Raw genomic sequence first — 57,114 nt, 5'->3', positions numbered from 1 at the left:
GAGATATCGAAATCGATCTCTGACGAGACCGATTCACATGCGGTAACAGGGAGGGTTCGTCATGAGTATCGACACCGGGAAAAAGACCGAAGTGTCCATCGAGAGTCCGCTCGCACATCTCAGCGAAGAGACCATCGAACAGCTTGCCAAGGAATTCGACGCCATTCACGACGAGGTCTACGCCGACCTCGGTGAGCGCGATCGCAACTACATCACCACGGTCATCGCGGCGCAGCGCCAGCTCGCTGTCGCGGGGCGCGTGATCCTCTTCGGCTCCAAGAGCCGCACCGCCTGGGTGGCCGGAACGGCCTGCCTGGGTGTGGCCAAGATTCTCGAGAACATGGAGATCGGCCACAACGTCATGCACGGCCAGTGGGACTGGATGAACGATCCGGACATCCACTCGTCGGTGTGGGACTGGGACACCGCGTCCACCGCCGAGGCCTGGAAGCACTCGCACAACTACGTGCACCACACGTACACCAACATCCGCGGCAAGGACAAGGATCTCGGCTACGAGATCATGCGGATCGACCCGAACCAGCCGTGGTCGCCCGTCTACCTCGCGCAGCCGTTCTACAACCTGCTGCTGATGGCCTTCTTCGAGTGGGGCGTCGCGCTCCACGACCTCGACATCGAGGCCATCCGCAAGGGCGAGAAGCCCATGAAGGACCTGCTCACCGATCTGCGCGGTATCGGGACCAAGGCGCGCCGTCAGATCGTCAAGGACTACATCGGCTGGCCCGCGGTCAGTGCGCTCGCCTACGGCGCGGTGCAGGTCGTCTCGGGTGGACGCGTCTCGGGCGCCGGCAAGTCGAAGCTGGGTGCGCGGTTGCGCTCGCTGAGCTCGTCGAAGGCGACCAACTCCGTGGCCAAGGTCCTGGACAAGCACGGTGCCGGCATCGAACGCACCTTCGTCGCCACGGTGACGGCGGACTTCGTCGCCAACATCATCCGCAACCTGTGGTCGCACGGCATCATCTTCTGCGGTCACTTCCCGGACCAGGCGTACACATTCAGCAAGGAAGAGACCGAGAACGAGACCCGCGGCGGCTGGTACGTCCGCCAGCTCGTCGGAGCGGCCAACATCGAGGGCTCGTCGCTGTTCCACCTGATGAGTGGCAACCTCAGCTACCAGGTCGAGCACCACCTGTACCCGGACATGCCCAGCACCCGGTACAAGGAAGTCGCGCCGAAGATCAAGGACATCTGCGAGCGCTACCAGCTTCCGTACAACTCGGGCCCCTTGATGAAGCAGTGGGGATCGGTACAGCGCACCATCATTCGACTCGCCTTCCCCGGCGGCAAGATGGCCCCGAAGCCCGGACCGTACCGCGGCGAGCGCGTCGGGGGTTCGTCGTCGAAGCCCAGCGAGGCGGCTCGTTTCCGCAACCGCGTGCCGGCGGGTCATCCCGACTCGGGCCCCGAGCACAACGGTGGCGGCGTCGAGGCGAAGCTTCCTCCGCGCGGGGAGTGACGACGCGCTGCCGGTGACGGCAGCACTGATCTGACGAACGAGTGGTGTCGACCGGCGTTCTCTGGATACCCGAGTGAATCGGGCCGGAGACGCCGGTCGTTTCCCACTTCGGAGGTGGTTCGTGGCGCTCGACGGCCTGGACCCCGCCCTTCTGACGGGTGTGTTCGAGAACGCGCCCGAGCTGGTGTCCCTGTCCGCACGGGACGGCCGCATCCTCCACTTGAACCCGGCGGGCCTCGCGCTCGTCGGCGCACCGTCACTCGACGCCGTGCTCCGCCTGACCACGGCGAACTTCTTCTCCGACGTCGGTCTGCTCGCTGCGCCGCCCTCACCGACGTCCTGGAATCGGCCGCCCACCGGGCTCGCGAGCAGAGTGCTGTCGGCCTGTTGGGGCGGCTCGCGGTCGACGGTGATCTGACGACCATTCTGGACGCGACGACCAGCGCCGCCTCGTCGTTGATGGGTACGGAGTGCGCGTCGATCGCACGCCTCGACGACACCCGCACCGCGTTGCGCGTCGTCGCCTACAGCGGGGTGAGCGAGCGGCCCGAGGTGTTCGGAACCGGTACCCGCTCGGCTCCGGGCCTCGCCCTCTCCTCCGGCACGGTGGTCATCTGTTCCGACGCGCGGACCGAGTCGCGATTCGACACCACGACGATGCGCTCGCGCGGACTGCTCAGCACCGTCTGCGTCCCGTTCGACTCCACGCCTCGGCCCGGGGTGCTGGCCGTGCACAGCGCGGCTCCGCGGGAGTACACGGATCGGGACGTGACGTTCCTGCGGACGGCCACGGACATCCTGGTCGCGGCGATCCGGCGTATCGAGCTCGAGAACGAACTGCGGTACCGATCACTCCACGATCCGCTCACCGGTCTGGCCAATCGAGCGCTCGCGTACCGACGTATCGACGAGGCCGTGGCTCGCGCCGCGGACAGCGAGACCACCGTCGCGGTCCTGCTGGCCGACCTGGACGACTGCAAGACCGTCAACGACAGCCTCGGACACGTGAGTGGAGACGCGGCGCTGATCACCTTGGCGCGCAAGCTCGAGCGCACGGTGGCGGTCGGCGACACGGTGGCGAGGCTGGGCGGCGACGAATTTCTCGTCGTGTGCGACCACGTGGTGGACGAGGCCGACGCGCGGAGCCGGGCGGTGCGCGTCTCGACAGCGCTGGCCACCGTCGATCCGCAGAGCGATCAGCCCATCCCGTTCAGTGCGAGAATCGGAATCGCCGTGGCCGGTGACGATGTGCCCTCCGCGCAGGAGATGGTGCGCCGCGCGGATCTGGCCATGTACCGCGCCAAGGGCACGGCTCCCGGGACCACGGACGTGTACGACGTGCGCGATCGCTACGAGGCCGATCGCGTGTTCCGACTCGCCGCAGACCTCCGACGTTCTCTCGTGGACGGCGAACTGCGGCTCGTCTACCAGCCGATCGTCGACCTCGTGACGGGCGCCGTCGTCGCCGCCGAGGCCCTGGCTCGCTGGGATCATCCGACACTCGGCAGCGTCTCGCCTCGTGAGTTCGTCGCGGTGGCGGAGCGCACCGGCGTGGTCGGACACCTCGGCCTGTGGGCACTGCAGACCGCGTGCACGGATGCGGTGCGCTGGCCCGAGGACGTCTCGGTACGCGTGAACGTGAGCGCCCACCAGCTCAACGATCCGGACTTCGTGCAGTCGGTCCGACGCACTCTCGACGCGACCGGCCTGCCGGCGACGCGTCTCGGGTTGGAGATCACCGAGACCGTGTGGGTGAAGGAGAACGCCCGCGTGGCCACCACTCTCGAGGCGCTGCACGCGATGGGGGTGTCGTTCGCACTCGACGATCTGGGAACCGGCCACAGCAGCATCGCGTATCTGGACCGTTATCCGATCTTCGACTGTCTCGAAATCGACGGGTCGTACGTCAACGCGCTACCCGGTGCGAGACCACACGCCATCGTGGCCGCGATCGTGTTGTTGGGCACTGCATTCGGAGTGGACGTGGTGGGTGAAGGCATCGAGACCGCCGAGCAGGCCGAGGCGTATCGCGCATGCGGCGGTCGCCTCGCACAGGGCTTCCATCTGGCGCGCCCGATGCCCGCTGCGGCGATCGAACAACTCCTACGAGAGGGTGTCCGATCGCCGCGGTGACGCGCTACTTGACGGCGCGTCGGACCCGGACCGCGCCCGAGATGGTCCAGGCGATGACGGCACCGACGACGGCGGCACCGAGGAGTGCGACACCCTGTGCCAGATCGAAGTTCCACCCGATGAAGTTGATGGTCGTGTGCACGGTGTTCTGCAGGATGAAGATCACCAGTGCGATCGTGAGGAGCAGCGCGATCAGGAGAGACAGCTTCGAGACGAAGCCTCCGGCACGGCGACGTCCGGTGTGTGCGTGGGTGGTGGTGTCGGTCATGGTGGTGCCTTTCGCCATGTCGCCGGTCCTGGCCGGCGATCGAGTGAGCGGATGCTCGAAGGAGTGATGGTCCGCGGACCCGCGGAAGAAACATGTCCGTTCGGTCGGTTCGAGCGAGGTGTGCGTCGAACCCGACAGTGTCCGGACACACCACGGGCGGCGATGGACCCGCTGAGGGTCCGGCGCCGCCCGGGTGTGGAGTGGTGCAGTCTTACTTGAAGGTGTCCTTGACGTTCTCGCCGACCTTCTTCACGCCGGCCGAACCCTGGTCCTTCTTGCCCTCGGCCTCGAGGTCCTTGTTGTTGGTGGCGTCACCGACAACTTCCTTGGCCTTGCCGATGGCGTCTTCTGCTGCGTTCTTTGCCTTGTCGACGATTCCCATGATGAAACCTTTCGTTCGGAGCGACGGCGGGTGACCATCGCGTTCTGAAAGGTGAGTCGAGGCCCGGCGCGGAAAGCGCACGTCCATGCAGAGTGATCCCGGTCACAGCTACCCGCCGAGTGCGAACGCCACGAGAAAGCCGAGCGCTGTGGACATGCCCACCCACCAGCCGCCGTCCTTGTAGGCCTCGGGCATCAGGGAGTCCGCGAGCACGGCGAGAGTGGCACCGCCCGCGAACGCTTGGACCGTCGAGATGCCGACCTCCGGGACGGCGTCGGACAACTGGTGGCCCAGTACGGTGACCACCACGAGCACGACCGCCGTGGCCGTCCACAGGGTCATCGCCCGAGCCGCGGAGAAGTCGTGTCGGTCCCGCATCAACGATGCACCACCGACAGCCTCCGGAACGTTGCCCACCGCGACCGCCACCAGCAGCACCAGCCCGCCACCGGACGTCAGGGAGACACCCAGCGCGGTGTTCTCCGGGACTCCGTCGAGGATCGTGCCGAGCATCAGTGCCCACCCGATCGCTGCGGGCCCGAGCTTGTTCTCGATCAGATGGCTGGCCACGACGTACACACCCGCGCCCAGGAACAGCGCCGCGCCCGCGACGAGGATGCCGGCCTGACGGAACGCCGGCTCGAACAGTTCCGACGACACGGCGGCGATCATCGTCCCGGCACCGAAGGCCATGAGACCGGCCAACACCCGTTTCGGCAGTGTCCACCGCAGCCCGATCGCCGCACCGATCACCAGGGGAAGCGCCGTGCCGATGCCGTACAGGGCGGCGGTCAGCATCTCGATCGTCTCGTCACCGGCGGGGAGTACCCCCGTCCGCGTCGTCGAGTCATCCGACGACCTGCTCTCACAGACCCAGCGCGGTGACCACTGCCAGCAGGACGACGACGACGGGCAGGACGACGAGCCGACCTGCGGCACCGGGAAGCACGTCCCGGTCCATGCCGTCGACGAGTCGGGAATGGGTCCTCGTCGAGAACACGACCGACACCATCGGAAGCGCAGCGCACAGCACCGCGATCGCGACAAGCGGCGGATGATCTCGCACCGCACGCGCGACGATCAGGGCCGTGACCGCCATGGTCAGTGCGGTCCGCACCCGAGCGAGCGTGGTGCGCTCGGCCTGCAGGCCCGGTGCCTCCGTCACAGGTACAGCCCCACCGCGAACGCCACCACGGCGATCACCAGACCCCCCGCGAGCAGCGCCGCCGCAGCGGGGAGAGGCAGTGACGCCCGCCGGCGCATGGCCGTCTCGATACGGATCCAGCGCACGAACGACCCGACGGCCAGAACCGCCGCGAGAGTGAGCAGCCCCAGCACGAGGGTGGTTCTCAGCCACGGAGGCAGCAGATCCCCACCGAACGCCTCGAGTGCCGCGGCCGTGGCCACGAGGCCGAGTGACGTCCTGATCCACGCCAGGAACGTCCGCTCGTTCGCGAGCGTGAATCTCGGATCGGGGTCACTGCCGTCGCGCAGTCCGGTCGGCCACAGTCGCACGGCACCCACTCTCGTCGGCGACGGCCCGCAGGGCCACAGCGGGTGTCAGCGGTTGGGGTGCCAGCGCTCGTAGGCGCGGCGTTCCGCCTCGTCCCGCGCGACCTTCTTCGGGTTCTGCAGGTCCGGCGACAACCCGTGCGCTTTGAGACGACGGCGACGGTTGGGTTCCATGTACGCGGCGGCGTAGAACAGCGCGAGCAGTACCGCCAGCAGGATCATCGCGCCGCGCAGCCACAACTCACCGGGGAACAGCAGGAACGCCGCGAAGATGGGGAGAAACGGCACCATGCTGCGCAGCAGATGACGCGCAACCGCACGATCACCGATCAGGTCCTCACGCACCCAGGCCTGCATGGACAGGGGCAACGTGCGGCCGAACGAATAACCGATCCACTGCAGCGGCCCCGGGCGAGTCCTGCTCATCGTGTGCTCCTCCGCTCGGTCGACAGTGCACCGGCCGCGATGGCCGCGGTGTTGATTCGGGTGAGCACCGCGTGAAGTTGTTCCAGCTCGCTCACGTCGACACCCAGAGATTCGATGACGGTGCCCGGTATGGACTCCGCCGAACCTCGCAACTGTCGCCCCTCGTCGGTCAGGTCGATCACCAGCCTGCGCTCGTCGGTGTCGCTCCGGCGCCGGGTCAGCAGACCGTCGGCGTCGAGCCGCTTGAGCAGCGGCGTCAGCGAGGCGGGTTCGAGTTGCAGAGCCGACGCGATCTCCCCCGCCGACATCGGTGCCCGCTCCCAGAGGGCGAGCATGACGAGGTACTGCGGGTGCGTCAGTCCGAGCGGTTCGAGAATCGGCCGATAGACCGAGAGCACCGCGCGGTTGGTGACGGCCAGGGCGAAACACACCTGACGGTCGAGCGCGAGGGGGTCGGTGGTGGTCACGGGTCCATCGTACGCTGATAGTGAGAGTACGTACTGTTCGATAGCTCACGGTTGGCTGGGCGGGGTGCTGTCGGTCGGGGGGTGGGCGCTGTGGGCTATGCGGTAGGCGATGCACACCCCTTACTGCAGGTGAACACCCACTCCGGCCGACTGAACGGGGTGCACGGCGCTGGGGCCTGTGCGGGTCGGGTGCGGCGCTGATCGCGGACGCGCAGCCCCCGTAAGGGAGGCCACGATTCGGGCGGATGGGTTGGGCACCGGGCGATGTGCACCCCTTACTGCAGGTGAACACCCACTGCGGCCGGTTGGACGGGGTGTACCTCGCTGGGGCCTGTGCGGGTCGGGTGCGGCGCTGATCGCGGACGCGCAGCCCCCGTAAGGGAGGCCACGATTCGGGCGGATGGGTTGGGCACCGGGCGATGTGCACCCCTTCCTGCAGGTGCACACCCACTCCGGCCGGCTGTACGGGGTGTACGGCGCTGGAACCCGTGCGCGTGGTGCCGTCAACGCGTGCCGACACCACGCGAGATGATCAGGGTGTGGGGGCCTCGCACTCGGCCGGTGCGGGAGCACCCTCGGGCGCCGGAGCGCCCGGCGCTGCGCCCGGACCCCTACCTGCAGGCCCGTGACCGGCCGGACCACCATGGCCGGGGCCCGCCGGGCCACTGTCAGGACCGCAACCGGGCGCAGGCGGAGCCGGCGCGCCCTCGGGGGCAGCCGGTGCACCCTCAGGCGGGGTCGGGGCGCCCTCGGGCGGAGTCGGAGCATCCTCACCCGCAGCAGGCGGAGTGGGAGCACCCTCGGGCGGAGTCGGAGCATCCTCACCCGCAGCAGGCGGGGTCGGAGCACCCTCGGGCGGAGTCGGAGCACCCTCGGGCGGGGTCGGAGCACCCTCGGGCGGGGTTGGCGCACCCTCGGGCGGAGTCGGTGCACCCTCGGGCGGGGCCGGAGGCGTCGCGCACGTCGCACCGGCGTCGGGTGCCGCAGCGTCGGGTGCGGGCGCCGAGGCGTCGGGCACCGCGCTCTCGGAGACCGGGGGCGCCTCGCCCGGGCCGTCGGCGGACGCGGTTCCCACCGCTCCGAGGAGCATCCCACCGGCGAGCACTGCTCCGGCGATCAGTCGGCCTGTCCTGACACGCATGACTCTTGTCGACATTGTCGTCCTCATCTCTCGTCGGCACCGGGCGGCGCCGTTCGTGAGGTCGACACTCGATCGTGGACCTGAAGGCTGCCTGAAGTCGCGGCGATCAGGGCCTCGTCTTCAGCAAGTCTTCAGCTCGGGACCCGCATAGTGGTGTCGTGACCGAACGGCGACCCGCAGCGACCCCGAGAATCCTCGTGATCGAGGACAACGAGACGTTGCGGCTGTCCGTGTCCACCGCGATCGCGGACCTGGGTGCCGACGTCCGGTCCGACGCGGACGGTTCCGCGTTCGAGGCCGCGCTCGCGAACCATCGACCCCACCTCGTGGTCCTGGACATCATGCTTCCCGGCCGGGACGGACTCGAGCTCCTGCGGGTCGCGCGCCGCAGCAGCGACGCGGCGGTGCTGATGCTCACGGCGCGCGACTCGGTGTCCGACCGCGTCACCGGGCTCACCGCCGGTGCAGACGACTATCTGGTGAAACCGTTCGCGATGGCGGAGCTCCTCGCCCGCGTCACCGCGGTGCTCCGACGACACGGCGCGGTCGCCACCTCGATCGAGTGCGGAGACGTGTCGGTGGACACCGAATCGGGCGACGCCAGTCGGGGCGGCAACGCCCTCAACCTGACGGCCACGGAGTGGAAGCTGTTGTCCTACCTCGCCGCTCAGCGCGGGCGAACGGTGTCCAAGACCCAGATCCTGACGCAGGTGTGGGGGTACGACGCATACGACGAGAACCTCGTCGAGGTCCACATCAGCGCGCTGCGTCGCAAGCTCGAGGAGTTCGGCCCGCGCATCCTCCACACTCGGCGCGGCATCGGCTACGTGTTGGCCGCCGACACCGTGAGTCCGACAGCATGACGACCCCACCCCGTCGCGGTCTCCGCACCGGATCTCTGCGCCTGCGATTGCTGGTGTCGGTGATGTCGGTGGTGCTCGTCCTGCTCGTCGGCATCGTCGTGGCGACGACGGTGTTGCTGCAACGCCAGCTCGAGGCCTCGGCGGGAGACAGCCTCGCCGGCCGCACCGCCACCGCGCAGCAACTGCTGGACAACGGTGCCGATCCCACCGAGATCGTCTCCGCCACACAGGGAGAGAACGTGGCGGCGCAACTGGTGACGACGGACGGCCGTATCGTCGGGGACCTCGCGCTCCGAGCGACGACACCGCCGCCCGCACTACGTCCCCCGACGACGCCGGGAGACGGTCCCCCGCCGGGACCCCCACCGGGCCCGGAGGAGACGAGGCCGACGCGGGTCTCGACGACGACCCTGACCGACGGATCGGTTCTCACGGTCGCCGTCGACACGTCCTCGATCGACGCGGTGCAGCGGCAGCTGCTCGTGGTGCTGATTCCGTTGGTGCTCGTCGCGTCGGCGGTGGCGGCACTGCTCATGGCGGTGGTCGTCGGCGCATCGCTCCGACCGTTGCGCAGCATGACGGCACTGGCCCGCTCGATCACCCGGGGTAATCGCGGTGATCGACTCGCTCCCACCCGGTCGGACACCGAGCTGGGTGAGACCGCAACGGCATTCGACGAGATGCTCGACGAGCTCGAAGGAGCCGAGGCGCGCGAGCGTGCCACCGCCGATCGCACACGGCAGTTCGTCGACGATGCTGCTCACGATCTGAGAACGCCGGTCGCCGGGATCTCCGCCGCCGCCGAGACGCTGCTGCGGGGCGGCGTCGACACCGAGCGCGACGTGCGGGAACGACTGCTGGCGTCGATGATTCGTGAATCACGCCGCGCATCCCGGCTGATCGACGATCTGCTGATGTCGGCGCGCACCGACGACGACGTGGAGTTGGATCGGCATGACCACGACCTTCTCGCTCTGGCCCGTGCCGACGCCGACCGGGCGCGGCTGCTCGCACCGGACTCGACCGTCGTGGTGACCGGCGAGAGCGTGGTCGCGCCGGTCGACGCCGCACGACTCGCTCGAATCCTGGCCAACCTCACCGACAACGCGTTGCGCCACGGACCGCCGGACGGCGTCGTCACCGTCGACGTGCGCGACGCCGGTACCACCGCGACGATCCGGGTGTCCGACGAAGGACCGGGCATCGGCGCTCAGGATCGCGAGCGGATCTTCGACCGGATGGTGCGGCTGGACAGCGCTCGCACCTCGGAGGGATCGGGACTCGGCCTCACCATCGCCCGAACCTACGCGCGGGCCCACGGCGGCGACGTCGTGTACGACGGCACCGCCTTCGTCCTCAGTGTGCCTCGGTGACCGACTGCTCTGTGGGGGAACGGGTTCCGAGCACCACCCCGCCGAGGCCGATGATCGCGCTGACGAGCATGGTGACGGCCATCGGCACCGCGGTGCCTTCGCCGCCGAGTCCCACCAGCGGCGAGATGACCGCGGCGAGGCCGAACTGGGCCGCGCCCATGACGGCCGATCCCGTGCCCGCGGCCCGGCGCGCCTCTCCCAGTGCGAGAGTCGTCGCGTTGGCGATCACCAGACCCAGGCTGGCGACGGCGAACCACAGCAGTACCAGGGTCGCCCACAGGTAGGGCCCGACCACCGCGTCGACGACGAGCAGCGCCGAGAACGCGACCATCGAGACGAGACCGATGCGCAACAGCGCTTCCGGACGGACGCGGTCGACGAGCTTGGCGTTGGCACCACTGGTGACGACGATGCCGAGTGCGTTGGCCGTGAAGGCGATGGAGTACCACGTCGTCGAGAGCCCGTGCACCTCCTGCAGCACGAAGGGCGATGCGGAGATGTAGGCGAACATGACGCCGAAGCCGAAGGCGAACGCGCCCGCATAGCCCAGGAATCGCTTGTTGGACATGACCTCCCGTGCGTCCGCGATCATGGCGGAGAGTCCGCCCGTGCTGCGGAGCTCGGCGGGATGACTCTCCGGCAGGAGTGCGAGCACACCCACGAACATCAGGACGGACACACCGGCGAGCACCCAGAAGACGCCGCGCCACCCTGTCAGACCGATGACCGCACCGCCGAGCAGCGGGGCGATGACGGGAGCGACTCCGTTGACGAGCACGAGGAGGCTGAACAGTTTGGCGGCCGCCGCGCCGCGTGCACGGTCACTGATGACGGCGCGGGAGAGAACGACGCCGGCGGCGCCGGTGAAGCCCTGGAAGAACCGGAACACGGTGAGCCACTCGACGGTCGGAGACCACGCGCACAGGATGGTCGCGATGATGGACACGAAAGTGCCCACGAGGAGCAAGGGGCGTCGACCGAAGCGGTCGGACAGCGGCCCGATCACCAGGTTGCCGATCGCGAGACCGACGAGAAACGTCGTGAGGGTCAGCTGGATCGCCGTGGCGCTGACACCGAACTCCTCGGCCATGCGGGGGAATGCCGGCAGATACATGTCGATGGACAGGGGCGCGACGGCGGCAAGGAGCGCCAGCATCGCGATCACGCCGGACGCCACCGGCCGCGCGGCGGTCGAGTCGACGGTGTCGCCGGACCGAGTGTCGACGCTCATCGGGTGGCCTCCGTATTGGATATAACTTTATACATACTCACATGAGTAGAATGTCAGTCATGGCGTCCGGAAGTCCAGTGAGCGAGTCCGATGTGATCGACATCGCCCGCGAGGTGCGGGCTCTCGTGTGGTCGCTGCGCCGATTCGGCGAACGACAGTCCGGACTGCCCGCCCTCCCCCATTCCGAACTCGAGGTTCTGCGTGTGGTGGTCAGCCACGAAGGGACCACCGTCTCGGACGTCGCCCGCATGCTGGGCCTGCACAGCAGCAACGTCAGCACGACGGTGCGACGTCTGATCGACAAGGGGCTGCTCGCGCGGGACACCGATCCCGGTGACAGACGGTCGAGTCGGCTGCATTCCACCGCCACGGCACGTCGACACGGTGAGATGATCGACGACGTGTGGATCGACGCCGTCGGACGCCGACTCGCGGCCATGTCAGCGGAGGATGCGGCTCTGCTCACCCGTGCCGCGCCGCTCCTCGCGCACCTCACGTCCATGCCGACCGAACCCTGACGACTCCGCGGGGCGACCGAACCGTCATAGTGACGCCATGCTGATGTCGCTCCGCCTGCTCCGACAGATGGCGCCGTGGCGCACGGGACGGGGGCCGGTACGGGTCGACCCGACCCGTACGTGGTTCCGCGTCGCACCGTCCGATCTGGACGTGCTGATGCACATGAACAACGGTCGATACCTGTCCGTCCTCGACGCGGGTCGAGTCGACATGTTCGTGCGCGGTGGCCTGTGGCGAGCCCTGCGTGGACGCGGGTGGCATCCCGTCGTCGCGTCACAGACCATCACGTACGTCCGCTCCCTCACCCTGTGGACGAAGTTCTCGGTGTCCACCCGCTTCCTCGGTGTCGACGCGAAGAACGCCTATCTCGAACAGATCTTCGACGTCGACGGACGTGTCCACGCGACCGCGATCGTCGCCCTCAGGTTCCTCGACGACAGCGGATCCTCGGTACCGACCGACGACATCGTCGCCCTGTTCGACGGCGATGCAGCCCCACTTCGCCGCCCGGACGCAGAGATTCCGCTCGGCCGACGCACTCAGCATCTCGTGGTCGCCGCATTCGAGGACGTCTGACCCCTCCGGGCGCGCATGCTCCTATATGGTCTCCTTCGAACCGCATCTGCGGCGAAAGGAGCCGACATGGTCACGACGAGGATCGCAGTGCTGGGGTGCGCGGCGGTGGTGGCACTGTCGCTCACGGGGTGCTCCTCGCCCGGACCGGCCGAAGACGGCATCACCGTGTTCGCTGCCGCGTCGCTGAAGGCGTCGTTCACCGAGCTGGGTGAGCAGTTCGAGCAGACCCGCCCGGGTACCACCGTGACGTTCACGTTCGCGGGGTCGTCCGATCTGGTGTCCCAGTTGTCGCAGGGTGCGCCCGGGGACGTTCTGGCCTCGGCGGACACGATCACCATGGACAAGGCACGGGACGCCGAGTTGATCGACGGTGACCCGGTCACGTTCGCGACCAACACTCTGACGATCGTCACTCCGCCGGGCAACCCCGCCGGGATCGGCTCGTTCTCGGACCTGGCGACGTCCGGGGCCACGGTCGTCGTGTGCGCGCCGCAGGTTCCGTGCGGTGCCGCCACCGAGAAGATCGAGACGGCCGCCGGGGTGAGCCTCACCCCTGCCAGCGAGGAATCGTCCGTGACGGACGTTCTGGGCAAGGTCACGTCCGGTCAGGCCGATGCCGGCCTGGTCTACGTCACCGACGCGGCCGGCGCCGGTGACGCCGTCGTCACCGTGCCGTTCCCGGAGGCGTCGGGCGCGGTGAACTCCTATCCCATCGCCGCACTGGCCGACTCCGGCGCACCGGACATCGCGAGCGCCTTCGTCGACTTCGTCTCCGGTCTCGACGGACGGAAGGTGCTGGCCGACGCCGGGTTCGGCGCGCCCTGAGAGACCGCCGGTGCGCCGAGGATCCGCCGCCACGGGGGAATCTTTCCCGCGCGGACGGGGTTGGCCGAACGAGACGTTCGTTGCACGACCGAAGGAGAAGCACGTGAAGATCGGCATCATCGGAGCAGGCGACATCGGCGGAACCCTGACCCGACGGCTGCGCGCCGTGGGCCACGAGGTTGCCGTCGCCAACTCTCGGGATCCGGAGACCCTCGCGGATCTGGCGTCCGAGACCGGCGCCACCGCGGTCTGGGCGAAGGACGCCGCGACCGACGCGGATCTCGTCATCGTCAGCATCCCGCAGAAGAACACGCCGGACCTCGCGTCCGGCATCCTCTCGGCCCGCAAGCCCGGTGCTCCGGTGATCGAGACGAACAACTACTACCCGCAGCAGCGGGACGGCAAGATCGACGCGATCGAGGACGGCACACCGGAGAGCGTGTGGGTCTCGGAACTGCTGGGCGAGCCGGTCGTGAAGGCATTCAACGGAATCTGGTGGAAGCACCTCCTGAACAAGGGCGTCCCGGCCGGCACCGAGGGCCGCATCGCGCTGCCGATCGCCGGCGACGATGCCGACGCCAAGAAGATCGTGTCCGCCGTCATCGACGAGATCGGCTTCGACGTCGTCGACGCCGGATCGTTGGCCGACTCCTGGCGCCAGCAGCCGGGTACACCCGTGTACGGCAAGGACTTCGGAGTCGACGCGACGGTCGATGCGCTGGCGCAGGCGACCCCGGAACGCACCGCGGAGTGGAAGGCGTGACACCCCTCAGGTGGTGAGCACCGCGTCGTAGGCCCAGTAGGCGCCGAACAGCGCACCCGCCACCGCGGCGGCACCGAGTCCCGCACGGACTCGTGTCGCCGCGGTGCGGCAACACGCCGGCACGAGGATGCCCGCCAGCGCGGCTTCCACGAACCAGTGCGGACCGCCGACCACGACGGTCCCGTACACGGCCTCACCGAGCACGATCCCCGCCACGACCACCGTCCCGCTCACACGGCGGTCACGCCCGACAGCAGCACCGGCTGCGCCGCACACCGCCCCCGCACCGAGTCCGACGAGGACGAAGACCAGCACTTCCCGCACGGTGATCACGTTCGGCGACAGCAGGATCCACACCAGGACGAGCGCGAGCATCGACGCGACTCCGACTGCCACACCGCGTCCGTGCGGCGACCGGGCCGCCACCGCGAACGGCCAAGCCCCACAGCGCACTCGTGTTCACGAGCGCATCCCACGGCGGCGGCACGATGGTGAACAGAACCACGAGGGCCACACCCGCAGCGGACCCGAGCGCGGCCGCCGCGACGAGACGTCGTGCGCCGATCAGCGCCCCGTCCACCGGGGTTCGCGCTTCTCCATGAACGCCATGATCCCCTCGACCGTGTCGGAGGACGTGGACAACTGCGCGAGCGCGCGGTCGGTCTCCTCCCATGCGGCCGCTTCGGACGGGATGCGCCCGTCGACGATGCCCCGGGCGATGACCTTGCTGGCGCGAATCGCGAGAGGCGCTCCCGCCGCGATGGTCTCCGCCAACCGAAGCGCCGTGTCGAGAACGGCGTCCGGTTCCACCACACGATTGACGAGTCCCCACCGCGCCGCGTCGTCCGCACTCATGGGCTCACCGGTGAGGATCAGTTCCATCGCGATCGCTCGCGGGATCGCGTCGACCAGCCGGAAGAGTCCGCCCGCTCCCGCGATCAGCCCGCGACGCACCTCGGGAAGCCCGAATCGTGCAGTGGTGGAAGCGATCACGACATCACCGGACAGCGCGATCTCGGTCCCACCCCCGAGCGCGTTCCCGGTGACCGCGACGACGATCGGCGTGGAGATCGGGTGCCTGGTGACGCCGGCGAAGCCCCAGTGTGCCGTCTCCGGAGGGGTCACGCCGTCGGGACCCCGCGTGCCGAGTGCCTTCAGATCGGCTCCGCCGCAGAAGGTGCCGGAGCCCGCCGCCGTGAGGACGACGGCACGGATCGACTCGTCGCCGTCCGCCAGTTCCCACGCCTCGCCCAGCAGGGTGTGCACCTCTGCGTTCACGCTGTTGGCCGCGGCGGGGCGGTTCAACGTCACCAGCAGCACGTGTCCGCGGCGTTCCGTGAGAACCACGTCCTGATCGCTCATGCCCGTACTCCCCTGCCGTTCGCCGTGATCGAGTCGAGGGTGATGTCCAGGTTCCCGCCCTCGTCCACCACGTCGATCGTGAGGCCGACCGGTGAGACGTCGCGGTCGGTGACCACTCGATGAAGCGCCGCCGCGGCGTCCGCCCCGGTACGACCGGCGATGCGGTCACCCTCGGGTGTGCGGGCGATGACGAGCGCCTGTTCCGGTTCCCCGCCGCGCCCGAACATGACAGTCGCCGTCTCGACGATCGCGCGACCGCTGTGGCCGTGCGTCACGGGTACCGCTGTCGCCGACACGGTCACCGCATCGGGGTTCCCGACGTATCCGGCCTCGTGCGGATCGGTCGACAACAGGATGGTGTGCTGGTGGGTGAGGTAGCCGCCGTTCGCATGCACCATCGCGATCGCCGGAGCGCGTCCGCCGCGGGACTGTCGCAGCAGCCGGGTCGATTCCGCGACCGCGTGCAACGAGTAGCTGCTGAGCGGCCCACCGAAGAACGAGTGGCCGCCCAGGACCGTGGGAGTGGCATCCGACGACAGTCCCAGCTCGTCCATCAACAGGAGAGGGACGACGGGAAAGCAGCTGTAGGCATCGACGAAGGTGAGATCGGCACCCGCGACACCCGCCGCGGCGAGGGTGGTGCGCACCGCCGCTCGGAGCGCCGGTGAATGATCGAAGGTGCTGCGCGCCAGGATGTCCGGGGCATCGGACGCACCGGCGCCGCCCCACAGGTACACGATGCGGTCCTCGTCCACCCCGGCCGCGCGCGCTGCCGCCAGCGAACACACCAGCACCGCGGCGACCTGGTCGACGAACGGCATGGCGTTCATGGCGAGGGGATAGCAGTCGGACACCGCGCGGTTCGACGCGTCCACGCCGGCGATGTCGTCGGGCGACCGCTCGACCGGACTCCACGCGACCGGATGTCGCGCCGCGACAGCGGAGAACCGCGAGTACAGCTCTGCCGACGCCGTCAGTGACTCGCTGGGTCGCAGACCGAGACGGTCGGCCCGAGCGCGGTCGAACAGCGGATAGATCTGGACGGGGGCGAGGATGCCCGCTCGCTGCATCTCGGCGCTGCCGAGGTCGTCCGGTGCGAAGGTCGGCGGGCCGCCCGGTGCGACGGCCCAGCCGAGCTCGACGGGATCCGTTCCGGCTTTCGTCAGCGCTCGCACGGATGCCTGCGTCTCGCCGCCGACGACGAGTGCCACGGAGCTGCGACCGGCGGCGATGTCGTGCCCCACTCGGTCCATCAGGCGCGCGGGGTGGTGACCGCCGATGGTGCTGGTGGACCGCGTTGGGGCGGACGCCCCCAGCCGTGCGGCGATCAGAGCCGGGAGATCGTCGTAGTTCCAGCTCGTCGTGCGCACGGCGTGGATCGCGTCCACCGCGGCGCCGAGCGCCGACGTTCCGCTGTCGTCGAGCGCAGCACGGACCGCGCGCAGCACGAGCTCCATCGGCTCCACGGGGTCGGCCGCAGCGCCGGCGCTGCCGGACACGACATCGCCCACACCCACGACGACCGGAATGCGGTCTGCTTCCTGTGACATGGGATCACCTTATTACAGACACCAGTTGTCTGTAATCTGATGGCATGGAGTCGACCGACGGCACGGCGCGACGGGGGCGGCCACGCGACCCCGCCATGGAATCGCGGGTGTACGACGCCGTCGTGGACGTGTACTGGCGCACCGGGTGGGCGGGATTCACCATCGATGCCGTCGCCAAGAGCGGTGGCGTGGGCCGCGCGGCGATCTACCGTCGGTGGCCCACCAAGGAGGCACTCCTCACCGGGGCCCTGGAGACCGTGCTCCCCCTCGTCGACCCCATCGACACCGGCACCCTGCCAGGCGATCTCACGGAACTGGCTCGTCAACTCCTGCGGGGCTATCGAGACTCTTCGGGGCTCATCGCCGTACGCGTGGCCCTCGACGCCCGGGTGTATCCCGATCTCCTCGAGGCGCTGACCGCCACCATCAGCACGAGCAGATTCGTCGCGACCCGAGACATCGTCCGCCGCGCCGTGTCCCGCGGCGAGTTACCGGAACACGTGCGGACCACACTGCTGCTCGAGATGCTCACGGGCGCCGTTCTGAGCCGAGTGTTGTTCGCACACGATGCGACCGAGGCGCCGTCCGCCGCCACCGCGGACGACACGTACATCGACGGACTGGTCGACGCGGTGCTGGCGAGCGTGCGCCGCTAGCGCGTCGACTCGGGAGCGGACGACTGCCCGCGCGCCCTGTCCTCGTACGCGCGACGCCGTTCCGCGTCCACGTCGCCGAGGAAGATCTGCTCGGATCCGAAACGGCGACTGACGAACTCACCGAGTCGGCGCGGCATGAAGCGCTGGCTGACGACGATCGCGCCGGCGGAGGCCGGGATGCGCACTTTGGGTCGCGGCTTCTCGACGAGCCGGACCACCGCCTGTGCGATGTCCTCGGGTTCGGCTTTCTTCATGAAGGGCACGTCTCTCGTTCCCGCTGTGAGTTCGGTGTTGACGAACCACGGCAGGACCAGGGAGAACTCGACGCCGGAGAATCGGTACTCCACCCTCGCCGCCTCGGTGAACGCGATGACCGCAGACTTGCTGGCGCAGTAGGTGGCCAGGCCTGGCGCCACCGTCTCGCCCGCCATCGAGGCGATGGAGACGACGTGTCCGCGCCGTCTCGGCACCATGCGGTGCAGCGCCGACTTGGTGCCGATGATGACGCCGTGCACGTTCACGTCCATGATCCGGCGTGCCACCGCGTCCGGCTCGTCCGTCAGCGCCCCGACCGGCATGATTCCGGCGTTGTTGACCAGGACGTCGACCGGGCCCAGCTCACGCTCGACGCGGTCGAGGAAGGCGTCGAAGGACGCCGGGTCCGTGACGTCCAGTGCTCCGTGCAGGTGCACCCGCGCGGACTCGGCCGCGGCGGCGAGGGCGTCCGCGTCCACGTCCCCGATCGCCACCCTGGCGCCGGCGGCGACCAGCGCGCGCGCCGTCGCGAGGCCGATTCCCCGTGCGCCACCGGTGATGGCGATGACTCGTCCCTGCAGTGATCCCGTCATCGTCTTATTACAGACACGCAGTGTCCGCAAAGTCAAGGGTCCGGAGTGCCGTCGCGGCCGCCCCGGCGATGCGAGGATCGATCCCGTGCAGAACCGTGACGACGACATCCGCCGGGTCCACCGAGTGCTCGACGACCTCCGCCTCGAGTCACTTGTGGACGTGCACACGCATTTCATGCCGCACAGCGTTCTGGCCAAGGTGTGGAACTACTTCGACTCCGTGGACGACCGCCTCGGTACCGCGTGGCCGATCGAGTACCGCGTGGACGAGGACGAACGCACCGACCTGCTGCGCAGGTACCGGGTAGGGACGTTCACGTCCCTGCTGTACCCGCACAAGCCCGGCATGGCGGAGTGGTTGAACGGGTGGGCCGCGGAGTTCGCGGACCGGACACCCGACTGTGTACGCACCGCCACCTTTCACCCCGAACCGGACGCTGCTCGGTACGTCCGTACCGCCGTCGAGGACGGGGTCGGAGTGATGAAATGCCATGTGCAGGTAGGGAACATCGACGTCCACGATCCGTACCTGGACGACGTGTGGGCGGTTCTCGACGACGCCGCCGTACCCGTCGTCATCCACTGCGGATCGGGACCCGAACCCGGTCGCCACACCGGACCGGACCCGATCCGCGCACTACTGCACCGCTTTCCGACACTCACCCTGCTGATCGCACACATGGGTATGCCCGAGTACGAGGACTTCCTCACCCTGGCCGAGACGTTCGACAACGTCGGGCTCGACACCACGATGGTGTTCACCGATTTCACCGAACAGCTCGCGCCCTACCCGCGATCGGCGTTGCCGCGCCTGCGCGACCTGCAGGACAAGATCGTGTTCGGCAGCGACTTCCCCAACATCCCGTACTCGTACGCGCACGCGGTCGAGAGCGTGGTCGGCCTCGGACTCGGTGACGACTGGTCCCGCGCTGTGCTGCACGACAACTGGGCCCGGTTCAGCCGCCGTACGGCACCATGACGTCGATGATCCAGACGACACCGAAGCGGTCGGTGAGTTTGCCGTACAGCGGGGAGAACACCGACGGACCGAGTTCCACCTCGACGGTCGACCCCGCGGCGAGCGCCGTCCAGTAGCCGGTGATCGCGTCGGCGTCGGTGCTGCGCAACGAGAAGTAGAAGGCGTTGCGGCCCGCGTCCCGCACGAGGTCGTGCTGCACGTCGTAGGCCATCACGTGGAAGCCGTCCGGCGAGGAGACCTGGCCCCACACCACCTGGTCGGCCTGATCGGGGCTCGTGTCGCCGTACGGGACCACGACGAGATCGCCGCCGAACACCGAGTGGTAGTACTCGAGCGCGGCGCGCGCGTGGCCGTCGAAGTTCAGATGCAGGGTGCTGGTCACGGTCATGGGGTTCTCCTCGTGGGTGGTCTCTCGCGGGCGGCGATCACCGCCTGCAGACCCACTGTGTCGGTCGAAGCGGCCAGTTTCTGTCCGCTACTTCGGGCAGTATCGGCGGCATGCCCGCACCCTCGTCACGCATGCTCACGCTGCTGTCGTTGCTGCAGCACCGACGGGACTGGCCGGGCGAAGAACTGGCTCGGCGACTCGAGGTGAGTCCGCGCACCGTCCGGAGGGACGTCGACCGGCTCCGCGAGCTGGGGTACGCGGTGTCGTCCGCGAAGGGGCCTGACGGGGGCTATCGCCTGGACGCGGGCGCCGACCTTCCGCCTCTGCTCTTCGACGACGACCAGGCGGTGGCACTCGCCGTCGCCCTCGGCGGTGCCACGTCACTCGGCGTGGACGTGGCCGAGCCTGCCGCCCGAGCTCTCGCCACCGTGCGTCAGGTGCTCCCGAGCAGGTTGCGCCACAGACTCGACCGCGTGGCGACGACGCCTCCGCCCGAGTCCGCGCCCCTGGTCGACAGCCGAACACTGCTGGCGGTCGCCGGTGCGGTCGGCACCGAGGCACTGCGGTTCGCGTACACGTCCCCCTCGTCCGAACCCTCGTCGCGACACGTCGAGCCCTACGGCGTCGTGACCGCGCGGGCGCGGTGGTACCTGGTGGCATGGGATCTGGCGCGCGACGACTGGCGCATCTTCCGACTCGATCGCATGGAGCTGCGCTCACCGACCGGCCGACGCTTCACACCGCGGCCCGTCCCGGGCGGCTCCGCCGGTCGCCTGCTCCAGGCGCGACTCCGCGGATCGGAGACGGGTACCTGGCCCTGCGTCGGCGAGGCGGTCGTCCGTCTGCCGGCCGAGGCGCTGCGGCCGTTCCTCACCGAGTCGGACGAGTCCGTGGAACACGTCGACGCAGAGCGGTGCCGCGTGACGGTCGGCTCGTGGTCGTGGGTCGCCGTGGCCGCGTCCCTCGCACGGTTCGACGCGGACCTCGAGGACGTCTCCCCGCCCGATCTCGTGACGGCGATGGCCACGGTCGCGGCACGTCTCGGCCCCGAACGAACCGACGCGCCCCCGGCGGGCGCTCGATCTGCTACGACTGACTCGTGACGAGACTCGGCATCGTGTTCACCCCCGCCCACGACCCTGCCCGGCTGATCACGGCCGCACGCGCCGCGGAGAAGGCGGGACTCCACGAGTTCTGGCTGTGGGAGGACTGTTTCAGCCACGGTGGGCTGACGACCGCGGCCACAGTGCTGGCGAGCACCGAGCGCATCCAGGTCGGCCTGGGACTCATGCCCGCGCCGCTGCGCAACGTCGCCCTGTGCGCCATGGAGGTCGCGTCGCTGCATCGACTGTTCCCCGGCCGGTTCCTCGCCGGTGCCGGACACGGCGTGCAGCACTGGATGGGGCAGGTCGGCGCCCGCGTCGCGTCTCCGATGACGCTGCTGGACGAGTACTCGACCGCTCTGCAGGCGCTGCTGCGCGGGGAGGAGGTCACCGTCGACGGCCGGTACGTCACCCTCGATGCCGTGCAGCTGCAGTGGCCGGCGCCCGACGAACCGTTCTTTCTCGGCGGTACCGGTCCGAAGACGCTGCGCTACGCGGCATCCCACTCCGACGGCACCTTGTTCGCGGCCGCGATGTCGGACGACGAGCTGGCCGCCTCGTGTGCCGAGGTGAGCGCAGCGCGGCGCTCCGCCGACCATCGCGTCATCGCGCCTCGACTGGTGGCGGTGGGCGCCGGCGCGGACGACCGCATTCGCGACGAGGTCGCGCGCTGGGGCAAGTCCGATACGAGCGGGCTCGCGGTCACCGGCGGCGCGGCGGAGGTGGCGGACGAGGTCGCCCGCCTGGGGCACCTCGGCATCACGACGGTCGTCGCCCACCCCACCGACGACGAGCCCGATCTCGAGGGGTTGATCGAGGTGCTCGGTCAGACGGCTGCGGCGGTGCGCTGAGCACCCGACGGAACACTGTGTGCGGCGAGGAAGTCGAGGAGCACGGGGGCGAAGGATGCGGCATTCTCGAAGAACGGAAAGTGGCTGCCCCCTTCGGCTCTGGTGAAAACGCGAAGTTCGGCGCCGGGGATGCGGTCGGCAGTCCAGGCCTGAGACGCGGTCGACACGTGGCTGACCGCGCCGCCGATCACGAGGGTGGGAACGTCGATGCCGGGCAACACGTCTCGCCAGTCCTGCATGATGTGATCGAACAGGAGCCGCGCACCCCACGCGGCCGGCATCCGAAGGTTCTCCCGGTAGAGCCACTCCACGTCGTCGGCTCCGATGTCCGGGGAGAGCATCGACACCAGGAACGCGTGGCGGATCGCGTCGCTCTCGGGAGACGTCAGCGATGCCACGAAAGCGTCGGCACCGGCGACGTCCAGGATCGCACCCGCATCCCTGCCGTCCTCGGCCGTCATCCACGGCAGGACGGCGCAGGCGCTCGGCTGGTCCACGACGACGAGGGAGTCGACGCGGGACGATCCGTGAGTGTCCAGGTAGCTCCAGGCGACCGAGGCCCCCAACGAGTGTCCGACCAGGCACGCTCGATCCACCGCGAGGGCGTCGAGAACCTCGTGCAGATCGGCTGCCAGCCGCGCGACGCGCGCGCCCGTCGCCGGCTTGCCCGACAGTCCGTGACCACGGAGGTCGAAAGACACCACCCGATGCGTGGGTGCGAGCAGAGGGATCACGCGGTCGAACATCGCCCGTGACTGCGACCATCCGTGCATCAACACCAGGGTGTCACCGGTTGATCCGGGACCGCTGTCTCTGACGTCGAGCGCACACCCGTCGCTGGTGGTGACCATCATGGTTGCGGCTCCTCGGGTCGGTGCCGGCGGAGACACCGACTGAACGAGTGTCGCGCCATGGTGACCTGTGTCACCACCTCTGTCCGTCGGGATGCGCGGTGCCACGATCCTCGTTATGTCGGAACTGCGAGGTCAGGTCATGTAGGTGCAGCCCCAGATGCAGCTGCAGCCGATCCCGTCCCGAGTCGAGATCGAGCGACGTGATCTCCCGTATCCGGTCCAACCGGTAGTAGAGCGACGTCCGATGCATGTGGAGTTCGGCGGCCGTCCTCGCGACGGAACCACCGTGGTCGAGAAACGACCGCAGCGTCGACGTCAGCCGTCCCGACGGGTCCTTCTCCATGAGGCGGCGCAGCGGCGCGGGGACGGATTCCGGAACCATCACCTCCGCGGGAAGCTCGAGCAGCACCGCATCCACCCCGAGGTCGTCCCAGAAGACGGCGCCGGCGGACGGTGCTCGTGACGCGACGTCCGCGCGGTGGCGAGCACGCCACGCGCCTGCGCGTCCCTCGGTCGAGATGCCGACGCCGACGGCGCAGCGATAGGAGCCGGCGCCGAGCACCCGATCGAGGCCCTCCGTCACCCGGCGAACGTGCTCGAGCGTTCCCGCGCGCGTCGGAACCGCTTCCGACGCGAGTAACAGGATCGCGCGGTCGTCGTCGACGAGGTGCTGCGCCGCGACACCGCGCGTCCGCGCCGCCATGTCGACGGCCACCTGCAGCGCCGTCGCGACCGAGGCGTCCGGCGTGCCCAGCGTGGTGACGACGAACGACACCACGGTCACGCACGCCGACCCCGTCGGCCCCCCGTTCCTCACGAACCACGCCTCGGCGGCGCGCCGGGCGGCCTCGTCGTCGCCGAGGAGATCGCGCAACGCTGCCGTCCGTTCGACGGAGTCCTCGCCGGATGCGATGACGCCTGCATGCATCACGGATGCGACGTCCCGGCTCACCTTCTCGATGTGCCGGATCTCGTCCGGAGTGAGAGAACCGTCGGCATCGATGACCATGAGGAAACCGAGTAACCATCCCGGCCCGTGCAGCGGCACACACAGCCGCGCGGTCAGCCCCAGGTCCTGGCTCGCCTCGAGGACGTGCGCTCCGTGCCACCGTCCGGCGCCTCGGGACAGAACGTACCGGCCGACGTCGGCACCGGCGTCGCGTTGCAACACCGCGCGGACGCGCACGGCATCCTCGTCACCGAAATGCCTGCTCGCACAGATCAACCGGATTGCCGGGTCGTCGACCACGACCGACCGGCCGAGATGTTCGGCCAGAGCATCGATCAGCTCCAAGAGGCGAGCATCGACGCTCGGGGTGCCCGTCATGAATGTCACCCTCCCAGTTCTTCCTACAGATGGTGGAAGTTTCGCGCTGTCGCTCGACGCGGCGCGCTGGTTCTGGGCCCCACCCGTCGACGACCATCGAGAGGTCACATTCGCCCTCGGAATCCGGAGCCCGCCATGCCACCGTCACTGTCCGGCCGTGTCGTGCTCGTGTTCGGCGCAGGGTCGAGCGGAACAGCCATGAGCAACGGCCGCGCCGCCGCACTCGCCTATGCCAGGGCCGGGGCGACGGTGGTGGCGATCGACCGGGACCGCGCCGAGGCCGAGCTGACGACGAAGGAGATCGTGAACGACGGCGGACGAGCGATGGCGATCGCGGCGGACATCACGGACGAGGACGGCGTTCGCGACGCTGTCGACGCCGCCGCACACGCCGTCGGGCCGCCCACGATCCTGCATAACAACGTCGGGTCGGTGACCACCGGACACGTCACCGAGCTGAGCCTCGACCGGTGGAACGCCGCGCTGTCGCTCAATCTCACCGGGGTGTTCCTCACCTGCAAGTACACGATTCCGTGGATGCTCTCGGAGGGGGGCGGCGCGATTGTGAACGTCTCCTCGCTGGCGAGCATCCGGTACACCGGGTACTCCTATCCCGCCTACGCCGCCGGGAAGGCCGGAGTGAATCAGCTGACCGTGGCATTGGCGCTGGAGTACGCCGCGTTCGGCGTCCGGGTCAACGCGATCCTGCCGGGGCTGATAGACACACCCCTGGTCTCGCACACCCTGGTGGACGACGCGTCCCGCGAGACCGCACTGGCCGCCCGCCATGCCGCGAGTCCGACCGGACGGATGGGCACGCCACAGGACGTGGCCAATGCGGCTGTCTTTCTCGCCTCGGACGACGCGGCCTACATCAACGGGGTCTGCCTCCCCGTCGACGGCGGCCTGGCGGCGCGGAGCGTGTGAATCGCGACAGCCCTCCGCGATGACTTCCGAACCGCTCGGTGGTCCATCTCGTCACACGCAACCGAGGAGTGACGCCATGGGAACGATCACCATCGAGATGTTCGCGACGCTCGACCTCGTCGGGCAAGCTCCCGGCGGACCCGACGAGGACCCGGACGGGTTCCCGTTCGGCGGCTGGCAGGCGCCGCTGATCGACGACATCACCGGCGCGCAGATCGATGCGGCCTACCGCGGCACCGATGCGCTACTGCTCGGGCGACGGACGTACGACATCTTCGCGTCGTACTGGCCGCACCAGCAGGGCGGACCGGACGACGGCATCGCGAGTCTCTTCAACGGGATTCCCAAGTACGTCGCCTCGCGCGATCCGCGCACGCTCGACTGGGCCGGATCCTCGGTACTGGGCCCGGATCTACCGACCGCAGTGCGCGAGATCCGAGAGCGGCATCAGGACATCAAGGTCGTGGGCAGTCTGGACCTGGTGCAGACGCTGCTGCGGGAGCGGTTGTTCGACCGCCTCGACCTGTGGCTGCACCCCATCGTGCTTGGTGTCGGCAAGACGGTGTTCGACACCGGCGCTCTGCCGACGAGCCTCGCCCTCGTGGCCCCACCGCAGGCGAGCCCCGGTGGCACCGTGTTCCTGCAGTACGCGCTGGGGGACGGCACGCCGACGACCGTCGCGGGCGTCACAAGGGGTTGCTCATCCCCCGATCGGCTTCCCGAACAGACCCGCGACGATCTCGCCCACGGCATCGACCCAGACGGGATAGGTGCGCTCGTCCAGTGCCATGGACCCGACGTCGGCGGTACGGCAACCGGGCTCCACAGGTACACCGGCGAACCGATCACGCATCCACAGAACGGCACTCGGGAACGCGATCACCTCCAGCGACAGGTGTTCGCTGAAGTGGTCGCGGGTGTAGGTGACGTTCGCTCCGGGCCGACTGCAGTACGCGTCGACCATCCCGTTCACCGGCCCGACGGGAACCAACCAGTCCGGGTTCGAGTGGTAGACGTAGATCGGCATGGTCGGCGTAGTGCCACCGAGGTTCAGCGCGTCCAGGGACTTCTTCACCACCGGCTGCTCCAACGGATCCCCCTCGGTCCGCAGGAAACCCTTCAGGTTCAGGAACGGCAGGAGGGCAGAGGTGTACCCCACGCACAGGTTGTCCTTGGCCGCGAAGAGGGCCCGACCCGCGGGATCAATGTGTTCGTCCACGAATCGCGCCAAGTCGGGGTCCTCACGGCTGGCGCCGATGATGCCGGCCGCAACGATGCCGGATCCGAGCGCGTTGTTCGCGTTGTTCACCAGGGCGGCGAGCTCGGCGGGGGTGCCGCCCTCCGTGGCGCCGACGATGCTCAGCTCCGGGGCGTAGGTCCCGGCGAGTTCGGCGGCGTGTCCGGTGGCGATCGCTCCGCCCGAGTAGCCGCTCATCCCGACCTTCGTGTCCACCCCGGACAGTCCCATCGGAGCGAAACTCTCCGCCGCCCGGATGCCGTCGAGCGTGATGCGTCCGGCGACCGGACCGGCGGCGAACGCGTTGTTCGGCCCCTGATGGTCCGGAACCGACACCGCCCAGCCCTGGGCCAGCGCTGCCTGCACTTCGAGGAACTGCACGCCGGACGTCACGGCACCCGTCAGAGGCCACGGGATCGCACCCTGGCGCATGACGTACGACGGCGCGCAGTACGCGGCCAGTGAGTCCTCGGCCATCTGCACCGAGAGCAGCGGACGCGGAGCCGAGGCGGCGCCGCGCGGGGTGATGACGGTGGTCACCGCCGGGATCGGCTCGCCCCGGCCGTTGTTCGACCGGTACGACAACTGCCAGGCGTCGACCTGCGTCGGGATCAGATTCAGCGTGGCCAGGTCCACGGGACGCGCGGCGATGATCTCTCCCGGTGCGGCGGCGGCGACCACGGCGTCGGGCGGCAGGTAGAAGTCGGTGTCGAACTCAGGGATCGCGGGGAAGGTGACGGGCGCCGCGGACACGGGCGTGACCACCGTCGCGGACACCGCCACGGCGGCCACCACCACCGCAAATGCGTACGAAGGACGGAACCGACGAGCGGACATCGATCTCACTCTTTCTGCGCCGAGCCTCGACAGCAGTCGTATGTGCGCCCGGCAACAGTGTTCAGCACATCCAACATGTTGGACACGCGTGTCCATGATTGCGATCAGGACTGTAGAGCGTTGTGGGCTGGATAACAATCCCCGCTATCGATCGAGGTCAGGAACGAACGCGCCGAGGACGGCGATCATCGTCTGGACGATCCCGTCCACGCGTGGCCGGGGCGGCGGGGTGCGCGACCAGTCCGACACCAACTCGGTGAGCGCCCCGAGGAAGGCCGTGGCGGCGAGCCGGTGACCGCCCGGCGGGACGAAGTCGGCGCCGATCTCGGCACGGAGCGTCGCCTCGATGAACTCGGCCCAGGTCGCGCGGCGCCTGCTGCGGTGCTGCTCGACGTCGTCACTCACCCCGACCATCTCGAGGTACGAGATGCGTGCCCGACGTGGGTCCCGTCCCAACGACTCGATCAGCGCGGTCATCGCGGCGACGACGAGCGCTCGTCGGGTGCGGTCCGTCGCGTCGGCGAGCGCGGCGACGACCGCGGCGAGGGCATCGTCCTGCACGAGGTCGTACACGGCGACGAGCAGCGTCTCGCGATTGGCGAACTCGCTGTAGAACTGGCTGCGTGCCAGACCCGCGGCCGAGCAGATGTCGGCGACGGACGTCGCGGCGTACCCCTTGTCGCCGATCACCTCGATGCCGGCCTGCAGGAACCGTCGTCGCCGGTCGGCACGTCGATCCGTCATCGACCGTCCGCCGTAGACGCGATCCACGTCCTCTGCCACGCGAGAACCCTATCGAAGCGGCTCTCGTCGATCGTCAGCCCGCGAGGCGGACCGTCCGCGCGCGCACGGCGAGGAAGAACGGGATCGCAGATCCGATGCCCACGCCGAAGGTGAGGAGCACCGTGACCAGCCACCACCGGACGATGCCGAGACGCCGCGCCTCCGGCAACGCCCAGACGTGGAAGGCGATCACCACGAGGATGAGGTCCACCATCGCGAACCGTCCGGGCACAGTGGACCAGATCTTCCCGACGAAGAAGTCGGCGGCGGATCGTGTCCCGTGCTTCCGGACGTAGGGCAGGGCGATCGCGTTCTGCGCGACACCCGCCACTGCCGCGAGGGCCATGAGTCTGCGTTCGTCCGACGTCGTCACCGATGCTCCGTTCGTGGTGTGGATCTGATGAGTATCACCTGCCGGTGAAGGTGGCCTGCCGTCTCTCGACGAACGACAGCATCCCCTCGGCCGCATCGGACGTCGAGAACAGTGCCCGGATGTCGGGGAGCAGCTGCGCAGCCGCGGCCGCGTCCCCCTCGATCAGGCTGCGATGCGCGGACTCGAGCGTGGCCCGCACACCGAGTGGCGCAGCGGTCTCCGCGATGCGGTGAGCGAGCTCGATCGCGCGCTCGATCGTCGCCGCGGGATCCGCGCAGACCTCCTGCACGAGCCCGATGCGATGAGCCTCCTCGGCGTCGAACTCGTCGCCGGTGAGCATCCACCGCATCGCGTTCCCCCAGCCGGTCTCGCGAGGGAAGCGCAGGGTCGCCCCGCCGAAGGGATAGATACCGCGCTGAACTTCCATCTGGGAGAAACGAGTTCCGGCTGCGGCGACCCGGATGTCGGACGCCAGCAGCAATTCGATGCCGAGCGTCATGCACCAGCCGTGCACCGCCGTCACCACCGGAGTGGTCCACGTCCCGTCGAGGCGCCACGGATCTCGCCCACCCTCGGCGAACGGCAGGCGATCGCCCGTCAGGTGCTGGGCGACGTCCACGAGATCGAGACCGGCGGTGAAGTGCTCACCGTGGGCGAACAGCACGCCGGCACGGAGGTCGTCGTCCTCCTCCACCATTCCGTAGGCCGTCGACAGCTCGCGGATCATGTCGGTGGTGAAGGAGTTCCGCTTCGACGGCCTGTTCAGCCCGATGTGCAGGACGTGCCCACGCGGTTCGACAGTGATGGTCTGAAACTCGGTCACGACACACTCCCCCTGTGGCGGGCCGGAACCCGGTTATATGTTCCATCGCATAGTACACAGAGGTGCCGGACCCGCACATGCAGAAAGCCGGCACCAGGATGATCCTGGTACCGGCTCTCTGTGGTGCGCCCGAAGGGATTCGAACCCCTAACCTCCTGATCCGTAGTCAGGTGCTCTATCCGTTGAGCTACGGGCGCATGCTGTGGTGCTGTTCAGTTGTCCTCCGACCGAAGTCGAAAGTGGCGGAGGCGAGAGGATTTGAACCTCCGGACCCGGTGAAGGGTCAAGTCATTAGCAGTGACTCCCATTCGGCCGCTCTGGCACGCCTCCTGGACCTCTTTCGAGGGCACCGGTCCTTGCGAACCGCCGAGAAGGAAGATTACACACGCGCCGGAGTAGACGCAAAACGGCTGGTGGGGCGGTCTTATCGGAGATGACTGTCGAACCAGTCGAAGATGCGACGTTGGGCGTCGACGATCGCCTCCTCGCCGGCCGACTCCTCCGACACGGCGGATTCCTCGTCCGCACGATGCTCGACACCGGCGTAACTGACGACGAGCGTGGCGACGGACGCCTTCGACACGGCCTCCTGCAACTGCTCCACGTGCTCCACGGGAGTGCGGACGTCGTCGCGTCCGTAGAGACCGAGCCAGGGCGCCTTGAGGGATGCCGCCGCGTCGACGAGAGCGAGCGCATCCGTGGTCAGCGCCTCGACGATGCCGGGAGCCGCGACACTCACCGCCGCACCGATGGCTCGATCGGTGGCCACCAGGGCGGCTGCGGTTCCGGCATCGTCGAATCCGATGACGCCGATGCAGTCGGTCGGGACGCCTCGGCTCTGCAGCCAGTCGACGGTGGCGTCGAAGTCCTCGAACAACGGCGTGCCGAACACCTCGTCGTCGCCCGCCGCCCGGTGGAACAGGTGCGGCGCCGCGACCAACCAGCCGTCGGCGGCGAGGGACCGCATGAACTCGAGCAGGGCCTGCGGGAGCTCGCGCGCCTCGTGCAACACCACGATGCCGCCGCGAGCCCTGCTGTCCGGCTCGAACGCGGTGAGCGGCACGCGATCGAGCGTGGCTGTGTCCGCACCCTCGTCGCGGGGGCGGATGGGCGCAGTGTCCTCGATGAGACCCGACATGGCTCCACGGTAATGGCACACAATGGCGAAAGCGAGGGTCGAGCGAGAGCCGCGACCACACTGTGTCCGACCGCCGCGCATAATCGGTGATCGTGACCCCACGCACGCGCCCCGACCTCGATGCCATCCCCGGTTACCTGCCCGGCCGCTCGTTCCCGGGCGCGATCAAACTCGCCAGCAACGAGACCACGGCCGGCCCGCTGCCCAGCGTTCGCGAGGCCATCGCCGAGGCGGCGGCCGGAGTGAACCGCTATCCCGACAACCAGTCGACAGTCCTGGTCGAGGCGCTCGCGGACTTCCTCGACGTCCCGGCCACCACCGTCGCCGTCGGCTGCGGATCGGTCGCGCTGTGCCAGGAACTGGTCCAGGTCACCTGCAACGCCGGGGACGAGGTCGTCTTCGGCTGGCGCTCGTTCGAGGCCTACCCCATCGTCACGCTCGTCGCCGGCGCCACCGCCGTGCGTGTGCCGCTCACTCACGACGACGTGCACGACCTCGACGCGATGGCCGCAGCGGTGACGGACAAGACCCGTCTCATGTTCGTGTGCAACCCGAACAACCCGACGGGCACCGTGGTGGACCCCGCCGACCTCGAACGGTTCCTCGACGCGATCCCCGACCACATCGTCGTGGTGCTGGACGAGGCCTACTTCGAGTACACCGACCGCGCGATCGACGGCGTGGAGATCGGACGAACCCGGCCCAACGTCGTGGTGCTGCGGACGTTCTCGAAGGCCTACGGCCTCGCCGGACTGCGGGTGGGGTACGCCGTCGGAGCACCGTCGATCATCACGTCGATGAAGAAGGTGCACACCGCGTTCAGCGTGAGCAGTGTCGCGCAGAGTGGCGCCGTCGCATCTCTCGCGGCCTCGGACGAACTGCTGGCACGCACGGCCACCGTGACGGCCGAGCGGTCGCGGTTACGGGACTCGTTGCGCGGCATGGGATTCCACGTACCCGAGTCGTCGGCGAACTTCGTCTGGATCCCGCTGGGGGCGGAGTCGGGAGACTTCTCCGCAGCGTCCACCGAGGCCGGTGTCATCGTGCGGGCGTACGGGGACGACGGCGTGCGCGTGACCGTGGGCGACCCACACGAGAACGATGCGTTCCTCGCGTTCGCCGCGTCGGCTGCCGAGCAGTTCGCCGGGGCCACGGCCTCGCGATAGGACCCGTGTGCGCACGCGGTGCGTGAGGCGCACACCCTCTGCAGCCGGCGGGAGAGGGTGTGCGGTCGACGGAGCGGGTGTGCACACCCCCGACAACCGGGCGGGTCGACGCGCACCACTCGGGCACACGCCGAAAGATCTTTACGGCGGAGCACCAGAGACTGTGCACACCCCTTGCGTGAGGCGCACACCCTCTGCAGCCGGCGGGAGAGGGTGTGCGGTCGCCGGAGACTGCGTACGCCCCTGACAGCTACAGGCCGAGCGCCCTGGCCACGACGGGCCACGAGTTGTGCATCTCGTCCTGCCAGTAGCGCCAGGAGTGCGTGCCGTACGGCTTGAACACGATGGTCGCCGGGACACCCGCCGCGCGCAGCGTGTCGGCGAAGCCGGTGGTGCAGATGTTCGCGGCGGCCTCGAGGGGGCCGCCGACGGTCAGCGCGTCGATGATCTCCTCACCGAAACCGCCACCCGCCTCGTACGGTCCGGGGAATCCGTTGCCCGTCGACAGGTACACCTGCTTGCCGCGGAGCGTCTCGACGCGGGTACTCGGATCGTTCTCGGCCCACAGCGGATCCGCGTTCGTGCCCCACATGTTGGTGGCGTCGCCTCCGGTGGACCCGACGGTGGCACGCACCGCGTTCTTCGTCTCGTTGGAGCGGTTGTCGTAGCAACCGCTGAATCCGGCGATGCCCGTGTACAGATCGGGATGCTTGGTCAGCAGGTTCATCGCGCCCTGTGCGCCCATCGACAGACCCATCAGCGCGTTGACGCCGTTGCCGTCGAAGCGGGCATCGATCAACGGGGGCAGTTCCGACGTCAGGAACGTCTCCCACTTGTTGACGCCGAGCACGGGATCGGGCTGGGCCCAGTCGGCGTAGTAGGCACCGCGTCCCCCGACGGGAAGGACGATGTTGGCGGCCTTGTCCGAGAAGAACGAGATCGCGTCCGTCTTCTGCGTCCACGTGCTCTCCGTGTAGCCGGACTCCTCGCCCGCACTGACCCCGTCCAGCATGTACAGCGACGGACGCGGTACCGATCGATCGGCGGGCAGCAACACCTGCACCTGGATCTCGCGGTTCATCGACGAGGAGAACACCGACATGACGGCCCGGCGATCGGTCGCCATGGTCACCGAGACGACGCGAGTGGGTGACGACGCGTCCACGGCCGGCGTCGGAACGCCCGGCTGCGCACCCGCCACCGGCGCGGAGCCGAGAAGCGTCAGCGCGGTGAGGCACCCCGCGGCGAGCAGAGCGGGACGTCGCATCGACAGACCTTTCGTCCGATGTGGCTCGCGTGGAGCCACCGGTGAACAGAGAGACACGACGCGCGGAACGTCCCGCGCGCCCAGGGGAACGCGTACCAACTTACTTGCCGGTAGGTACGCCGCCTTCAGGTCCAAAGGACTGCTCGACGTCCTGTCTGCGGTCACAAGAACCGGCGACGAGGACACCGAGACCGGGAACCGTGCCGAAAGCGTACCGCGAGACGGTGGACGACACGTGAACCGGACTTCGAGGCATCACCCACGTGTGTGACATTTCATGAAGTGGGTCACCGTCAATTGTGTGAAAGCAAGATGTAACTAGGTGAAAACGCGACTTGTTTTGCCTCAACAGGCGTCATGCAGGGGTGTCATCGCAGGTCACAGCGGTTGGCCTGACAACGGGAACAGACACCGCAGTGGGCCTGAGCGCATACCGTGGCTCTCGAATAGGTATCTCGAAACAATCTCGGGACCCGTTAATGATTGTTACGGTACCCCGAGAACATGCACGACTGACATGAACTACACAGTCATGGGGGGATCGATGACCACACCGAAGACAGCTCCGAAGCCGCTTCCGGGACACATGGAAGCGGGCCTGATCGCCGGCACCCGCACGAACTCTCTGGCGATGAGCGATCTGCGAGGGGTGGCGCGTCATCTGGTCGATCACTTCCAGGCCAACACCCCCTGCGGAACGCTCCCCGGCGAGCTCCTGCACGGCGACGTCACCGAGGTCACCGTCAAGTGCCTGGGTCTCGCCGTCCGCATGCTCGAATCGGGCAAGACGCCGTCGGACAAGGACCTCGCCAACGTCCACGACGCGGCCGCTCGCTGGGCTCGCGAGGGGGTGCCGCTGCGCTCGATCCTGCGCGCCTATCACGACGGCTTCCGCTTCGGTCTCACTCTCGTCAGCCGTGACGCCAAGGCTCAGAACATCGAGAACGTCACCGACAACTCGCTCGTCCTGGTGAGCCTCCTCGAGGCCGTCACCACCGAGGTGTCCATGGCGTACGTGGAGGAGTACCGCTCCGTCGCGTCCGAGCACCACACCGCCACGCACACACTGGTGACCACGTTGCTCAGCGGCGGTCAGAACGCCCTGTCCACCGCGCAGCAGTGCGGCATCGACCTCGCCGACGAGTACCTCGTCATCGCGCTGCACTTCCCGCAGCATCCCGACGAGGCGAACCCCGTCGTCGATCGCACCGTGTCCGCACGGCGCAAGCTGCGCCGCATCCAGGCGGAACTCGCGACCATTTGCGGGAAGTCGCCGCTGGCCCTGCTCAGCACCGACGGCGGCACCGTGCTCCTGCCCGCACCGCGCGAACGCGAGTGGGTGGACACCCTCGTCGAGCGACTCTCCCGCGCCGGCGAGATCCCGATCACCGCCACGATGACGTCGGCCGAGCGCGAGGACATCCCCGGTGCTGCCGAGCACGTCTACGAACTGCTCTCGCTCACACGGCAACTCGGCCGACCGGCCGGGATGTACCGCACCGAGGACCTGGTGCTCGAGTACCAGCTCACCCGTCCGGGCCGCGGCCGGGAGCAGCTGCTCCGCGCTCTGAAGCCCCTCGACGACGCGCCCGAGCTGCTCGACACGCTGACGTCGTACATCGGTCACGAACTCAACCGCCAGCGCACCGCGCGGCACCTGTTCGTGCACGCCAACACCGTCGACTACCGCCTCAAGCGCATCGGCCAGCTCACCGGCATCGATCCCAGCGTGCCCTCGGGACTGCGCTACCTGCAGGCCGCCATCGTGGCCCGCGGACTCGCCGCCGCGAAGCAGAAGTAACGCGGCACCGACCGACACGAACGCCCCCTCCGGACGGAGGGGGCGTTCGTCGTCGATCACATCGCACTGGCGGAAGCGGAGGGATTTGAACCCCCGGACGCTTTCACACGTCTCTCGCTTTCAAGGCGAGTGCATTGGGCCGCTCTGCCACGCTTCCGCGATCGATACTAGTGGTCTCCCGCGAGCAGTCGTCGATCGACCTTCTCGAACACCTCGGCCATCGTCGCGAGTTCGTCGGCCGTGAGCAGATCGATCAGGCATCGCCGTACCGCAGCGACGTGCGACGGTGCCGCTGCCGCCAGGCGGGCGCGTCCGTCGTCCGTGATGACGGCCAGGACACCACGCCCGTCCTCGTCGCAGGTGTCTCGAACGACCAAGCCCTGCTCCTGCATTCGGCGGATCTGGTGCGTGAGCCGGCTCCTCGACGAGAGCACGCCGTCGGCGAGCAGACTCATCCGCAGCGAACCGTCGGGAGCCTCGCTCAGTCGCACCAGGATGCGGTACTCGGCCAGGGTCAGACCTTCTCGCGTGTGCAGGTCGCGGTTCAGGGTGTCCATGAGGCGGTAGTCGGCATCGATGAACGCGCGCCACGCGCGGGCCTCCGCCTCGTTCAACCAGGCCACCGGCGGGGCCGCGGTCTGTGACTCCTCGGGACGCGCACTGTGAACGACCATGACGGAAGGCTAGACCGAGGTGACCCCCGCGCGTGCCGACCTGCGCATCTTCAGGACCGGTACAGAATCGACCCGTCCACCTCGGTGACCGACGACAGCCCGGCCAGTCCCATGGTGATGTCGAGGTCGCCCAGCAGGCACCGCAGCGCATGGACGACACCCTCCCGACCCGCGAGTCCCAGGCCGTACACCCACGGCCGCCCGTAGAACACCGCGTCGGCGCCGAGGGCCAGCGCGACCACCACGTCGGCGCCGGAGCGGACACCGGAATCGAGCAGCACGGTCGCGTGATCCCCGACGGCCGCGGCGACGGGTTCGAGCGCGTCGAGCGCTGCGATCGAGTTGTCCACCTGTCGCCCACCGTGATTGGAGACGACGACGCCGTCGGCACCCGCGTCGACGACGGCACGGGCATCGTCGGGGTGCAGTATCCCCTTGACCACGACGGGCAGATGCGTCCACTCACGCACCCGCGCGACGTCGGACGGGCGGAGCGTGTGGTTGCCGAACATGCCGACCCAGGTGAGCACCGCGATCTGCAGCGCCTCGGCACTCTCCTCGGGAGGCGACGCCAGGCGTGAGCGAAAGACCGGATCGGACAGGTAGTTCGCGATGCCCTCGGCGCGGAGGAAGGGCAGATGACCGAGCGTGAGATCGCGCGGACGCCACCCGATGCCGGGGGTGTCCGCCGTGACGACGATGACCTTCGCTCCCGCCGCGGTGGCACGACGCACCAGTGACTCCGCGACGCCGTCGTCCGACGGCCAGTACAGCTGGTACCACCAGCTCTCGCCGGACTCCGCCGCGACGTCCTCGAGCGGAGTGGACGACGCGGTGGACAGCACCGAGCCGATCCCCAGCTCGGCGGCGGCCGACCCGACGGCGGGTTCCGCCGCGGGGTGCACCATGCCGAGGACGCCGATCGGCGCGGTGAGCACCGGTGCGGCGAGGGTGGTCCCCAGCACGGTCACCGACAGGTCGCGGGCGTCCGGTGCGCTGGCCCCGCGCCACATCCGGGGAACGATCCTGCGGGAGCCGAACGCGTCGACGTTTCCACGCGCCGTGCGTTCCGTGGACGCACTCCCGGCGATGTACGCGAACGCGGCCGCGGACAGCGTCTCGCGCGCCCGCTCCTCGAGACCGTCGGCCGTCATCGGCAGGTCGGGGGTCGTGCCGCCGAGCCCGGTCAGGTAGATCTCGTTCTGGAAGTTGCCGAAAGTGCTCACACGCAAACGCTAGCGAACGCGCACGCCCGGCAACACGATTTCACGCTGGTGAGCGTCACATGTCCGGCAGGATGGCGCCATGCCGGATCCCTATGTCGCCTCCCCCGACCGCTACGACACCGACCGCCCGACAGCGATGCCCTACCGCCGTACCGGTGAGAGCGGACTGAAGCTGCCCGCCATCTCGCTGGGGCTGTGGCACAACTTCGGTGACGACGTGCCGCTCGCCACCCAGCGCGCCGTCCTCCGCCGGGCGTTCGACCTCGGCATCACCCACTTCGATCTCGCCAACAACTACGGGCCGCCGTACGGCAGCGCGGAGATCAACTTCGGCCGCATCCTGCGGGAGGACTTCGGGCCGTACCGCGACGAGCTGGTCATCTCGACGAAGGCGGGGTGGGACATGTGGCCGGGCCCGTACGGCTTCGGCGGGTCGCGCAAGTACCTGCTGAGCTCACTGGACCGCTCACTCGAGCGCATGGGGCTCGACAGCGTCGACATCTTCTACAGCCACCGCCCCGACAAGGACACACCCGTCGAGGAGACCGCGGGCGCGCTGGTCAGTGCCGTCGAGCAGGGCAAGGCGCGCTACGTGGGCATCAGCTCGTACTCGGCGGCGCGCACCCGCCAGATGGCGGCACTGCTGTCCGATGCGGGAGTGCCACTGCTGATCCACCAGCCGAGTTACTCGATGCTCAATCGCTGGATCGAGTCCGATCTGCTGCCGGCCGTCGACGAGCTGGGAGTCGGAGTGATCGCGTTCTCCCCTCTCGCGCAGGGCATGCTGACCGACAAGTACCTCGGCGGAATCCCCGACGAGTCGCGCGCGGCACAGGGGAAGTCGTTCGATCCCGAGTGGCTGACCGAGGACATGCGCGGGCATCTGAACGCGCTGAACGACATCGCCGCGGCGCGGGGGCAGTCGCTCGCCCAGATGTCGTTGGCCTGGGCGCTGCGCGACCCGCGGGTCACGACGGTGCTGATCGGCGCCTCGTCCGTCGAGCAGCTCGACGACAACGTGGGTGCACTCGCGCGACTCCGCTTCGACGACGACGAACTGAGCCGCATCGACGAGCACGCCAAGGAGTCCGGCATCAACCTGTGGGAAGAGCCGTCACGGATCTGATCCGACACCGGCACGACACCGGCACGACAGTGCCGTGACAGCGGGGCGGTGCACGCTGAGCGCATGCAACCAGCCATCGAAGCAGACAACCTCGTCAAGAACTTCGGCCGACAGCGCGCGGTGGACGGCGTCAGCCTGACCGTTCCCCGCGGCGCGGTCTACGGAGTTCTCGGACCCAACGGAGCGGGAAAGACCACCACGGTCCGCATGCTCGCCACCCTGCTGCGCCCGGACGGCGGCAGCGCACGGGTGTTCGGCCACGACGTCGTCGCGGAGCCCACGGCCGTGCGTTCCCTGGTCGGCGTGACGGGCCAGTACGCGTCGGTCGACGAAGACCTCACCGCAACGGAGAATCTCGTCGTGTTCTCCCGACTGCTCGGCCTCGGCCGTGCCGAGAGCCGACGACGTGCGAACGACCTTCTCGAGGAGTTCGCCCTCACCGAGGCCGCGTCGAAGCCGTTGAAGAATTTCTCCGGAGGAATGCGGCGGCGACTCGACCTGGCCGCGAGCCTCATCTCGACACCTCCGCTGCTGTTCCTGGACGAACCCACCACCGGCCTCGACCCTCGCACGCGCGTACAGATGTGGGACACCATCCGCCGACTCGTGTCCGAGGGCACGACGGTCCTGCTGACCACCCAGTACCTCGACGAGGCCGATCAGCTGTGCGACCGCATCGCCGTCATCGACCGGGGACGCGTCATCGCCGACGGCACGGCCGACAGTCTGAAGGCGTCGGTGGGAACGTCCACGATGACTCTGGTGATCGCCGACCCCGGACGCACCGAGGAGGCACGTGTCCTGGTCAGCACCCGCCTCGGTCTCGACGCGTCCGCGGCCACCGGATCGGGCCGCGTCACGGCGCCAATGAAGGATGCCTCGGCGACACCGGACATTCTGATCTCGTTGCGGGACATCGGGATCGACGTCGCCGAGATCACCGTCGCCAAACCCAGCCTCGACGAGGTCTTCATGTCCATCACCGGTCGGCCCGACTCCGCGGCCGCCACATCCGAGGAGAACGCCGCATGACCACCACCCTGACCAGCCCCACCTCGGCGCCCAGCTTCGTCGACGCCCCGGTCGAGCGGATCTCCGTCTCGATGTCCGCTCGCCACACCGTCACGATGGCGTATCGAGGTCTGCTCAAGCTGAAGCACAACCCGGAGCAACTGTTCGACGTCGTCTTCGTTCCGGTCGTCTTCACCTTGATGTTCACCTACATCTTCGGCGGTGCCATCTCCGGCGACATCGCGAGCTACCTGCCGGTCATCATTCCCGGAATCCTGGTCCAGACGGTCATCACCACGTCGATCGTCACCGGCACGCAACTCCGTGAGGACATGGACAAGGGCGTCTTCGACCGGTTCAAAGCCCTTCCGATCGCACGTATCTCACCGCTGGCGGGCGCACTGCTCGCCGACGTCGTCCGGTACGTCATCGCCACCGTCATCACGTTCTCCACAGGTTTCGCCATGGGCTACCGACCCGAGGGCGGTGCGGTAGGAGTTGCGCTCGCCGGCGGCCTGGTGATCGTGTGCGCATGGTCGATCAGCTGGATCTTCGCCTTGATGGGTGTCCTGATGAGCAAGGCGTCCGCCGTGCAGGGCGTGTCGATGTTGATCCTCTTCCCGTTGACCTTCCTGTCGAACGCCTTCGTCCCGGTGGACACCATGCCCGGATGGCTTCAGGCCTTCGTGAACGTGAACCCGGTTTCCCAGGTGGTCACCGCGGTGCGCGAACTCGCCGGAACCGGCCACGCCGGAATCCATGTGGTGTGGTCGCTGCTGGGCGCGGCGATCATCGTTCTGGTCGTCGCTCCACTCACCGTGCGCACCTACATGCGTAAGGCCTGATCCGTCAGCGCGGCCAGGATCGACTCCGCTGCGGCGGCCCGGGTGCGGGGCCGCCGCAGCAGGGCCGTCTCCACCGCGTCGATGCCGAGCACCCGGCGCGCCAGACCCAGATGCAGGTCGATCGTCATCGACGGGAAGTCCTGTCGCGCCGCGACGGACGTCGCAGCGGCCAGAAGAATCGGTCCTTCGGGCGATCGCCCGCGGGCGATCAGATACGACCCCACGGCGCAGGCCACGGCACCGAGCTGAGGAAGATCCCCTCGCGCCAGAGCACTGCGGGGAGCGCAGACGCGGGTGCGGATCCACCGAACCAGATCCTCCACCCTGCCATGATCGCCGTGCAGCACATGCGCATCCACGCAGGCGCAGGCCAACATCACGGCGTACGGATCTCCGATGTCGTCCCACCCCGACCGGCACTGCTCAGCGGCGTCCCGATACAGCGCCAGACCGGTGGACACATCTCCTCCACGCAGCATCGCCTCCGCCCGAGTTCCGAAAACCGTGGCTCGCGTCTGATGCCTCATCGCCTCGTCGGACGCGACCACCGCAAGCCCCGTGGTGATGCGATCGCCGTGCCCGAACTCCGACAGCAGAGCCAACCCGTCACCGACGCGGTCCGCGGCGACGAGAGACGCAGCGGCGAAGGTCCGCGTCTGAACACTCTCCTCGTACGCGTGGAGGCGCCAGAGCAACTGCGCCCCGTGGAGATAGAACTCGGCGGCCTGCTCGTGCCTCCCGGTCTGTCCGTGGATACTCCCCAGTGACTGAGCAGCCTGAGCCATGCCCCACAGATCGTCGGCATCGTGCGAGATGGACGCCGCGGCGCGAAGATCGCGTTCCGCGCCGTACAGGTCACCGCGGTTCTCCCGCAGCGATCCGCGCAACATCAGCGCGGTACCTCGAATCTCCGGGTCTGCGGATCTGACCGCCTCCGCGAGCACCCTCGCCAGCCCTGTGCCGTCGGCGCGGTGCAGGAGCAGCATCGCTGGGAACCGCAGGGCCGGAGATGTTCCCGGTCTGGCCCGCAGAACGCGTCGCAACGCGGTGCGCGCGCGGGCCGCCTGCCGGGGCGAGCCTCCGTATCCCAGGTGCGACGCCATGAAGACGTAGGCGAACACGACGATGTCGTCGGGGACACCGCGGGGATCGACATCGGTCGCATCGAGAAGGCGCACCGACCAATTGACGACTTCCGAGTGCGCACCCCGCACAGACCACAGGTAGGCAAGAGCGGGGAAGATCGTGAAGACGTCGGACCAGCGCTGTTCGACCGCCGCGATACGGAGCACTGCCAGCAGATTGTCGTGCTCGGCGTCGATCGCCGGAACGACCGCGTTGCGGTTGCCGTTCCGATGCAGTTCGAGGGCCTGCCGTGCGACGGACGAGGCCCACGCGACCATCGCGTCGGTGACCGCGTCGCGCTCGGCGGGGTCGCGTGCCAGGTGCTCCTCGCCGAATTCGCGGACGGTCTCGAGCATGTGGAATCTCATCCCGTCCGACTCGGCCACCGTGAGCAACGAGTGCTCCACCAGACCGTCCACCGCGTCGTCGATGCGGTCACCCGGCTCGAACTCGGCTACCGCCCGCGCAGCATGCGAGGTGATGCCGGCAGGAAAGCGGCACAACCGTCGGAGCGCACGGCGCTGACCGTCGTCGAGCAGTTGCCAACTCCAGTCGATGACGGCATGCAGCGTCCGATGCCGCTCCGGTCGAGTCCGATCCTTGCTGCGCAACAACGAGAATCGATCGGCCACCGCGTTGTCGATCTCCTCGATGCTCATCGACCGAGCACGCGCCGCGGCCAATTCGATGGCCAACGGCAGACCGTCGAGACGGGTGCACAACCGTGCGATCCTGTCCGGGTCGATCACGACGGTCGGTCGTACCGCCCGCGCACGGGCGATGAACAGATCGGTGGCCGGTGAACCGCCCGCATCGACGACCAACGGCGGAAGGGGGTAGATCGACTCAGCAGCGACACCCAGCGGCGTTCGAGACGTCGTCAGGATGCGCACCAGATCGCTCGCCCCGATCACTTCGTCCACCACGCCGGCCACATCGGTCGACACGTGTTCGCAGTTGTCCAGGATCATCAGCAGAGGACGCGATGCCAGCGCGTCCCGAAGCCGGTCACGCGCGGAATGGACAGGACCGATGGGCAAGGACCCCATCACGACGTCCGCCTCGTTCAGTCCCAGGGTTCCACTGATGGCGGCGACCACGTCGTCTCCACTCCGCAGAGGTGCCAACTCGACGACGACAACCGGAACCCGTTGTGTCGCACGACGACCGATCTCGTGAGCCAGGCGCGTCTTGCCACTTCCGCCGGGACCGGTGACGGTCACCAGTCGCGCCCTCGACAGCAGGCTCTCCACCGCCGCGATGTCGTCCGTCCGGCCCACGAGCTCGGTGGAGGCGTGACGGACTCCCACCACCGGGTAGCCCGACAGCGCGACCGGCTCGACCGGAACTGTCGCGCCGAGCAGATCGGCATGCAGTGCCGCGACGACCGGCGACGGATCTATGCCCCACCGATCTGCCAGCAGCTCACGGAGTTCGGCGAACACGGCGATCGCATCGGCCGTGCGACCCGCGGCGTGCAGCGCACTCATCATCGACGACGCCGCGGTCTCGTCGGCACGGTCGCGGTGCCAGCGTCGGCGTGCGATCTCGATCGCGGACGCGTGGTCACCGACATCCGACGACGCAGCCACGGCGATCGAGTCCAGCGTGTCGCGGATGTCTGCCGCAGCCTTCGCGACGTCGGCCGCCACGGTGCTGTCGCCCAGATCACCTCCGGGCTCGCCTCGCCACAGCGCGACCGCGTCGGCAACCGTGTCGAGTGCTTCCGCAGGTTCCAGGGACGATGCCGACGCGGCGAGCAGCTGGGCTCGCCACAGGTCGACGTCGTTCGAATCGAGTGAGAGGCGGTACCCGGCCGGTCCTGTCTCGATCATCGGTGCCACCGACCGCAGACGCGAGACCTGGGTCTGCACGGCGGACTTCGGCGACTCCGGTCCGCCGTCGGGCCAGAGTTCGTCGATGATCGTCGACACCGAGACGAACTTGCCGGGAGTCATCGCGAGAAGCGCCAGCAGTGTCCGCGCTCGCAGACCCGGCACACCCGAGAACTGCGTACCGACGCGGATGCGGACGTCACCCAGCAGGCCCACCACCGGTTGTCCGATGCCGGGCCGCACGTCGTTCGCATCGTCTCGTCCGGTCACCGAGTCGAATGGTATGACCTCGTCGCAACTCACGCCCCGCGGCATACCATCGACCCTGTGCATGCGATCACACTGACCGAATACGGCGACCCCGATGTCATGGTCTGGAGCGAGGTACCCGATCCCGTACCGGGGCCGGGAGAAGTCCTGATCTCCATCGCGGCGTCCGCCGTCAACCGCGCCGATCTGCAGCAACGGCAGGGCAACTACCCGCCGCCCGCCGGCGCCTCCGAGGTGCTCGGTCTCGAGTGCTCCGGTGTGATCGCCGACGTCGGTGCGGACGTCACCTCGTGGAACGTCGGCGATCGGGTCTGCGCGCTGCTCGCGGGTGGCGGCTACGCCGAGCAGGTGGTGGTGCCGGCCGGACAGGTGCTGCCCGTTCCCGACGGGCTCGACCTGCACGTGGCCGCATCGCTGCCCGAGGTCGCGTGCACGGTGTGGTCCAACGTCGTCATGTATGCCGGCTTGTCCGCCGGGGACACGTTGTTGATCCACGGCGGTGGCAGCGGCATCGGCACGCACGCCATCCAGGTGGCGAAGGCCCTCGGCGCGCGCGTCGCGGTGACCGCCGGCTCGGCAGAGAAGCTCGAGATCTGCCGATCGTTCGGCGCGGACATCCTCATCGACTACAAGACCTCGGACTTCACCGAGGAGTTACGGTCCGCGACGGACGGGCACGGTGCCGACGTCATTCTCGACAACATGGGCGCGAAGTACCTGTCCCCCAACATCTCTGCGCTCGCCATGGACGGCCGACTGGTCACGATCGGCATGCAGGGCGGCCGGGTGGCCGAGTTCGACTTCGGCGCGCTGATGGCCAAGCGCGGCAGTGTGCACTGCGCCGGGTTGCGGGCGCGCCCCCTCACCGGCCCGGGCGGCAAGGCCGACATCGTGCGCCAGGTGCGCGAGCACGTGTGGCCGATGATCGCCGACGGTGCGGTCGTGCCCGTCGTGCACGCGGAGGTGCCGGTGTCGGACGCACCGCAGGCTCATCGCATGCTGGACGACCACGCCACGGTGGGCAAGGTGATCCTGCGCGTCCGCTGACGGGCGCGGATCAGGTCAGCGTCTCGAGAACCGTGACGAGCTGGTCGATCTCGTGCCGCGTCGTGTACGGGGCCAGCCCCACCGTGATCGCGCCACCGGCATCGGCGACACCCAGCGACTCGAGCAGGCGGCTGCCGCCGTGCAGGCCACCGACCACGTCGATCCTGTTGTCCGCCAGTCGCACCGCCACCTTGTCGGAGTCGACGCCGTCCACGCTGATGCTCAGGCACGGGATGCGGCTGGACGCCTGACCGATGGCCATGACGTGCGGCAGTGCCGCCACGCGCTCCTGCAGGTACGCGAAGAGCCGATCCTGGTAGTCCTGCAGCGAGCCGATGGACATCTCTAGGCGCTGTCGACGCGTCCCGCTCGCGTTCTCGTCGAGGGCGGCGAGACAGTCGACGGACGCGGTCATGCCCGCGAGCATTGAGTAGTGCAGACCGGCGACCTCGAGCCGCGCCGGACCCTTCGCATCGGTGTCGAGCGCCTGCGACGGCAACCGGTCGAGCAGCTCGGGGTCCCGGAACACCAGCGCTCCGACGCGAGGCCCACCCCAGGCCGCGGCGTTGACGGCGACGACGTCCGCCCGGAGTTCCTCGATGTCGAGCACCGCGTAGGGGGCCGCACCCACCGCGTCGACGACCAGCAGCCCACCGGCGTCGTGCACGAGGTCGGCGGCGACACGGACGTCGGGGGCCGACCCCACCACCGTCGACGCCGCGGTCAGCGCGACGAGCCGAGTGTTCGCCGCGATGAGTTCCCCGAACTGCCAACTGGGGAGCTCGCACGTCTCGATGTCCACCTCGGCCCACTGCACCTGGGCGCCGTACCGATTGGCGATGCGCAGCCACGGTGCCACGTTCGCCTCGTCGTCCAGCCGGGACAGGACGATGCCCGTACCGAGGCCGAGACGCGTGCTGAGGGCTTCCGCGAGAGCGGTCAGGAGGATGCCGTGGTCCGGACCGAGGACCACGCCCTCGGGGGTTCCACCGACCAGATCTGCGACGGCCTGCCGAGCGTCGTCGGCGACCTTCGCGCTGCGCTGCGCGTAGGGGTGCCGACCGATGTGCGTCGATGCGGTCCCACGGAAGGTGGTGGACACGGCCGTGGCCACCCGGTCGGGGATCTGCATGCCCAGCTGCGGATCGAGGTGGATCCAGCCGTCGCCGAGCGAGGGAAACAGCCCTCGTACGCGGGCGACGTCGTAGGTCATGCCGCACACTCTAGGCGCCGACGGCGACAGGGCGGGCACGCACGGGCACGCCCCGGACCCCACCCTGGTGAGCGACCCGGGTCAAGATGGAGACATGACGTCTTCACACGAGCAGAACTCGGACGGCGGCCGCGCGGACGACAGCGCCGACCACGTCGTCGTCATCGGTCCGGACGGGCAGCCGATCGCGCTCAGTCCCCGCGAGGCGGCGGCCGCCGCGGCCCGCGCGAACGTCACCGGGGCCGGCGACTCGTCGGACGGCGACGACCAGGAATCGCTGGCGGACATGGTCGAGCAACCCGCCAAGGTCATGCGCATCGGCACCATGATCAAGCAGCTCCTCGAGGAGGTGCGCGCGGCACCGCTGGACGACGCCAGCCGCACCCGCCTCAAGGAGATCCACACCTCCTCCATCCGTGAGCTCGAGCAGGGACTCGCGCCGGAGTTGCGCGACGAGCTCCAGCGCCTGGCGTTACCCTTCGGCGAGGACGCGGTGCCGTCCGACGCCGAGCTCCGCATCGCCCAGGCACAACTGGTGGGCTGGCTGGAGGGACTGTTCCACGGCATCCAGACGGCACTCTTCGCTCAGCAGATGGCGGCGCGAGCCCAGCTCGAGCAGATGCGCCAGGGTGCACTTCCGCCCGGTGTGTCCATCGGCGGCGGCGGTCAGGGCCAGCACGGGCAGGGCACCGGCCAGTACCTCTGACGGTTCTCGTCTGTAGGGTCGTCGGTCGTGGCAGCACCAGCGATCGACTCGAACACCGGGGATTCGAACTCCGGGGATGCACCCGCGTCCGATTCGCAGACGTTCCGCCGGGCCGTCCGCGATCTCCGGCAGGGCTACGCCCAGCGTGAGCTGTGGCTGAGCCTCGGGTGGCAGGACATCAAGCAGCGGTACCGGCGTTCCGTCATCGGCCCGTTCTGGATCACCATCGCCACGGGTGTGCAGGCCGTCGCGATGGGTCTGCTGTACTCGGTCCTCCTCGACATCGACCTGAAGTCGTTCCTGCCCCACGTCACCGTCGGGCTCATCATCTGGAACCTCATCAGCGCGTCGATCCTCGAGGGCGCCGACGTCTTCGTGGCCAACGAGGGCCTGATCAAGCAGCTGCCGTCGGCACTGAGCGTGCACATCTATCGGCTCGTGTGGCGCCAGGTGCTGCTCCTCGGCCACAACATGCTGATCTACCTGATCATGCTCGCGGTGTTCCGTCCCGAGCTGCACTGGACCATCGTCATGGCGATCCCGGCGTTCGGTCTGATCGTCGTCAACATGGTGTGGGTGTCACTGCTCTTCGGCATCATCGCCACCCGCTATCGCGACCTGGCCCCGATCCTCGGCAGCGTCGTCACGCTGCTGTTCTTCATGACGCCGATCGTGTGGACCACGGCGAATCTGCAGAAGATGGGCGGGGCCGCGGCGGACCGCGCGCGGCTGGTGGAGATCAATCCGCTGTTCCACTACCTCGACATCCTGCGCGCGCCCCTGATCGGCGAGGACCAGCAGGCGTACCACTGGTACATCGTGCTGGCGTTCACCGTGGTCGGCCTGGCCGTCACCATGGTGGCGATGCGTACGTTCCGGGCCCGCGTGCCCTACTGGGTCTGATCGGACGAGACACACATGACAGTCAGCATCGAGACGCACGGCGCGTGCGTCGACTTCCCCATCTTCGACGCCAAGACCCGGTCGCTGAAGAAGGCGTTCCTCGGCAAGGCCGGCGGCACCATCGGACGCAACAGCAGTGACGTCGTCGTCGTGGAGGCGCTGCGCGACATCACGCTCTCACTGAAGGAGGGCGACCGCGTCGGACTGGTCGGCCACAACGGTGCGGGCAAGTCGACGCTCCTGCGCCTGCTGGCGGGCATCTACGAACCCACCCGCGGCAGTGCCGTCGTGCGGGGTCGCGTCGCGCCGGTCTTCGACCTGGGCGTCGGCATGGACCCGGAGATCTCCGGTTACGAGAACATCATCATCCGCGGCCTGTTCCTCGGCCAGACACGCAAGCAGATGATGTCGAAGATCGACGAGATCGCCGACTTCACCGAGCTCGGCGAGTACCTCGACATGCCGCTGCGCACCTACTCGACGGGCATGCGCGTGCGCATCGCCATGGGCGTCGTCACGAGCATCGACCCCGAGATCCTGCTGCTCGACGAGGGCATCGGCGCTGTCGACGCCGAGTTCATGAAGAAGGCGCGCACTCGTCTGCAGAAGCTCGTGCAGCGCTCGGGCATCCTCGTCTTCGCCTCGCACTCCAACGAGTTCCTCGCCCAGCTCTGCGATTCGGCGATGTGGATCGATCACGGCCACGTGCGGCAGCAGGGCGGCATCGAGGAGGTCGTGCGGTCGTACGAGGGCGACGACGCGGGAGACCACGTCGCGCACGTCATTCGTGAGCTGGAGGCCGCGGATCGTGACCAGGCCGATCACGACCCGCATGCCTGAGTTCATCGTCGGCGTGGTGGTCACCCACCGGCGCCGCGAGCTGCTGGCCCAGTCCCTCGCCGTCCTGACGTCGCAGACCCGTCCGCTCGACCATCTGATCGTGGTGGACAACGCGAACGAGACCGCGGTCCGCGAGCTCGTCGAGAGCGCAGACGTGCCGACCACCTACCTCGGGAGCAAGCACAACCTCGGTGGAGCCGGCGGCTTCGCGCTGGGGATGCTGCACGCGCTGTCCCTCGGTGCCGAGCGGGTGTGGCTCGCCGACGACGACGGCAGGCCGGAGGGGCCGGACGTCCTCGCCGCGCTCCTCGACTGCGCGGTGCGCCACGGCCTCGACGAGGTCTCCCCCGTCGTGTGCGACATCGACGATCCCGATCACCTCGCGTTCCCGCTGCGACGCGGCACCGCGTGGCGACGGTGGCGGTCCGAACTCGGTGACGAGGAGTTGTTGCCGTCCTACGCGTCGTTGTTCAACGGTGCGTTGTTCTCGGCCGCTGCGATCGACGCCGTCGGTGTCCCCGACCTCCGGCTCTTCGTCCGCGGCGACGAGGTCGAGATCCACCGTCGCCTCACACGCTCGGGGCTGGCTTTCGGCACGTGCCTGCAGACCGCGTACCTGCATCCGAACGGCGCCGACGAGTTCAAGCCGATCCTCGGCGGCCGGATGCACACGCAGTATCCGGACGACGCCACCAAGCGCTACTTCACCTACCGCAACCGCGGATACCTGATGGCTCAACCCGGCATGCGCAAGCTTCTCCCGCAGGAATGGGTGCGCTTCGGGTGGTACTTCGTGGTCACACGACGGGACCTCCGCGGCCTGCGCGAGTGGTTGCGTCTGCGCAAGCTCGGCCGGGATGAGTACTTCCGCAAACCCTGAACTACGGTATGTCCCCATGACGAGTGGACGGTGCGGGTGATGCGGTGGAGCCGACGCGTCAGAGCCTCGGCGCGGGGCAAGGTCGTGCAGGCAGTCCAGGACGCCGTGGCACCCGAGGCCGACCGTCGTCACAGTGAGTTGATAGACCTGATCACGGGTCAGGCGAAGACGATCGCCGACCTCCAGGAATCCATCACCACGCTGGAGTTCCGAATGCGCCGCGACATCCCGTTCGCCTCGGACCTCGAGGCCACCGCCTCGAGTGCCGACTTCGTGGAGGACCACCTCCCGCGGACGCCGTCGTTCACCCGTCCCGACCTCACGTTGCGGCACGCCCTGGGTGCGGTGTCCATCGACGGCATGGCACTCGAGTTCGGGGTCGCCACCGGGACCACGCTGGCGATCATCGTCGACGAGTGGCGCCGCGCCGCCAACGTCGGAGTCATCGCCGGCTTCGACACCTTCGAGGGCCTGCCGGAGGACTGGCGCACCGGCTTCGAGGCCGGGACCTTCGCTCAGGACGCTCTACCGGACGTTCCGGGAGCGCACCTGGTGAAGGGCATGTTCCAGCAGACCCTCGGGCCGTTCCTGTCGAAGAACCGCGGCCCGGTCGCGTTCCTGCACCTCGACGCCGACCTGTACTCGTCGACCGACTTCGTCCTGCGTCGTCTCGAGTCACGGCTGGTGCCGGGCACCGTCATCGTGTTCGACGAGTTCTTCAACTTCCCCGGCTGGGCCCTGCACGAGTACAAGGCGTGGACCGAGTTCGTCCACCGCACCGGGGTGACGTTCGAGTACCTCGCCTACACGTCCAACAACGAGCAGGTGGCGGTCCGGCTCACCTGACCGATTCGGTGGTCGGAGCATCGGCGTCGATCCCGTAGAGCCGGGCCCAGTTCTCGCGTGCGATGAGATCGGCACCGGCCGCACGGTACTGCTCCTGCAGAGCAGGAGCCTCCCGCCGCAGACGCCGCATCACCTTGACGGCACGCACCATCAGCGCGACCCCACGTGCTTTGTCCCGCTTGCGGATTCGAACACCGCCCTGCGATGCGTCGGTGACCACGACATGGTCGAACCTGGCGATGTGCCACCAGTGGGCGTCCTCGCGCGTGACGCCGACGAGACCGCCGATCGTGCGTCCGAGGAACTGGTCGACACCGCGCTTGGCCAACACCGCTCGCATCGCGCTCGGCTCCCCGCCCGCTCGCGACACCCGCACCTCCGCGGAGGGCACCGGCGCGGTGGCCGCCGGGTGCATGATCGTCTCCGGGTACTCCTTGCGGTCGGCTCGGATACGAGCCATCGCCGCCATGCCGCCGTCGGACAGATGGTCCGGCCCCGACAGCCAGTCCTCGATACCCTTCAAGGTGGTGTGGGCGAGGCCGTACTGCATTCCGACGACGTACTCGGCGATGTGCCGCAGGAACATTCGCGACAACACCGTCGTGTTCAGGTCGCTGTGCAGAGACCCGACGATCAGCGAGTTGCGCGTGCTGAAGTACCGCGCCCAGTCGTCGAAATCCTTCCAGTAGAAGTCGGCGTGCCACACCGCCGCGTTGGGCAGCGTGACGGTCGGGAAGCCGGCACGGCCGGCGCGCACGCCGTACTCCACGTCGTCCCACTGGAAGAACATGGGAAGCGGGAGACCGATCTCCTCGACGACCTCGGACGGGATCAGGCACGTCCACCAGGCGTTGTAGCCGGCGTCGACCCGGCGCTCCTGGTTCTTCTTGATCATGCTCTTGTTGGACAACGCCTTTCCGACGGTGCGACCGTGCTGCAGGTGCAGGAAGTCCACCTCCTCCGCGCCGACGTTGAGGTAGTCGGGATTGAGCAGGAACAGCATCTGCGCACCGACCAGGGTCGGCTGCGCCGTGACGTTGGCGAAGGCGCTCAGACGCAGCACCGTCTCCGGCTCACACAGGATGTCGTCGTCCATGAGGATGACGTCGACACCACTCCGAGACGCGGTCACCTCGTACAGTCCGCGTGTGAAGCCGCCCGCACCACCGAGATTGGGCTGCCGGAGGTACACCAGGGTGTCGCCCATCCGCGCCCGCGCATCGGCGAACTCCGGCTGATCCTGCACGAGGTCGGTGCCCTGATCCACGACGTGCACGGTGTCGATCAGCGACAACACCACGTCGTCGGACGCCAGTGCGGCCACCGTGTGCGCACAGTCCGTGGCGCGGTTGAACGTGCAGATGGCAATGGCCACCGGACGTCTCGGCACCGTGGTGGCGTGGGTCCACTCGAGGCAGTCGACGACGGCGGACTCGCCGAACGTCTCGAACTCCAGCCAGAGGGCACCCCCGTCGACGAACTTGTCGAGCGGAGCCTCGAATGTCAGCACGGCGTCGCTCCGCGTCTCCTGCACCGACACGATGCGGCGGTGACCGGCGATGTCCGAGGCCAGCAGTCGCACTCGGACACGGCCGCTCGTCGCGATGCGCAGAGACGCCGTGACCGCGCCGACCGTGGTCCACCGCTGCCAGTAGGACGCCGCGAAGCGCCCGAAGTACGTGTTGGTGTGAGCGAAAGAGTTCTTCGCGAGCGTCATGTCGTGGCGCCTGCGATCCCCGCTGCCCTTCTCGATCTGCACGTACAGATCGGGATTCACTCTGGTGGAGGGGCCGAGGAAGACGCCTCGCTGGAGGACCAACCTGTCGTGGCCGCTGTGCGGAATCGTCGCGGGCGCGGTCGACTGCATCGGTTGTCCAACTCCTGACAGTAGAGACAGGCGTGCTCGTCGCACCCCGTAACAAATGAGACCGGTCTGTGACCTACGATAACAACCGGGAGGGTTCCGTCGCGTCCATGACACTTGCGGGGAACGACGTGTCGGTCAGGAAGCGAGGACGGTGTGACGCACACGCCTGTCGTGACCTCGGTCGAGACGTCCCGTCGAGAGCGCTGGTCCTGGGGTCTCGGATCCGGTGTGGTGGTGGTGCTGGGATTCGTCGCGATCCTCGTGAGCGACCATCGCTTCTTCTACCTCGACGACACCGAGTCGGGCGCGGTGGGCAACTGGCTGGCTCTAGGCCGACTGCTGCGTGAAGGGCAGTTCCTCCCCCTCGTCACCACCCAGTGGATGGCCGGCAACTACCCGGTCGAGGGCCAGGGTGGACTCTGGAATCCCGTGCAGATGATCGTCAACCTCATCTCACCGTCGGTGGACGACCTGGCACTGCTCGCTGCCGTCGTCAAGATCTTCTTCGCCGTGGTGCTGGCGATCGGCGTCTACCGCGTGGCTCTCGAGTACGGATCCAGGCCCTCCTGGGCGGCGGTCGCTGCGACTGCCACGCCGTTCGCGGGATTCACCCTCTTCTTCGAGCAGCCGTCCTGGGTGACGTCGCTGATCGGCATGGCCTGGGTGATCAATGCCTGGGCGAGTGCCGTGCGCTATGCCCGCGGCACCTCCGGTCCGCTACCGGTCTTCGCGTTTCTCTACCTCGCCATCAGCGTGGGGTACGTCCACGCGGCCCTCATGGCCGGAGTCGCCGCGGGCGCGGTGATGATCGGCGAGTACCTGCGTGCGCGCGTCCTGATGCCGGTGATCCGACTCGGGGCCGTATCGATCGCCGCCGCCCTGTGCGGCGCCGTCACGTTCCTCCCCGGCGTCCTCACCTCGGGCGTCACCTGGCGCTCGGGCGCCGAGGGAACCCTCAACGACAACTTCCTCGTGGTCCCCTGGTCGGAGACCTTCAGCGCGAGCCTGCCGTCGGCGGTGACCAGCATGGAGTCGTGGAGTGGCGAGACCACCATGGCCCCGGTCACCTACATCGCCTGGTTCCTCGTCCCGGCTGTGGCATTCGTCGACTGGCGCCGTGTGCCGACGGTCGTGCGCGAACTGTCCGGTCCCCTCATCGTTCTCGGCGCCCTGCTCCTGTACACCGCGGGGCCGTCCGACATCGGGCCGATCCGTTGGCCCGGACGACTGCTGCCCTTCGTCGCTGCCGCCCTGCTCATCATCGCCGCAGTTCTGCTGAGCCGTTTCGGAACCCTGCGCTCTCTGCGCGGCCGACTGACCGCCGCCGGCGTCATCACGGGCGTCCTGCTGATCCGCGCGCTGTCGTCCGGACCGCAACTGGCCGGCCGACACCTGCTGTCCGTCCTCTTCGTCGTCGTTCTCGGCGGGCTCGTCGTCGCCGTCTTCCGCGCGCGCAGGACGACCGCCGCCACCGCGCTGCTCATGGTGTCTGTCATTCCCGTGGCGCTGTACCAGATCCACAACTACCGGCCCGTTCTGAGCGAGTGGAACTTTCCGTCGTCTCAGCAGGAGGCGCGTGCGGAGTTCCCGGACTGGACCGGGACCACGCTGCAACTGGGCGATCGGGCCTTGTCCGACAGATCGCCCGAGGACGCCACGGATCGCTGGCGTGCGCAGGTGTACGGCAACTACGCCAAGGTGCTCGACCTGAACTACGTCAGCGCCTACACGCCGGTCGGCCACCAGGCGTTCTCGGAACTGTTGTGCGTCGCCTACGAGGGCACCACCTGCCCCGATGCGTACCGCAACGTGTTCCGTCCCGACGTCTACACCGGGCGGACCACGGCGGATCTGATGTTGCTCGACCGCGTCGTCGTCCAGAAGGCGCAGTACCCGATGTGGCGGCAGCTGCCGGTTCCTCCCGGATGGCGCTGGGTCGACGTCCCACGACCGCAGTCCGACCAGGTCGCCGTCCTCGAACGGGTCGACGGGCCGGTGTCGACGCAGGAGGGCACCGTGTCCGCGACGGTGAACGCCGACGTCGAGCCGGTGCGCTCGAGCGACGTCGACGAGAGCCTGCGGGTGAGCTCCGCCGCCGGCGGCAGCGTGGTCTTCGCCAGGCTCGCCTGGCCCGGATACACGGCCACTCTGAACGGACAGCCGTTGCAGACCAAGGGGCTGGGCGACACCTTCCTCTACGTCGACCTGCCCCCGGGTACCACCGACGCCGATCTCGAGCTGACTTTCCGCCCGCCCGGGTTTCGGCTCGGACTGGCTGCCATGGGCGCTGGAATCGTCGTTCTGCTGGGCCTCGTCGTGCTCGACGTCCGACGACGGTTCTCCGCGCGACCGCAGTCGTCGGCCGCTCGCTCGTCGGCAACCGGCCCCTCTGCGTTATAGGGTCGGCTCTCGTGACTGACGATCAGCTTCCGCACCGGATCTCGGTCATCGTTCCCGTCTACCAGGGTGAGAGGACCCTCGGCCCGTTGACCGACGAGCTCGAGACCCTCACCCGGCCCTTTCTGACCCCCGGTCGCCGACTCGCGGTGGTCGAGGAGGTCCTGTTGGTGTTCGACCACGGCCCGGACGGATCCGCGGCCGTCATCCGAGACCTGGCGGACCGTCACTCGTTCGTCCGCGGAATCTGGCTCAGTCGCAACTTCGGGCAGCACCCCGCGACGCTCGCGGGCATGGCCTCGAGTGGCGGCGAGTGGATCGTCACGATGGACGAGGACGGGCAGCACGATCCCGCCGACATCGGCGGACTTCTCGACACCGCACTCGACGAGCAGGCCTCGGTCGTCTACGCCCGCGGTACCAACCCCGCCCCGCACGGACTGTGGCGCAACGCGACGAGCAAGGGTTCGAAGTGGCTCATCGCCAAGGCGTTGGCCGGTGAGAACACCGTGCAGTACAGCAGCTTCCGCATGGTCGTGGGCGAGGTCGGACGGTCGGTGGCCGCCTACGCCGGATCCGAGGCGTACCTCGACGTCGCACTCGGGTGGATCGCCGGCAGTGTGACCACCAGCCCGGTGACGCTGCGCGAGGAACAGGGACGGCGTTCCGGCTACAACCTGCGGACCCTGCTGTCCCACTTCTGGCGCATGGTTCTCTCCAGCGGCACCAAGGGTTTGCGTCTGGTCAGCGTGCTGGGGGTGGTGTTCGCCGTTCTCGGTCTCGTCCTGGTCGCCTATCTCCTCGTCGTGTACACGTTCTTCGACCCGGACACCGAGGTCCGCGGCTGGGCGTCCACCATGGTCGTCCTGCTGTTCGGATTCGGGGCCACCCTGTTCTCTCTCGGCGTCGTCGCCGAGTACGTCGGCGTCAACGTGAAGACCGCGATGGGAAAGCCTCCCTATCTGATCGTGGGCGATCCGGCTGCCGGGCCACTGGGTCGGGCCGACCGGGTGTCCCCGAGCCCGGACGCCGAGAACCGGGACGCCGAGAACCCCGACCTCTCGTGACGACGTTGTCCTGGGTCGTCGGGAGTGGTGGACTTCTCGGCTCGGCCGTCTCCGCCGAACTCGCCCGTCGTGGGCACCGGGTGGTGACCGAGATGATCCCGTGGCTCGACGAGGACGCGGCGCGCACCGTGATCACCTCTCGCGCGCGAGCGGTGGCCACCTCCGACGCACGTCGCGTCAATGTCGTGTGGTGTGCGGGCGCAGGCGTCAACGGCACGCCGCGCGCAGCCTTCGACCGGGAGAACGACCTGTTCGCGCACGCCTTGGCACAGCTCGAGTCGTATGCGGTCCCGAGGCCGGAGCCTGTCACCGTCTTCCATGCGTCGTCCGCCGGTGGGGTCTACGCGGGCACGCCCGACGCACCGCACGACGAGTCGAGCGCGGTCGCGCCGCTGGGCGAGTACGGCCACGCGAAGCTACGCGCCGAGCAGAGAGCGGTGGACTTCGGTCGACGCACCGATGCGTCGGTGGTGGTCGGCCGCTTCGCCAACCTGTACGGACCGGGACAGAACCTGTCGAAGCCGCAGGGACTCATCTCCCACCTGTGCCGCGGGTACCTGCTGGCATCACCCATCTCGATCTATGTGCCCATCGACACCCTGCGCGACTACCTCTACATCTCCGATGCGGCAGAGATGGTGGCGGACGCCCTGGACGTCGCCGCGCGGGAGCGCACGGAGCCCGTCACCAAGATCTTCGCCTCGGGGAATGCCGTCACCATCGGCGCCATTCTCGGCGCGTGCAGGTCCGTCTTCCGTCGGCGGCCGCTCGTCGTCCAGGCCGCCTCCCCGTTGTCCTCGCTCCAGGGCCGTGACCTGCGTCTTCGATCCACCGTCTGGCCCGAGATCGATCGCAGGACTCACCGCACGCTGCCCGCCGGCATCGCCTCGACGCTGGAGTCCATCCGGTCCTCGCTCCTCGCCGGCCACCGCGGGTGACGAGCCCGGAGCGGGTCCGCGAGTTTGTGCCACGGTGAACGCTGCTGAGACACTGCCGTGGTGACCGCCGATCAACCTGCCGACGACGACCGTGTCGTCGTGGACGCGCAGCCGGTCGGCCCGCTCCTCCGCCTGATGGGCAACCAAGGACTCGTCTTTCTCCTGGTGGGCGGCTTCAACACGGTGCTCGGCACCGTCTGGTTCATCGTCTGGCAGCTCGCGATCGGTGACACGCTCGGCTATCACGCCGCGATCGTGCTCGGCTACCTGTGCAATGTGCTGACTGCCTTCTGCACGAATCGCTACCTGGTCTTCCGGGTGCGGGGACACGTGCTTCGCGACTTCTGGCGGTTCGTCGTGGTCAACTCCGGGGCCTTCGCGGTGAACCTCGCCGCGATGACCGTGGCCGTCTCGGTACTCGGATTCGCACCCATCCCGTCACAGCTGGTCATCACACTGCTCACCGCCTGCATCAGCTTCTTCGGCTACCGCGACTTCTCGTTCAAGCGCTCGTCCTCGGTGAAAGGTTCCTGACATGGCACCCCGCGTGTCGATCGTGGTCCCGGCGTACAACAACGCCGACTTCATCGGCGAGACCATCGAGTCGATCCTGAGTCAGACCTACCGAGACTTCGAGCTGGTGATCGCCGATCACGCGTCGACCGACTCCACCCTCGACGTCATCGCCCGCTACGACGACGATCGCATCCGGGTCGAGCACACGGAGGCAGGCGGCGGTGCGAAACGCAACTGGGACAGAGTGAGTCGACTGGCCACGGGCGAGCTCATCAAACTCGTGTGCGGCGACGACACGATCACAGAGACGTCGATCGCCGACCAGGTCGCCGCGTTCGACGCGCACCCGTCGGCCGTCCTGGTGGCGTCGCAACGCACGCTCGTCGACGCCGCCGGCAAGACCATCATCGCCACGCGTGGACTGGGAAAGTTGTCCGGCCTCGTCGACGGACGCACGGCCGCACGCACCGCGGTGCTCGCCGGCTCCAACATCTTCGGTGAGCCGGGATGCGTCCTGATGCGACGAGACGCCCTCGCCGACATCGGCTGGTGGGACAACGACCACCCGTTCCTCATCGATCAGGCGACCTTCACGGAGGTCGCACTCAAGGGTGACGTGGTGGCCATCCGCTCGTCGCTCGCGGCGTTCCGCATCAATGCCGGGCAGTGGAGCGTGCGCCTGGCGCGGGAACAGGCGGGGCAGGCCGCGGGATTCCATCGGAAACTGCGCGCGGCCTACCCGGACCTGCTGTCCGAGAACGACGTTCGTATCGGTAATGCTCGCGCGCTCGTGACGTCGTTCCTGCGCCGCGCGGTGTACGTGCTGCTGCGGCGGCGCATCACGCACCAGCCGCCGGAACCCGTCTGATCAGAGCGTCCGTTCGCCGGCCGATGCGTAGGCCGCTTCGGTCGCGGCTTTCTGCGGCGCCCACCAGGATTCGTTGTCGCGGTACCAGTCGATGGTGGCGGCGAGTCCGCTGCGGAAGTCGGAGTAGCGGGGTGTCCAGCCGAGTTCGGTGCGCAGGCGGGTGCTGTCGATGGCGTAGCGCAGGTCGTGGCCGGGGCGGTCGGTGACGAAGTCGAAGTCGGCCTTGTCGTGGCCGCAGAGTTCGAGGATGGTCTCGACGACGGTGCGGTTGTCGACCTCGCCGTCGGCGCCGATGAGGTAGGTCTGGCCGAGGGCGCCCTTGTCGATGATGGTCCAGACGGCGGTGTTGTGGTCCTCGACGTGGATCCAGTCGCGGACGTTGAGTCCGGCGCCGTAGAGCTTGGGGCGGATGCCGGTGAGGACGCCGGTGATCTGGCGGGGGATGAACTTCTCGACGTGCTGGTAGGGGCCGTAGTTGTTGGAGCAGTTGGAGATGGTGGCGCGGACGCCGAAGGATCGGGTCCAGGCTCGCACCAGCAGGTCGCTGGAGGCCTTGGTGGAGGAGTACGGCGAGGAGGGGTTGTAGGGGGTGTTCTCGGTGAACCGGGCGGGGTCGTCCAGCTCGAGGTCGCCGTAGACCTCGTCGGTGGAGATGTGGTGGTAGCGGACGTCGTGGGTGCGGACCGCT

General features: G+C 68.4%; 57 protein-coding genes, 3 tRNA genes and 2 pseudogenes (1 of these 62 only partly in view). 32 read left to right on the top strand and 30 right to left on the bottom strand.

The features are described from left to right. The 4 genes from BR07_RS0117890 to BR07_RS27685 form a co-directional block, all read left to right on the top strand. On the top strand, positions 1–23 hold the 3' portion of the coding sequence (locus BR07_RS0117890; protein ID WP_027506602.1) for a ferredoxin reductase. 1,075 nt of this gene lie to the left of the window's left edge; 23 of the gene's 1,098 nt are visible here — the last part of the coding sequence; the start codon falls outside the window, past its left edge; it ends in the stop codon at positions 21–23. A gap of 38 nt (positions 24–61) precedes the next feature. Beyond that, positions 62–1,477, top strand: coding sequence for a fatty acid desaturase family protein (locus BR07_RS0117885; protein WP_037186465.1), 1,416 nt, complete (start codon positions 62–64; stop codon positions 1,475–1,477). A gap of 121 nt (positions 1,478–1,598) precedes the next feature. Then, on the top strand, positions 1,599–1,895 hold the full coding sequence (locus BR07_RS27690; protein WP_231476431.1) for a PAS domain-containing protein: 297 nt from the start codon (positions 1,599–1,601) through the stop codon (positions 1,893–1,895). Next, entirely contained in the window at positions 1,865–3,610 is a 1,746-nt protein-coding gene (locus BR07_RS27685) for a bifunctional diguanylate cyclase/phosphodiesterase (protein WP_051613551.1), read from the top strand. Before BR07_RS27690 ends, BR07_RS27685 begins: the two co-directional genes overlap by 31 nt. Positions 3,611–3,614: 4 nt before the next feature. On the opposite strand, the gene BR07_RS25325 is transcribed toward BR07_RS27685, so the two are convergent. The 7 genes from BR07_RS25325 to BR07_RS0117840 all read right to left on the bottom strand — a co-directional run bounded on the left by BR07_RS25325 (position 3,615) and on the right by BR07_RS0117840 (position 6,665). Next, positions 3,615–3,878, bottom strand: a complete 264-nt coding sequence (locus tag BR07_RS25325; protein ID WP_056443214.1) for a lipopolysaccharide assembly protein LapA domain-containing protein — start codon at positions 3,876–3,878, stop codon at positions 3,615–3,617. Positions 3,879–4,089: 211 nt separating this feature from the next. Then, the gene (locus BR07_RS0117865; protein ID WP_027506598.1) at positions 4,090–4,260 is read right to left on the bottom strand and encodes a CsbD family protein; all 171 of its coding nucleotides are present in this window, start codon (positions 4,258–4,260) and stop codon (positions 4,090–4,092) included. Between the two features lie 108 nt (positions 4,261–4,368). Beyond that, complete coding sequence (locus tag BR07_RS0117860) at positions 4,369–5,058, bottom strand: ZIP family metal transporter (protein ID WP_027506597.1); 690 nt, start codon at positions 5,056–5,058, stop codon at positions 4,369–4,371. Between the two features lie 67 nt (positions 5,059–5,125). Next, complete coding sequence (locus BR07_RS27435; protein WP_027506596.1) at positions 5,126–5,425, bottom strand: DUF202 domain-containing protein; 300 nt, start codon at positions 5,423–5,425, stop codon at positions 5,126–5,128. Continuing rightward, positions 5,422–5,775: a YidH family protein gene (locus BR07_RS0117850; RefSeq protein WP_231476430.1), complete on the bottom strand. Its 354-nt coding sequence runs from the start codon at positions 5,773–5,775 to the stop codon at positions 5,422–5,424. The genes BR07_RS27435 and BR07_RS0117850 overlap by 4 nt, the downstream gene beginning before the upstream one ends. 45 nt (positions 5,776–5,820) lie before the next feature. Next, complete coding sequence (locus BR07_RS0117845) at positions 5,821–6,198, bottom strand: DUF5313 family protein (protein ID WP_027506594.1); 378 nt, start codon at positions 6,196–6,198, stop codon at positions 5,821–5,823. Further along, positions 6,195–6,665, bottom strand: coding sequence for a MarR family winged helix-turn-helix transcriptional regulator (locus BR07_RS0117840; RefSeq protein WP_027506593.1), 471 nt, complete (start codon positions 6,663–6,665; stop codon positions 6,195–6,197). The genes BR07_RS0117845 and BR07_RS0117840 overlap by 4 nt, the downstream gene beginning before the upstream one ends. Before the next feature lie 1,299 nt (positions 6,666–7,964). Here BR07_RS0117840 and BR07_RS0117835 point away from each other — a divergent pair. Both BR07_RS0117835 and BR07_RS0117830 read left to right on the top strand, forming a co-directional pair. Continuing rightward, positions 7,965–8,669: a response regulator transcription factor gene (locus tag BR07_RS0117835; protein WP_027506592.1), complete on the top strand. Its 705-nt coding sequence runs from the start codon at positions 7,965–7,967 to the stop codon at positions 8,667–8,669. Continuing rightward, entirely contained in the window at positions 8,666–10,042 is a 1,377-nt protein-coding gene (locus BR07_RS0117830) for a HAMP domain-containing sensor histidine kinase (RefSeq protein ID WP_027506591.1), read from the top strand. Before BR07_RS0117835 ends, BR07_RS0117830 begins: the two co-directional genes overlap by 4 nt. Here BR07_RS0117830 and BR07_RS25320 read toward each other — a convergent pair. Continuing rightward, on the bottom strand, positions 10,026–11,273 hold the full coding sequence (locus BR07_RS25320) for a multidrug effflux MFS transporter (RefSeq protein WP_081821387.1): 1,248 nt from the start codon (positions 11,271–11,273) through the stop codon (positions 10,026–10,028). The two genes, BR07_RS0117830 and BR07_RS25320, sit on opposite strands and share 17 nt — an antisense overlap. 77 nt (positions 11,274–11,350) lie before the next feature. Between BR07_RS25320 and BR07_RS0117820 the strand changes: the two genes are divergently transcribed. The 4 genes from BR07_RS0117820 (at position 11,351) to BR07_RS0117805 (ending at position 13,956) form a co-directional block, all read left to right on the top strand. Continuing rightward, entirely contained in the window at positions 11,351–11,791 is a 441-nt protein-coding gene (locus BR07_RS0117820; protein ID WP_027506590.1) for a MarR family winged helix-turn-helix transcriptional regulator, read from the top strand. A 37-nt stretch (positions 11,792–11,828) separates the two neighbouring features. Next, on the top strand, positions 11,829–12,368 hold the full coding sequence (locus BR07_RS25315; RefSeq protein ID WP_051613550.1) for a thioesterase family protein: 540 nt from the start codon (positions 11,829–11,831) through the stop codon (positions 12,366–12,368). Between the two features lie 66 nt (positions 12,369–12,434). Next, positions 12,435–13,193: a molybdate ABC transporter substrate-binding protein gene (gene modA / locus BR07_RS0117810; RefSeq protein ID WP_051613549.1), complete on the top strand. Its 759-nt coding sequence runs from the start codon at positions 12,435–12,437 to the stop codon at positions 13,191–13,193. Positions 13,194–13,203: 10 nt separating this feature from the next. Continuing rightward, positions 13,204–13,956, top strand: coding sequence for an NADPH-dependent F420 reductase (locus tag BR07_RS0117805; RefSeq protein WP_081821384.1), 753 nt, complete (start codon positions 13,204–13,206; stop codon positions 13,954–13,956). Positions 13,957–13,962: 6 nt separating this feature from the next. On the opposite strand, the gene BR07_RS27085 is transcribed toward BR07_RS0117805, so the two are convergent. The 3 genes from BR07_RS27085 to BR07_RS0117790 form a co-directional block, all read right to left on the bottom strand. Beyond that, positions 13,963–14,382, bottom strand: a complete 420-nt coding sequence (locus tag BR07_RS27085; protein ID WP_027506587.1) for a DUF6518 family protein — start codon at positions 14,380–14,382, stop codon at positions 13,963–13,965. A gap of 138 nt (positions 14,383–14,520) precedes the next feature. Next, on the bottom strand, positions 14,521–15,318 hold the full coding sequence (locus BR07_RS0117795) for an enoyl-CoA hydratase-related protein (RefSeq protein WP_027506586.1): 798 nt from the start codon (positions 15,316–15,318) through the stop codon (positions 14,521–14,523). Beyond that, on the bottom strand, positions 15,315–16,868 hold the full coding sequence (locus BR07_RS0117790; protein ID WP_027506585.1) for a thiolase C-terminal domain-containing protein: 1,554 nt from the start codon (positions 16,866–16,868) through the stop codon (positions 15,315–15,317). Before BR07_RS0117790 ends, BR07_RS0117795 begins: the two co-directional genes overlap by 4 nt. A 44-nt stretch (positions 16,869–16,912) precedes the next feature. Between BR07_RS0117790 and BR07_RS0117785 the strand changes: the two genes are divergently transcribed. Beyond that, positions 16,913–17,524, top strand: coding sequence for a TetR/AcrR family transcriptional regulator (locus tag BR07_RS0117785; protein ID WP_027506584.1), 612 nt, complete (start codon positions 16,913–16,915; stop codon positions 17,522–17,524). Here BR07_RS0117785 and BR07_RS0117780 read toward each other — a convergent pair. Beyond that, on the bottom strand, positions 17,521–18,372 hold the full coding sequence (locus tag BR07_RS0117780; protein WP_027506583.1) for an SDR family oxidoreductase: 852 nt from the start codon (positions 18,370–18,372) through the stop codon (positions 17,521–17,523). The genes BR07_RS0117785 and BR07_RS0117780 overlap by 4 nt on opposite strands. An 85-nt stretch (positions 18,373–18,457) precedes the next feature. On the opposite strand from BR07_RS0117780, the gene BR07_RS0117775 reads away from it, so the two are divergent. Continuing rightward, entirely contained in the window at positions 18,458–19,351 is an 894-nt protein-coding gene (locus BR07_RS0117775; protein ID WP_269320106.1) for an amidohydrolase family protein, read from the top strand. Here BR07_RS0117775 and BR07_RS0117770 read toward each other — a convergent pair. Continuing rightward, the gene (locus BR07_RS0117770) at positions 19,329–19,739 is read right to left on the bottom strand and encodes a VOC family protein (RefSeq protein WP_027506581.1); all 411 of its coding nucleotides are present in this window, start codon (positions 19,737–19,739) and stop codon (positions 19,329–19,331) included. The two genes, BR07_RS0117775 and BR07_RS0117770, sit on opposite strands and share 23 nt — an antisense overlap. Positions 19,740–19,849: 110 nt before the next feature. Between BR07_RS0117770 and BR07_RS0117765 the strand changes: the two genes are divergently transcribed. Then, positions 19,850–20,842 carry a helix-turn-helix transcriptional regulator gene (locus tag BR07_RS0117765; RefSeq protein ID WP_037186458.1) on the top strand — a complete coding sequence of 331 codons (993 nt, stop codon included), beginning with the start codon at positions 19,850–19,852 and terminating at the stop codon, positions 20,840–20,842. Next, positions 20,839–21,693, top strand: a complete 855-nt coding sequence (locus BR07_RS0117760) for an LLM class flavin-dependent oxidoreductase (RefSeq protein WP_027506579.1) — start codon at positions 20,839–20,841, stop codon at positions 21,691–21,693. The genes BR07_RS0117765 and BR07_RS0117760 overlap by 4 nt, the downstream gene beginning before the upstream one ends. Here the strand turns inward: BR07_RS0117760 and BR07_RS25310 are convergent. Both BR07_RS25310 and BR07_RS25305 read right to left on the bottom strand, forming a co-directional pair. Next, a complete protein-coding gene (locus tag BR07_RS25310) occupies positions 21,669–22,547 on the bottom strand; it encodes an alpha/beta fold hydrolase (protein WP_037186456.1) in 879 nt (292 codons plus the stop codon). The genes BR07_RS0117760 and BR07_RS25310 overlap by 25 nt on opposite strands. A gap of 70 nt (positions 22,548–22,617) precedes the next feature. Continuing rightward, positions 22,618–23,874: a PucR family transcriptional regulator gene (locus BR07_RS25305; protein ID WP_155957097.1), complete on the bottom strand. Its 1,257-nt coding sequence runs from the start codon at positions 23,872–23,874 to the stop codon at positions 22,618–22,620. Positions 23,875–24,009: 135 nt separating this feature from the next. On the opposite strand from BR07_RS25305, the gene BR07_RS0117745 reads away from it, so the two are divergent. Continuing rightward, complete coding sequence (locus BR07_RS0117745; RefSeq protein WP_027506578.1) at positions 24,010–24,801, top strand: SDR family NAD(P)-dependent oxidoreductase; 792 nt, start codon at positions 24,010–24,012, stop codon at positions 24,799–24,801. Between the two features lie 76 nt (positions 24,802–24,877). Then, positions 24,878–25,477 (top strand): annotated as a pseudogene (locus BR07_RS27080) (dihydrofolate reductase family protein); the annotation flags it as partial. A 24-nt stretch (positions 25,478–25,501) separates the two neighbouring features. On the opposite strand, the gene BR07_RS27075 reads toward BR07_RS27080, so the two are convergent. The 7 genes from BR07_RS27075 to BR07_RS0117705 all read right to left on the bottom strand — a co-directional run bounded on the left by BR07_RS27075 (position 25,502) and on the right by BR07_RS0117705 (position 29,992). Continuing rightward, positions 25,502–26,875 (bottom strand): lipase family protein, encoded by a 1,374-nt coding sequence (locus BR07_RS27075; protein WP_051613547.1) that lies wholly within the window; start codon positions 26,873–26,875, stop codon positions 25,502–25,504. Between the two features lie 144 nt (positions 26,876–27,019). Continuing rightward, positions 27,020–27,658, bottom strand: a complete 639-nt coding sequence (locus tag BR07_RS0117730; RefSeq protein ID WP_027506576.1) for a TetR/AcrR family transcriptional regulator — start codon at positions 27,656–27,658, stop codon at positions 27,020–27,022. A gap of 34 nt (positions 27,659–27,692) precedes the next feature. Further along, positions 27,693–28,031, bottom strand: a complete 339-nt coding sequence (locus BR07_RS0117725) for a DUF2834 domain-containing protein (protein WP_037186452.1) — start codon at positions 28,029–28,031, stop codon at positions 27,693–27,695. 34 nt (positions 28,032–28,065) lie between these two features. Continuing rightward, a complete protein-coding gene (locus tag BR07_RS0117720; RefSeq protein WP_027506574.1) occupies positions 28,066–28,854 on the bottom strand; it encodes a crotonase/enoyl-CoA hydratase family protein in 789 nt (262 codons plus the stop codon). 121 nt (positions 28,855–28,975) lie between these two features. Beyond that, positions 28,976–29,051, bottom strand: a tRNA-Arg gene (locus BR07_RS0117715). Between the two features lie 43 nt (positions 29,052–29,094). Then, positions 29,095–29,184, bottom strand: a tRNA-Ser gene (locus BR07_RS0117710). Between the two features lie 94 nt (positions 29,185–29,278). Then, positions 29,279–29,992 (bottom strand): dienelactone hydrolase family protein, encoded by a 714-nt coding sequence (locus BR07_RS0117705; RefSeq protein WP_027506573.1) that lies wholly within the window; start codon positions 29,990–29,992, stop codon positions 29,279–29,281. Positions 29,993–30,084: 92 nt separating this feature from the next. Here BR07_RS0117705 and hisC point away from each other — a divergent pair, with 92 nt between their 5' ends. After that, entirely contained in the window at positions 30,085–31,158 is a 1,074-nt protein-coding gene (gene hisC, locus BR07_RS0117700; protein WP_027506572.1) for a histidinol-phosphate transaminase, read from the top strand. Between the two features lie 250 nt (positions 31,159–31,408). Here the strand turns inward: hisC and BR07_RS0117695 are convergent, their stop codons facing one another. After that, on the bottom strand, positions 31,409–32,425 hold the full coding sequence (locus BR07_RS0117695) for an alpha/beta hydrolase (RefSeq protein WP_027506571.1): 1,017 nt from the start codon (positions 32,423–32,425) through the stop codon (positions 31,409–31,411). Positions 32,426–32,969: 544 nt separating this feature from the next. Here BR07_RS0117695 and BR07_RS0117690 point away from each other — a divergent pair. Then, complete coding sequence (locus BR07_RS0117690; protein WP_231476429.1) at positions 32,970–34,226, top strand: PucR family transcriptional regulator; 1,257 nt, start codon at positions 32,970–32,972, stop codon at positions 34,224–34,226. 67 nt (positions 34,227–34,293) lie between these two features. On the opposite strand, the gene BR07_RS0117685 is transcribed toward BR07_RS0117690, so the two are convergent. From BR07_RS0117685 to BR07_RS0117675, 3 genes are all read right to left on the bottom strand, one after another. Continuing rightward, positions 34,294–34,383 (bottom strand) — tRNA-Ser (locus BR07_RS0117685). 10 nt (positions 34,384–34,393) lie between these two features. After that, positions 34,394–34,900 (bottom strand): MarR family winged helix-turn-helix transcriptional regulator, encoded by a 507-nt coding sequence (locus tag BR07_RS0117680; RefSeq protein WP_051613546.1) that lies wholly within the window; start codon positions 34,898–34,900, stop codon positions 34,394–34,396. Positions 34,901–34,950: 50 nt separating this feature from the next. Next, positions 34,951–36,126, bottom strand: a complete 1,176-nt coding sequence (locus BR07_RS0117675; RefSeq protein ID WP_027506568.1) for an alpha-hydroxy-acid oxidizing protein — start codon at positions 36,124–36,126, stop codon at positions 34,951–34,953. A 79-nt stretch (positions 36,127–36,205) separates the two neighbouring features. Here BR07_RS0117675 and mgrA point away from each other — a divergent pair, with 79 nt between their 5' ends. The 3 genes and pseudogenes from mgrA (at position 36,206) to BR07_RS0117660 (ending at position 39,108) form a co-directional block, all read left to right on the top strand. Further along, positions 36,206–37,252: an L-glyceraldehyde 3-phosphate reductase gene (gene mgrA / locus BR07_RS0117670; protein WP_027506567.1), complete on the top strand. Its 1,047-nt coding sequence runs from the start codon at positions 36,206–36,208 to the stop codon at positions 37,250–37,252. Between the two features lie 117 nt (positions 37,253–37,369). Then, a pseudogene (locus BR07_RS0117665) lies at positions 37,370–38,284 on the top strand (ATP-binding cassette domain-containing protein); the annotation flags it as partial. Next, entirely contained in the window at positions 38,281–39,108 is an 828-nt protein-coding gene (locus tag BR07_RS0117660) for an ABC transporter permease (RefSeq protein WP_027506565.1), read from the top strand. The pseudogene BR07_RS0117665 and the gene BR07_RS0117660, both read left to right, overlap by 4 nt. Here the strand turns inward: BR07_RS0117660 and BR07_RS0117655 are convergent. Further along, on the bottom strand, positions 39,090–42,338 hold the full coding sequence (locus tag BR07_RS0117655) for a BTAD domain-containing putative transcriptional regulator (protein WP_037186505.1): 3,249 nt from the start codon (positions 42,336–42,338) through the stop codon (positions 39,090–39,092). The two genes, BR07_RS0117660 and BR07_RS0117655, sit on opposite strands and share 19 nt — an antisense overlap. A 57-nt stretch (positions 42,339–42,395) precedes the next feature. Here BR07_RS0117655 and BR07_RS0117650 point away from each other — a divergent pair, with 57 nt between their 5' ends. Continuing rightward, entirely contained in the window at positions 42,396–43,385 is a 990-nt protein-coding gene (locus tag BR07_RS0117650; protein WP_027506563.1) for an NAD(P)H-quinone oxidoreductase, read from the top strand. Between the two features lie 10 nt (positions 43,386–43,395). Here the strand turns inward: BR07_RS0117650 and BR07_RS0117645 are convergent, their stop codons facing one another. Continuing rightward, a complete protein-coding gene (locus BR07_RS0117645; RefSeq protein ID WP_027506562.1) occupies positions 43,396–44,598 on the bottom strand; it encodes a cysteine desulfurase-like protein in 1,203 nt (400 codons plus the stop codon). A 94-nt stretch (positions 44,599–44,692) separates the two neighbouring features. Here BR07_RS0117645 and BR07_RS0117640 point away from each other — a divergent pair, with 94 nt between their 5' ends. From BR07_RS0117640 to BR07_RS0117620, 5 genes are read left to right on the top strand one after another with little or no spacing between them, the layout of a single operon-like run. After that, on the top strand, positions 44,693–45,304 hold the full coding sequence (locus BR07_RS0117640) for a bacterial proteasome activator family protein (protein WP_051613544.1): 612 nt from the start codon (positions 44,693–44,695) through the stop codon (positions 45,302–45,304). Positions 45,305–45,331: 27 nt separating this feature from the next. Continuing rightward, the gene (wzm, locus tag BR07_RS0117635) at positions 45,332–46,207 is read left to right on the top strand and encodes a galactan export ABC transporter permease subunit Wzm/RfbD (protein WP_027506560.1); all 876 of its coding nucleotides are present in this window, start codon (positions 45,332–45,334) and stop codon (positions 46,205–46,207) included. Between the two features lie 15 nt (positions 46,208–46,222). After that, positions 46,223–47,047, top strand: a complete 825-nt coding sequence (gene wzt, locus BR07_RS0117630) for a galactan export ABC transporter ATP-binding subunit Wzt/RfbE (protein WP_027506559.1) — start codon at positions 46,223–46,225, stop codon at positions 47,045–47,047. Beyond that, positions 47,040–47,927, top strand: coding sequence for a galactofuranosyltransferase GlfT1 (glfT1, locus tag BR07_RS0117625; protein ID WP_027506558.1), 888 nt, complete (start codon positions 47,040–47,042; stop codon positions 47,925–47,927). The genes wzt and glfT1 overlap by 8 nt, the downstream gene beginning before the upstream one ends. Positions 47,928–47,966: 39 nt before the next feature. Then, the gene (locus tag BR07_RS0117620) at positions 47,967–48,773 is read left to right on the top strand and encodes a class I SAM-dependent methyltransferase (protein ID WP_027506557.1); all 807 of its coding nucleotides are present in this window, start codon (positions 47,967–47,969) and stop codon (positions 48,771–48,773) included. Here BR07_RS0117620 and BR07_RS0117615 read toward each other — a convergent pair. Then, positions 48,766–50,640, bottom strand: coding sequence for a glycosyltransferase (locus BR07_RS0117615; RefSeq protein WP_051613543.1), 1,875 nt, complete (start codon positions 50,638–50,640; stop codon positions 48,766–48,768). The genes BR07_RS0117620 and BR07_RS0117615 overlap by 8 nt on opposite strands. Positions 50,641–50,793: 153 nt before the next feature. On the opposite strand from BR07_RS0117615, the gene BR07_RS0117610 reads away from it, so the two are divergent. Genes BR07_RS0117610 through BR07_RS0117590 form a run of 5 tightly spaced genes read left to right on the top strand, consistent with a single transcriptional unit; the run spans position 50,794 to position 56,426 of the window. After that, positions 50,794–53,040, top strand: coding sequence for a hypothetical protein (locus BR07_RS0117610; protein WP_051613542.1), 2,247 nt, complete (start codon positions 50,794–50,796; stop codon positions 53,038–53,040). 38 nt (positions 53,041–53,078) lie between these two features. Further along, positions 53,079–54,104 (top strand): glycosyltransferase, encoded by a 1,026-nt coding sequence (locus tag BR07_RS0117605; RefSeq protein WP_027506554.1) that lies wholly within the window; start codon positions 53,079–53,081, stop codon positions 54,102–54,104. Further along, a complete protein-coding gene (locus BR07_RS0117600; RefSeq protein ID WP_027506553.1) occupies positions 54,101–55,042 on the top strand; it encodes an NAD-dependent epimerase/dehydratase family protein in 942 nt (313 codons plus the stop codon). Before BR07_RS0117605 ends, BR07_RS0117600 begins: the two co-directional genes overlap by 4 nt. 60 nt (positions 55,043–55,102) lie before the next feature. Next, complete coding sequence (locus BR07_RS0117595) at positions 55,103–55,576, top strand: GtrA family protein (protein WP_231476428.1); 474 nt, start codon at positions 55,103–55,105, stop codon at positions 55,574–55,576. A 1-nt stretch (position 55,577) separates the two neighbouring features. Beyond that, entirely contained in the window at positions 55,578–56,426 is an 849-nt protein-coding gene (locus tag BR07_RS0117590) for a glycosyltransferase family 2 protein (RefSeq protein WP_027506551.1), read from the top strand. Here the strand turns inward: BR07_RS0117590 and BR07_RS25300 are convergent. Then, positions 56,427–57,114 (bottom strand): dTDP-glucose 4,6-dehydratase (locus BR07_RS25300; protein ID WP_027506353.1); only part of this gene is annotated, 688 nt, incomplete at its 5' end.

Source organism: Rhodococcus sp. UNC23MFCrub1.1 (assembly GCF_000686025.1).
Classification (GTDB): Bacteria; Actinomycetota; Actinomycetes; order Mycobacteriales; family Mycobacteriaceae; genus Rhodococcoides.
The sequence above is the reverse complement of the archived record's forward strand: the minus strand, read 5'-3'. Positions and strand labels throughout refer to the sequence as shown.

Bases quoted from the DNA above. Each gene is read 5' to 3' on its own strand.
- BR07_RS0117885 (WP_037186465.1), top strand. From the start codon at position 62: ATGAGTATCGACACCGGGAAAAAGACCGAAGTGTCCATCGAGAGTCCG.
- BR07_RS25325 (WP_056443214.1), bottom strand. From the start codon at position 3,878: ATGACCGACACCACCACCCACGCACACACCGGACGTCGCCGTGCCGGA.
- BR07_RS0117865 (WP_027506598.1), bottom strand. From the start codon at position 4,260: ATGGGAATCGTCGACAAGGCAAAGAACGCAGCAGAAGACGCCATCGGC.
- BR07_RS0117860 (WP_027506597.1), bottom strand. From the start codon at position 5,058: ATGCTGACCGCCGCCCTGTACGGCATCGGCACGGCGCTTCCCCTGGTG.
- BR07_RS0117845 (WP_027506594.1), bottom strand. From the start codon at position 6,198: ATGAGCAGGACTCGCCCGGGGCCGCTGCAGTGGATCGGTTATTCGTTC.
- BR07_RS0117830 (WP_027506591.1), top strand. From the start codon at position 8,666: ATGACGACCCCACCCCGTCGCGGTCTCCGCACCGGATCTCTGCGCCTG.
- BR07_RS25320 (WP_081821387.1), bottom strand. From the start codon at position 11,273: ATGAGCGTCGACACTCGGTCCGGCGACACCGTCGACTCGACCGCCGCG.
- BR07_RS25315 (WP_051613550.1), top strand. From the start codon at position 11,829: ATGCTGATGTCGCTCCGCCTGCTCCGACAGATGGCGCCGTGGCGCACG.
- modA (WP_051613549.1), top strand. From the start codon at position 12,435: ATGGTCACGACGAGGATCGCAGTGCTGGGGTGCGCGGCGGTGGTGGCA.
- BR07_RS0117795 (WP_027506586.1), bottom strand. From the start codon at position 15,318: ATGAGCGATCAGGACGTGGTTCTCACGGAACGCCGCGGACACGTGCTG.
- BR07_RS0117790 (WP_027506585.1), bottom strand. From the start codon at position 16,868: ATGTCACAGGAAGCAGACCGCATTCCGGTCGTCGTGGGTGTGGGCGAT.
- BR07_RS0117785 (WP_027506584.1), top strand. From the start codon at position 16,913: ATGGAGTCGACCGACGGCACGGCGCGACGGGGGCGGCCACGCGACCCC.
- BR07_RS0117780 (WP_027506583.1), bottom strand. From the start codon at position 18,372: ATGACGGGATCACTGCAGGGACGAGTCATCGCCATCACCGGTGGCGCA.
- BR07_RS0117770 (WP_027506581.1), bottom strand. From the start codon at position 19,739: ATGACCGTGACCAGCACCCTGCATCTGAACTTCGACGGCCACGCGCGC.
- BR07_RS0117765 (WP_037186458.1), top strand. From the start codon at position 19,850: ATGCCCGCACCCTCGTCACGCATGCTCACGCTGCTGTCGTTGCTGCAG.
- BR07_RS25310 (WP_037186456.1), bottom strand. From the start codon at position 22,547: ATGATGGTCACCACCAGCGACGGGTGTGCGCTCGACGTCAGAGACAGC.
- BR07_RS25305 (WP_155957097.1), bottom strand. From the start codon at position 23,874: ATGACGGGCACCCCGAGCGTCGATGCTCGCCTCTTGGAGCTGATCGAT.
- BR07_RS0117745 (WP_027506578.1), top strand. From the start codon at position 24,010: ATGCCACCGTCACTGTCCGGCCGTGTCGTGCTCGTGTTCGGCGCAGGG.
- BR07_RS27075 (WP_051613547.1), bottom strand. From the start codon at position 26,875: ATGTCCGCTCGTCGGTTCCGTCCTTCGTACGCATTTGCGGTGGTGGTG.
- BR07_RS0117705 (WP_027506573.1), bottom strand. From the start codon at position 29,992: ATGTCGGGTCTCATCGAGGACACTGCGCCCATCCGCCCCCGCGACGAG.
- BR07_RS0117695 (WP_027506571.1), bottom strand. From the start codon at position 32,425: ATGCGACGTCCCGCTCTGCTCGCCGCGGGGTGCCTCACCGCGCTGACG.
- BR07_RS0117690 (WP_231476429.1), top strand. From the start codon at position 32,970: ATGACCACACCGAAGACAGCTCCGAAGCCGCTTCCGGGACACATGGAA.
- BR07_RS0117680 (WP_051613546.1), bottom strand. From the start codon at position 34,900: ATGGTCGTTCACAGTGCGCGTCCCGAGGAGTCACAGACCGCGGCCCCG.
- mgrA (WP_027506567.1), top strand. From the start codon at position 36,206: ATGCCGGATCCCTATGTCGCCTCCCCCGACCGCTACGACACCGACCGC.
- BR07_RS0117660 (WP_027506565.1), top strand. From the start codon at position 38,281: ATGACCACCACCCTGACCAGCCCCACCTCGGCGCCCAGCTTCGTCGAC.
- BR07_RS0117645 (WP_027506562.1), bottom strand. From the start codon at position 44,598: ATGACCTACGACGTCGCCCGCGTACGAGGGCTGTTTCCCTCGCTCGGC.
- BR07_RS0117640 (WP_051613544.1), top strand. From the start codon at position 44,693: ATGACGTCTTCACACGAGCAGAACTCGGACGGCGGCCGCGCGGACGAC.
- wzt (WP_027506559.1), top strand. From the start codon at position 46,223: ATGACAGTCAGCATCGAGACGCACGGCGCGTGCGTCGACTTCCCCATC.
- glfT1 (WP_027506558.1), top strand. From the start codon at position 47,040: ATGCCTGAGTTCATCGTCGGCGTGGTGGTCACCCACCGGCGCCGCGAG.
- BR07_RS0117620 (WP_027506557.1), top strand. From the start codon at position 47,967: ATGCGGTGGAGCCGACGCGTCAGAGCCTCGGCGCGGGGCAAGGTCGTG.
- BR07_RS0117615 (WP_051613543.1), bottom strand. From the start codon at position 50,640: ATGCAGTCGACCGCGCCCGCGACGATTCCGCACAGCGGCCACGACAGG.
- BR07_RS0117590 (WP_027506551.1), top strand. From the start codon at position 55,578: ATGGCACCCCGCGTGTCGATCGTGGTCCCGGCGTACAACAACGCCGAC.